Here is a 57,671-nt window from a genome sequence, read left to right as displayed (position 1 = left end):
TAAACAGGAAGTAGGGCAGCACAATAATGCGCTTTGGCTGGTACATACGGGCACGACGAAAGCCCTCTTCTAGACGGGGATGGGTGATGCCAATAAAGCAAATTTCTACCGTCTTATAGCGGCTGCCTTCCCACACAATGCGGGCGAGCTTATAGACATCGCCATTGGCGTCGGGGTCGCTGGCCCCCCGACCCACAAACAGCAGCACGGTGTCTTCGCGGGCAATCCCATCGGGGTTAAAGCGGGGGCTGTCTAGCTCTTCGAGACGCTCTTGCCAGAGCTGAACGATCGCCGGGGTAATGCCGAAGTGGCGACCGTAGTGAAAGGTGACCTGGGGATGGCGCTGGCGGGCGCGGTCTAATTCGTTGGTGACGTCAAATTTATTGTGGCGGGCGGCAAACAGCAAAATTGGCAACACCGAGATATCGGTAAACCCCTGCTCCACACAGCGATCGACCCCGTCTTGAATGGTGGGTTCCGTCAATTCTAAAAAGCAGGGAATCACCGGGCGGGAGGTGTCTAGCGCCTGATAGGCGGCGGCAAATTCGAGCACGCGATCGCGCCCTTCGGTGTCGCGGCTGCCGTGACCCACCAGCAGCAGCGGTCGCTGGCTGGGCAGCGGCGGCCAAGTACCAGACGCACTGGGGGAAAAATCGTTGGGGGTGGTAATGATAGGTGCGATCGCCATAGGGGTTCAAACTGCCGCAGTGATACTAAATCTAACCCTCAGTCCAGCAAAAAGAAATCGCCAGCAAACTTTGGCCGATGCTGCCTCAGTCAGCGCACAGACGCTACCCTAGACCCAGGTTCAAGCGCCGAGTCAACTCCAAACCTACGGGTACAGCTCTATCTAGGAAAAACTCTAGATCTTGAACGGACTTGGCCGAGCCGCTGGCTCAATCTAGTGCTAGACCCAAAACAACTAAAAAATCGCAGCCAGATAAAAATCAGGTTGCCTGGTTATCTTAGCCCAGGGCAGACCGTAGAACCATCCTGGGGGTGGGCATAGACACGATGGAAGAGTCAGTAGAACTAAAACCACAGGTTGAGGGCAAGGGTCAAAGCCTCGCGCTACGCGATCGCCTGCGCGGTTACCTAGACACCACCGATACCCTGGTGGGGCAGATGGTCAACGGGGCGATCGTGCTACTGATCTTTCTCTCCGCCGCCATTTTTGTCGTCAAAACCTACCCTATTTCCCCCACCCTCGACACCTGGCTTAGCGCCCTTGACTGGCTGATTGTGCTGGCCTTTACTCTAGAGTACGGCCTGCGGCTCTGGGTCGCCCAGCGCCCCTGGCGCTATGCCCTCAGCCTCTACGGGCTGATCGACTTCATCGCCCTATTGCCATCGTGGGTCGGTGTTTTCGACGTGCGCTTTTTGCGCTTTTTTCGATCGCTGCGCATTTTGCGCCTGGTGCGAATTTTTAATAATCGGCTCTGGTTTGGTCAAGTGACCAGTACTGACAGCCTAATTTTGATTCGCATTTTATTCACCCTAGGGGCCATCATTTTCATCTACTCCGGCCTAATTTTTCAGGTCGAGCACCCCCACAACCCTGAAAACTTCGCCACTTTTCTCGATGCCCTCTATTTTGCGGTGGTCACTATGACCACCGTCGGCTATGGCGACGTCACCCCCATCTCAGAAGCCGGTCGCGGCCTCACCGTCATGATGATTCTCACCGGCATCGCCCTCATCCCAACCCAAATCAGCAGCCTCATTCGCCAGCTCAACAAGGTGGCCCAGCCGCAGCACCTGCCCTGCCCTAGCTGCGGCCTCGCCTTTCACGACGATGACGCCCAGTTTTGCAAGCGCTGCGGCACCCAGCTAGAGGGCTAAGCGATCGCAACAGCCGGGCCTTGCAACAAACATAAAGATTATTGAAAAAGCAAATATCCCTTTTGCCGTCCCCATTGTTTCCGGTACAATGGCCTCCCAAAAGCCACGCTTGCTCTTTCTCCGCTTTTGGCGGCGCGGCGCTTGTGTCGAGACCAGGCTCATCCCCAAGCCTGGTCAACCCATCTACAGTTAGGACGTTCCATGACCTCTGTGCTCCACCGCCCCACTGACGATGCCAAGCTAGCCGGCCTTCCAGAAGAGGTCAGAACCCGACTACAAGACCGTTTCAAGCTCGTGGTTCCCGCCCGTTCTGCCGCCGACCCATCCCCAGCCCCCCAGCTTGACAAAGCCCCTCCCAGCGACCCCAACGTTCAGCCCATCGTCTCTCTTGCCAACGTAGAGAAGGTCTATGGCAACGGCAGCAAAGCTCTAACCGGGGTCAATCTCACCGTCAACCCCGGTGATTTTCTCTTTGTCACCGGCCCCTCAGGCTCGGGCAAATCGACCCTGCTCAAGCTGCTCTACGGCCACGAGCGCCCCACCAGCGGCAATATTTTGGTCGGCGACGAGCCCATTGCCGATTTGCGCGGCAACCGCCTCGCTATGATGCGCCGCCGCATTGGCGTTGTCTTCCAAGATTACAAGCTCATCCCCAAGCGCACCGTGGCTGAGAACGTGGCCTTTGTGCTTTGGGCCCAGGGCTTCACCCGCAAAGAAATTCACCGTCGCCTCTGGCCCACCCTCAAAATGGTGGGTCTCCAGGGCAAAGCCCAGTGCTTTCCTGACGAGCTCTCTGGCGGTGAGCAGCAGCGGGTGAGCATTGCTCGGGCCGTGGTCAACACCCCACCCCTGCTGCTGGCCGACGAGCCCACTGGCAACCTCGATGCCGACAACTCCCTCCAGGTGATCAAAATTCTCAAAAAGCTCAACTCTATCGGCATTACCGTCATCGTCACCACCCACGACGAGCACCTGGTGCGCATTTCCAACCACCCGGTGGTGCAAATTAAGAACGGTCGATTGCACCACCTACGTCGCTAAACGGACAACCTTTACATTCCTCAACATCAACAGGTGTGCTTCATCCAATCGATAGGATAATGATCAGAGCTAACCCCCGGTGGTTTGGGTTATACCCGCCGGGTGCTTTTGGTCTTTGAGAGGAACCTGCCTTGGTCAGTACAGCCCCATTTAAAACGGCAAAATCACAAGAAATTTTTTCCGCCGCCCAAAACCTCATGCCCGGCGGTGTCAGTTCTCCGGTACGCGCCTTTAAGTCGGTGGGTGGTCAGCCCATCGTGTTTGACCATGTCAAAGGTGCCTACATCTGGGATGTAGATGGCAACAAATACATTGACTACGTCGGCACCTGGGGGCCTGCCATCTGCGGTCACGCTCACCCCGAAGTGCTAGCCGCCCTGTCAGCCGCTCTCGAAAAAGGCACTAGCTTCGGTGCCCCCTGCTACCTCGAAAACGTGCTGGCTGAAATGGTTATCCAGGCCGTGCCGAGCATTGAGATGGTGCGCTTTGTGAACTCGGGTACGGAAGCCTGTATGGCCGTGCTGCGGCTCATGCGCGCTTACACAGGTCGCAATAAAATCATCAAGTTCTCGGGCTGCTACCACGGCCACGCCGACATGTTCTTGGTACAGGCCGGGTCTGGGGTGGCCACCCTAGGTCTGCCCGACTCGCCGGGGGTGCCCAAGTCCGCGACCCAAGACACCCTCACCGCCCCCTACAACGACCTCGAAGCGGTCAAGGCTCTCTTTGCCCAAAACCCTGACGAAATTGCCGGGGTGATTTTAGAACCCGTAGTGGGCAACGCCGGGTTTATTACCCCTGATGGCGGCTTTTTAGAAGGTCTGCGCGAGATCACCCGCGAAAACGATGCCCTGCTAGTGTTTGACGAAGTCATGACCGGCTTCCGCATTGCCTACGGCGGTGCCCAGGCCAAGTTTAACGTCACCCCCGACCTCACCACCCTGGGTAAGGTGATCGGCGGCGGGTTGCCCGTCGGTGCCTACGGCGGTCGCCGCGACATTATGGAAATGGTCGCTCCCTCTGGCCCGGTCTACCAGGCGGGCACCCTCTCGGGCAACCCTCTAGCCATGACCGCAGGCATCAAAACCCTAGAGCTGCTCCAGCGCCCCGGCACCTACGATGAGCTAGAGCGGCTGACCGCTAAACTCACTGAAGGGCTGTTGCAGGCGGCCCGCGATGCGGGTCATGAGGTCTGCGGTGGCCACATCAGCGCCATGTTTGGCATGTTCTTTAACCCCGGCCCGATCAGCAACTTCGAAGATGCCAAGAGTTCTGACCTGGAGAAGTTTAGCCGCTTCCACCGGGGCATGCTAGAGCGCGGCGTCTACCTGGCACCCTCACAGTACGAGGCGGGCTTTACCTCGTTGGCCCACACCGATGCGGATATTGAGGCCACCATCGCCGCCGCCCGCGACGTGCTAGCCACGCTGTAGATAGCCAAACACCCACCCAAAAAACCCCCGAGGTCTTAAAGACCTCGGGGGTTTTTTGTTTGTTAAGCGGGCGATCGCTGCAACACACCCTCTATGGGCCTAGCTTCCTGCTTGAAAAATTTGGTTGGCGGTCACGTTGAAATCTGGGAAAGCCCGTGACACAACCCGATCGCCCCCTCGAAACTGGCGCACTTGATATTCGCCATCGACCAGCGTATACAGTGCCAGACTACTCAAGCCGTTTGATCCTAGGCGTTGGATTTAAGCCCCCTCCTCGGCCTGGTGGCGAATGAGGCGCTGCACCGCCGTCAGGGCGCGGTTGAGCTCTGGCCCCCGGTAGGTGGGGTTTTGCTCAAAGGCCTGCTGCTCTTGCTCTAGCATCAGCACGTCTTCGCGCACCAGCCGCCGCAGCACAAAGCTGGCGGAGTTGGTAAAAGCTCGCTTAAAAAATCGTCGGACGGGTACCGGAGTTTTGTGCAGCTTTTGGAACCGCCCCAGGGAGGTGAAGTGCAGCAGGTAGGCGCGGGTGTGGGTCTCGCTCACCGGGCAAAACAGGCAGTAAATCACAAAATCTTCGCCCAGGGTCGATCGCCAGTGGGGGTAGTGGTAGTAGACATCCAGCGGCTCGGGGTGGAGCTGGCGTAGGGCCGGAAACACCAGCTGGCTAGCAGACCAAATCTTGTCAATGCGGTAGTAGCTCTCGGCATCGTAGTGGGCATGGACGTGGCGATCGTCGTGAGTGAGTTCGCTGAGCACCGCATTGGCCCATACCTGCGCCCCGCCGTGCAGATGCCCGTGGTACATGTCCATCAGGTTTTCAATTAAAAATGAGTAGTGGGCCTGCACATCGATGGTGGTTACAGAACCAATGAAGTTAAGGTGCTCCCACTCGGGTACGCCCATGGGGGCCACTTCGTCTGCCAGGGCTGCTTCGCCAAGGAAAAGCCAGATAAAGCCGTCTTGCTCTTTGACCGGGTAGCGGCGGAGAGCACAGTTGGGTAGCTTTTGCTGCGGCTCTAGGTAGGGAATGTGAGCGCAGGTGCCGTCGGCGGCAAACTGCCAGCCGTGGTAGGCGCAGACGATGTTGTCGCCCGCGACCGTACCCTCGCTAAGCTTGACCTGGCGATGGGGGCAGCGGTCTTCGACGGCAACGGCAGCACCACTGCTGTCGCGATACAGCACAAGGGGCTGGTGCCACAGGGTTCTGGCCAAAGGTTTATCCGTCAGTTCTACGCTCTGGGCCACCACGTACCAGTGGTTGAGGTTGATGCCTAGCTGCCGTAGAGGTTTGATTTTGGGCCGTTCTGCTGGGCTTTGCTCCCTCGCCACCGCCGCCACTGGTTGAAGGTCAATTACATCCATCGCTGGGTTCGCTTGCTAATGCTGGTTTGATAGGGGTCTCACGGGCGTGAGTCATGAACAAAGTATAGAGAAGGCAACGCACCCTGGCCCGACTACATAGCCTTGATGTCTACTTTACGGAGCAGATGTGGATTCGTAAACTGATACCAAATCTGAATTCCATACCCCCGATTTCCAACCGGCCCACCTGTAGGGGCAAACGGCTGTTCGCCCTGCTGAATCGGGGGTAGGCAAGCAGGATTGGCTCTAGAAATAGACTTTTATCGTGGGGGGTGCCGCGCCAGCGGCATGGACGATTGGTATGAGTCGGTGCTTTGAGGGCGCATTCTCCCTGTAGAGGCCGTGAGCAAAGTCTGTCCCCAAGTCTGTTTTAAGAGAGCCTATGGGGCAGACTCAGGACAGAGAATGTCTGGAACGCTCACAAACTAACCGGTTTGCCAGTCAGCCAACCAGGGTGGAAGGCTCCGTTGAGGCTAAACCCTTGAAACAGCCTACCCAGTCCGTAAAAGCCGCTAGGATTGAGCTATCGCTGTATGGGAAGTCGCCATGGTTGCTGCCTTTCACTACACCTCTCCAGAAGACTACCTAGCCGCAGAGGCTATCAGCCCCACCAAGCACGAGTACCGGGATGGAGACATTTACGCCATGGCCGGGGGCACCGATGCCCACAATCAGATTGTAGGAAATCTGTATGCGCTCCTGAGGGCGCACCTGCGTGGCAGCGGCTGTCGTAGCTATTTCGCGGATGTGAAGGCTCGTATCGAGGTCATCAATCGCTTTTACTACCCTGATGTGATGGTGACGTGCGATGAACGGGATACCACCCTCAGCACCTATAAGCAGCATCCCTGCTTGATTGTGGAGGTGCTGTCCGAGAGCACAGAGGCCCTTGACCGAGGCGATAAGTTTGCCGACTATCGCCACCTAGACAGCCTGCAAGAGTATGTGCTGATGTCTCAAACCCGACAGCAGGTGGAGGTGTTTCGCCGCAGCGCCGAGGGGCTGTGGGTGCTGCATCCCTACGGCGGAGGCGATCGGGTGTCGCTGACCAGCGTAAATTGGGAGGGAACCATGGCCGACCTCTACGAAGACGTGATCTTCGCCTAAATCTTTAGCACCCCTTCTGGGTTGACTGACAGAATGGGCCGCCGCTGCACCCCTTCGCGCTCAAAGATGGCATTGGCGGCCAGCAGACCACTGCTGACAGCTCGCTCCATGAGGCCGCAGGGGAAGGGCATACGCACCCAGTCGCCGGCAAACAGTAGGTTACCCGCCGCTGTGCTGGTCTGGGGGCGGTTGGCAAAGCTGCCGGGGGGGAATCCGGCAAAGTTTTTTTGGTTGACGAGCTGCCGGTGTAGCACCGTCGCGCCCTTGAGCGCCGGTACCACCTCGTACAGCTCGGCTTCAAAGGTGTTGAGGATGTCTGCCTGGGTGGGGAAGTCTTTCTCTTTGTAGCAGTAGGCGTGGAGCTCGACGACGCTGCCCCCGGTGCGATCGCTCCAATCGATATAGTCTTCTTGAATACGGTGGTAGAGGGTAATGCTGTCGGTGAGCTTGTAGCCCGAGAGGCTGGTAAACCAGCTATGCTCCCACTCAAAGTCGCGATCGAGCCAAAAGCGGGCCACGGCAAAGGGGTCAGCTACTTTCAGCTCATCTACTTGGGTGGCCAGGGTGGGCTCAACCGTGCCTTTAGAGAGGGCAAAGAGGGCTTTAATGCCCGGAATATCAGCGGCCATGACATAGTAGTCGGCGGTCAGATCTTGGGCAGCGGTGCTGTCTGCGGGGTTGGCGGCGATTAGCTGAATGCGATCGCCCTCCCGCTTCAACACCTTAAACGCCGCTAGATTTTCCCGAGCTGGGCCAGCCAGTACCGCGCCATCGCTGGCGTAGGCAGCCCCGTGGCAGGGGCACAGGTAGCCCTCATTATTCACCGTGACCTGGCGCTGCACACTACAGCCCTGGTGGGTGCAGGTCAGCGACAGAGCGGTCTGGGCTCCCGGCGCGACGGAGTAGACGTTGTCGCCCGCACCAAAATATTCCATGGTTTCAGAACTCAGCAGGGGATTGCGATCGACCCAGAAGGGCACCGAGTTGGTAGCGACGCTGCCCTTTTGGTAGGTGACCCCCGCCACTTGGCCGTTCTCCCACTGCACCTGGCTGACAGTAACCCCGTTGAGCACTTGGCCCCCGTTAGCCTCGATCGCCGCCACCATCGGATCGACCAGCGATCGCCCCATATCCTGGCAGGTGCCGTTAAAGGCCAACCCCTCTGGGTTGCCAAAGAAATAGAAGTGGAAAAACTGCATCAGCTCCCCAGCGCTGAGCACGTCTGGCGAATTCAAGCTGGACTTGGCAAAGGGCAAGAAGTAGAGGTCGTAGAGGCCCTTAGGGAAATCGTCGCCCACCCACTCGGCCATCGACATGTGGTCGAGCCGCTGATAGCTCTGGGGGTTGCGAAAGCCGGTAATCTCGCGAAACACCTCCAGGTGCTTCATGTGGGTGAGATTGATGCCCCATTTCAGCCGGTTCGACGACGAGATCGCCAGATCGACAATATTCCACGGAAATGCCGAGTTGCTGGGGCGAAACACTTCAGGGCTATAGCCGTCTTTATAGACCAGCGAGTAGTAGTCGAGAGACTTAAAGTTGTCGCGAATGCTGAGCTCGTTAACCAGACCAAACAGGTTGTAATACTGAGGAAAGAACCCGTGGAAGCCGTGCTCCATCATGAAGTGATCGTCGCCCACCTGGATCGGCCAGCTGGCAATCTTGCCGCCCAACTGAGGCGATCGCTCCAGCAGGGTCACCGCCACGCCGCGCTGACTTAGCTCGTAGGCTGCCGCCAGGCCAGCCAGCCCTCCGCCAATCACCACCGCTGACAGGGGGCGACCTACCGCCCTGGGCAGGGTCAGCCGATCTTGCTGAAACACCGTGGGCTGAGGCTTGCTCAGGCGTGAATAGCTCAACAGCGCCGCTATACCCCCTACTCCAAAGAGCTTGAGCACGTTGCGGCGAGCCAGGGTTTGGGCAAACAGCCCTTCTAAAGATTGACTCATCAGATGGTTCAGTCGTTGCGTAGGTCAGGCTCAGCCTCTGGGCCTAAACCCGGAGGGTGTGTGGAGAGCGACTTCGGCATTAAGTTAACACAGTCTCTCGGGGGAAGGGGTGGGCGTCTAGCACTCTCGGCCAGAGGAATAGAGCCCCTGTGTTTAACCTGCTAAAGACTGTAGTATTAACATGCCTTCACAGTCTACTCATCAGCATGAAATACGTGCGAGAAACCCTGGCGGTTGCCCAGCGCATCTTAGTTGAGCTTTGGCGGCGGCAGCGGAGCCTGATTTTTTGGGCGATTTTCCCAGTTTTGCTGATGATTCTCAACAGTTTGATCTTGCAGGAGCGGCTCCAGATTACTCTGGCCGAGGCCTATACCCAGGCGGCCCCCTCGACCCTGGTGGGGGCGGCGCTATTTTTTAGCGGGCTGGGGGGCAGCGTTGCCACGGTGGTGTCAGAGCGCGAGCAAAAGACCCTAAAGCGGCTATTTCTGTCACCCCTGAGCGGCGTGTCATATTTTTTAGGCATTTGTCTGGCCTACGGGGTGATTGGGCTGGTGCAGGCGGGGCTGGTCTATGCGATCGCCCTCTTTCAGGGGGCCACCATCGGCGGCAACCCTCTGGCCAGCTTGCTGGTAGTACTGCTCAGTATCGCTGCCTACGTGGGGGTAGGCTTTGTGCTGGGCACCCAGCTGGCCCGCCGCACCGAAGATGTCAATTCGTTAATTGCCGCCTTTGGCATTCCCCTGATGATTTTAGGGGGCACCTTTATGCCGGTCGCGCTGTTTCCCGCCTCGCTGACGCGGCTAACCCAGGTCAACCCTATCTACCACATGATCGAGGCTCTCTCTGGCATTGTTGTAGACGGTGCCACCCTGGCAGAGGTGAGCCCCCACGTGCGGTTTTTAGCGATCTTTGCCGCTGCCATGGTAGCGGCTGGCTGGCTCGCCTACCGTCGCATGGTGCAGATAGAGCGCCAGCTTTAGGCCCAGTCTGCCCAGATTTGCCCAGCACCGATTGGATCAATGCCGCTACAGTTAAAACACTGTAAGCGAGGCCGCTCTGTGGCTGACAATCACCCCGATCGCGTCATTTCTAACCTGCCCGTGCTGGTCATTGTGCATCAGCCAACCTCTAACCCAGGTCGAGTGGGAGAGGTACTGCGAAGCCTGGGTTTTGCCCTAGACCTGTGCTGCCCAGCGGTGGGGCAGCCCCTGCCTACCAGTCTCGATCGCCACAGTGCCGTGGTTGTCTTCGGTGGCCCCATGAGCGCTAACGACGACCACCAAGACTTTATCCGCCAGGAACTCGACTGGATACCCCTGGTGCTAGCCGCCCAAAAACCCTACCTGGGCATTTGCTTGGGAGCCCAGCTATTGGCTCGCACCCTAGGGGCCACCGTGGCCCCCCACCCCACCGGACAGCGCGAGATTGGCTACTACCCCATTCTGCCGACCAACCGTGGGCAGGGGTTGATACCCCACCCACTGATGGTCTATCAGTGGCATCAAGAAGGCTTTGAACTGCCCCAGGGTAGTCAGCTGCTCGCCAGGGGGCAGGCCTTTCCCCACCAGGCTTTTCGCTATGGGCAGCAGGTTTACGGGCTACAGTTTCATCCTGAAATTACGGCCACTATGGTCAACCACTGGACCACCGAAGGCGCTGACCAGCTCACCTGCCCCGGAGCACAGCCCCGGCCCTGCCACCTGAGTCAGCACCGCCTTTACAGTAGAGAGGTCGAGCGCTGGCTGCGACGATTTTTGGCCCAGTGGATTGGGGCTACCGCCAGGGCTGGGGCGGTGTGGGGACAGTGCCATACTCACCTTAGCGCCGCCGGGCCTGGTGTCATCCGGCCCCAGCGAGAGGCCACCTTTTCTGAACTCGATCCCCCGATCGCCCGGAAGAATCGCCCGGAGAAGCTGGGGTAATTGGCACAGGGCTGCTAGATAATGCCCTGGCCCTGCGGCTAAGGAGATAAGTCGAGTCAACCAAATCTTGACTAATTATTAAGGCTTTCAACGATCCATGAAGCAATACCCGAGATATTTAGCTATAGTTGGGCATCTTTTACTACAGCTAAGGCTAGAGAGATACGGAAACTAACTCTGGCAGATTCCGTAACGGTGAGTCTATCTCCTGAAAAATCGGGATCAACCACCATCACCTAGGTCAAATGGCCTAGCCCTAGAGATGTGCTAAAAGTTCAACCGACTCCGCGAGAAATTCATGTTGCCACGGCGGCATCCTTGTGTAAAATCGTGGGCAACATCTGCAAACCCTAACGACCCCTTAAGGAGGTGAGATTCTATGACGGTGAGTGCACAGCCCAATCTGATTCAGTTTTTACAGGATGATTTGGCCATTTCGGCGGCTTCTCTCAAGGTGGCCCTGAAACATAGCGAGCAAGATCCGGGGCCTTTGCCCATGATTCTCTGGCAGTACGGTTTAGTTACCCTGGAGCAACTAGAGCAAATCTATGATTGGATGGAAGCGGCCTAGGCCAAAGGCGACCCAGCCTGAACTCTGCTGAGAGGCGTGGCATTGGCCGCGCCTCTTGTTGTTTTGACAGATGCTCTGAGCTGAGGGTGATTTTAGAATTACTCGAATACCAAGGGCCATAGGTCAGCGATCGCCATCCCCCAAAAGCATGGCCTCATCTCCCGTGCGGTACACCTCTACACAGCGGGCCTTGGGGTCAATGAGGATACCACCTGGGTGCCCAGGGCCAGAAAATCTTGAATTTTATCCCGCAGCTTAGTCAGACTATCCGTCGGAGACTTCACCTCAACCATTTCGTGAACTGTCAGCAGCATAGAGTTTCCCCCACCGCAGAGGTCTGTGTCCTGTCATAACGACCCCTCTCGACTCTCTAAAACGTTGCGTACTGCCAGGGCCGTGGCCGGGGCGAGAAGGACGCCATTGCGGTAGTGGCCGGTGGCCAGCCAGATGTTGCCATAGCCTGCCAGTTGCTGAATAACTGGGGCCGCTTGACCCTGGGGACGAGGGCGCAGGCCCGACCAGCGCTGGGTAATCTGACCTGCCGCTAGGGCTGGACAATAGGCGATCGCACCCGCTAGCACCTCATCTAACCGGTCGGCCTCGGGCTGCATAGCCAGCGCATCCTCTAGGGAAGTTTCGGGCGGAAACTCCACCGTGGCCCCGACCCAGTAGTCGCCGTTGCCCAGGGGCACCAGGTGAATGTCATTGCCATTGACCACAGGCTGAAACTCTGGATTGCCCAGCGGCTCGTCCAAATGAAGCCGGAGCGCCTGACCCAGCACCGGGCCGATGGGGGTCGGCTGGTGGAGCGCTTGGGTGAGGGGCAGAGTCCCTAACCCGGCGGAGATCACGATCGCATCTGTAGCAAAGCTTTGATTTGCCGTGTGTACAGCCGTACAGTCGCGGGCTTCCTGAGACAAAGCCTCCACGTCAGCCCCATCAAACCCTAGTACCGGCTGCCCAAAGTAAAACTCAGCCCCATTGGCCTGGGCCCCGGCCACCAGCGCCAGCGTGAGATCGGTAGGGTTGAGCTGAAAATCTTGGGGCGAGTAGATACCAGCAACGACCCCAGCGAGGCCGAGGTGAGGGCAGCGATCGCCCACCAGCCCCGGTTCCCAAATCTCTAAGCTGTAACCCTGGCCCTGGCGGATAGTCTGGAGCGATCGCCAGCGAGGCAAGTCTTCAGCCGCAAAACACAGACTGAGAATGCCCTGGGCATTGTGCTGAATCGCTCGCCCCGTAAGCATTTCTAGCTCTGGAATCAGCGTTTGATAGCGATTGAGGCTGCGCTCCCTGAGCCGCCAGTTGCGACCTTTGACCTTGTGGCTGATCACCGCCATGCCAACTCCTAGGGCGGCAGCGGTCGAGCCCTGGGCCGGAGAGGTTTGATCAATCACCACCACCTGATATTTGTCACTGAGGCTCAACTCGTAGGCGATCGCCGCCCCCACCACACCACAGCCCACTACTACCACTCGCTGCAATCAACCGTACCTCTAAGCGATTTTGGATCTGCGATTTTGAGCTTAGCTTTCCATCGCTTTAAAGCTGGATAGCCAGCGACCGCACCGCTGCTTGGCCACTGGCTAAACCATAGGATGAGTACTGCCCACTGTAAACCCTGATCAGGGCTAGGGCTGGGGTGGGGCGATCGCGATCATGACCCAGCCAAACCCACTAAACCGCAGGCACCAAACTCAAGAAGGCGTCAAAATCATCCAGAGCGTTGCGGTACTCTTGTCCGGCGATCACCTGCTGGTTGGCGGCCGCCGCCTCATCTAGCCGCTCCAGGTGTACAAACAGGTTCTGAGCCAGTTCTTTGGCCTGGGGCTGATCTTTGACTAGCAGCTGGTTAGCCAGGCGACCTAGCCGCGCCCGCATCTCACCCATGGGCCCATGGATAAAGCTCTGCACGTTGACCCAGTCTTTTTTCTGAATGTAGCCCTCTAGCTCGGGGAAGCGATCGCGCAGATCAGTCACAGGAGACGTATACAGCTGCACCTGCTGCAACATCGTGGGGCTATAGGTGGTGGGTATCTTTGCCGCTGGGCCACCACAGGCCACCAGGCAGGTCGCCACAATCGCCAGCACTATTCCCAAAAAAGGTCTAAAGCGTCCCATAGTTAACCTTCTGCGCTCTCTACATCAGTAATCTGTATTTTACGCCGCCATGGGGACGGCTGAAGCGTCAAGGTACCGTCGTGATGCTCTTGCTTGACGAGGTGCCAAGCTACCGCCGTACGTTAAAAATGTTTCGCCTAGGCCATATCTGGGGGAATGGGGCTGACCTGCTGAGCTTGCTGAAGCTGGGCTTGAATCAGCGCTTGCATATCCTGGCGGCGAATTTCGACACCCTGGCCTACTTTCCCTGGAGTTTCAAAAAAAATCAGGCTATCGATGGGCTGCATAGCGAGCAGCTGAAACAAAATCTGCACCACGGGTACCGGTAGCGCCATCACCTGAGGGTCTTTAATTGTGGCCTGGCTGGTAGCAGCATCCTGGAGAGTTGGGTAGGCGTAGACAATATTCTTTTGGGTATTGGGTTGGGTGCGGTTGCTGAGGGTGGTCATCATCCAGCCCTGTTCGAGGGTTTGCAGCACGTAGTACTGGGGGTGCTTGAGCTGACCTGCGATCGCCTTCAGCGTTGGTGCAATAGTTGTTATCGCGCTGGCTGTGACCCCGTCATTGGGAGCATTTTGCTTCAGGTCAGCAATTTGGGCATCGAGATCTATAGCATCCATAGCAAGGTTACCGAAAGATTTAGGGCTAGCAGTCAAGCCTAGTTTAGAAGTACCAGAACAAAAAGTGCAGCGATCGATGTTTGAATACGAACCTACCGCAGCAATCTTGCTCACACCTCAATCCTGATCTGGCTTGATTCCGGTAGGTCTTTGCCAGTAGACCTTGGGCTGACAGGGTATGCCAAGCCCTACTAGAGCTTAGGTCGGCCCCCTCCGGCTACTCCCCGCCCCCCGGCTGTCGAAACCGATAGATATCCTCCAACGCTCTCACCCAGCCTTTTACCAGAGAGTCTAGAAGCTGCTCTCCCTTTGCCACTGTCGCCACCGTCGGATCGCCGAGTACGCCGCTGGCGCTGAGGTCGCGGGTCACCCAGGCAAAGGGCAGCGCCCCTTCCATCGTCAGCCAGCTATCGGTGGGCAGATCTTGGGGAAATTCAGTCTTAGCTAAATCCATCCGCACTTGATCGGGCAGAATCGAAAGCATCAGACTGGTCTCGGCATCTCCAGCGTGAATGCCCAGCTCTAGCTCCTTCGGGGTCAGCAACTCTCCCGCGCAGTTGGGCACCGCCCAGACAAAGAGCGGAAACACCATAAAATCTGCGTGCGCCTGGTGTAGGTCGCGGGCGGCTATTTCTAGCACCTGGGGCTGACCGCCGTGGGCATTCAACAGTACTAGCTTACGAAATCCAGCCCGGTAGAGACTTTCAGCCACGTCGTGAACGACCCGTAGCAGAGTCTCAGCAGAGAGGGTAATAGTCCCAGGAAAGTGCCAGTGCTCGTTTGATTTGCCGTAGTACAGAGGCGGCAAACTATAGACCGCGATCGCTGGATCGATCTGTTCTAAGGCCTTACCTAGCACGGTGGTGCAAATGGTACTGTCTACGGCCAGGGGCAAATGGGGGCCGTGCTGCTCGATCGCCCCCATGGGCTGCACAATCACGACAGCCTCCTTTTGGGGCATAGCCTCGATCTCAGTCCAAGTCAGGTAGGGAAAGTAGCGGTGGGCGGGGAGAGGAGAGTGCATAGCAGCAACAGGTGAAGGACTAGGCCATTGCCAAGGATTCATGACAGGAGGTCTTGACAGAAACGGAGAGAATAGTAACAATGAATACAGAAACAAATCGTTCATCTCTCTAATCAAGAGACGGAAGTAGAGCTCCAGCTCGAAGGAACGCGCCTCTGTTTATACACCTTCACTCATTAAGGAGAGGCGAATGATGTCCTTGAAATATCGCGGCGTTAATTATGATCCTGCTACTTCCCAGGTAGCTGTATCCGAAGAGGTTATTGGTCGCTACCGGGGTGCTGTGGTAGCCCGCCACGTACCCAAGCAAGCTCAAGCAAGCCATCCCCAAGGTCTCAAGTACCGGGGTGCTGTGGTTCGGTAGTCTAGATTTGCCCGGTTAGGCCAAGGAGGGTTCCTCTGGTACTCATCGTATCGTTGGTGGCCCTCTTTTGATTTTGGTTTTGCCTACTACGGTTGGGCAGGTAGTTTTTTGAATTGTCACTAATTTAATGCAGCACCCTAACAAGGGTGCTTTTTTGTACGATAGGCTTGGACAGAGCAAATTTACTCCGTCTAGGACTATCGTTGGTTATTGCTGCATATCTATTGGGGTTGGCTACGGGAGCGCTGCTGTTGATCTGGCAGCGCAAAAAGCACTGGCGTCGTGAGCAACGGCTGATTGGCATGCTCCAGACCAGTGATTGGCCAACGGCCCTAGGCCAGGTCGAACGCCTAGTGAAAAAGCAGCCCCAGCAGCAGCAGCAGCTGCGATCGCTCGGCACCAGCCGTGACACCCTAGAGCGCATTCTCCAGACTGCCCCCATCGGCTACCTCCAAGTCGATGAAGAAAATCAGCTCGTTTGGTGTAACGACCAGGCCAATCGGCTGCTCAAGATGAACCAGCCCCTCACTGGCTCAGTGCAGCGTCGTCGACTGCTGCTCGAAGTCGCTCGATCTTACGAGCTAGACGCCCTGATCGAAGAAACCCGAGAAAAGCAGACCTGCTGTCGGCGCGAGTGGATGCTCTATCAAATTTCCCCAGATCCGCTGCACCCTAAAGAAGAGCCCACCTATCCTCTACGGGGCTACGCTATTCCCCTCGGTGAGGGCGAAGTGGGTGTTTTTTTAGAAAATCGTCAGGAGGCGGCCCTGCTGGTGCAACAGCGCGATCGCTGGACCTCCGACGTCGCCCACGAGCTCAAAACCCCGCTGACCTCCATCCGCCTAGTGGCCGAGACCCTGCAACCCCGAGTAGCCGAGAACCAGCGTCGATGGCTCGATCGCCTGGTCAACGAGACCATTCGCCTTAGCAACCTAGTCGAAGACCTGCTCAATCTCAGTCGCCTCCAGGGCGATCAGTCCCAGGGGTTAGCACTCAAACCGGTCGATCTGCCCCAGCTCATTCAGCGGGCCTGGCTCAGTCTCGAGCCCTTGGCCCAGGTCAAACACCTAGAGCTAGAGTACGAAGGACCACAACAGTACCTCGCTACCCTTGACGAAACGCTCTTTCACCGGGTGCTGCTCAACTTGATCGACAACGCCATCAAGCACAGCCCTGGCTATGCCAAGGTCTACGTGCGCCTGACCCCACCCACTGACAGGGAGAATACTGCCTTATTCTCCGCTGACGTTGATCTACCCGCCCTCACGCTAGAGGTGATGGATCGGGGGCCTGGCTTTAGCGCCAAAGATCTGCCCCACATTTTTGATCGCTTTTACCGCGCTGACCCAGCCCGCAGTCGTAGCAGTGGCACCCTGGGCAGCGAGACAGCGCTCTCGACCGTGGCCAGTGAGGTCAACCGAGGCACTGGGCTCGGGTTGGCTATTGTCTATCAAATTGTCGAAGCCCACGGCGGTACGATTACTGCCAGTAATCATCCTGACTCAGGGGGCGCTTGGCTGACCCTCAGACTGCCCCTCATCGCCCCCATAGAATACGCTTAGACTCATAGCAGGCGGTGAGCTCAATCCCTGTCTAGAAATGACGTTTTCCCCAGTCAAAACTCTGCTTCTGGGGTTGGTATAGTGAGGACTTATACTCAGAGACCATCAATAGCTGTCATAATCGTAAAGCAGGGTCAGCGGCTATCCGTCTACTCCAGCCTATTTGCTAACATACTCCCCCGCTATGGCAGCACGCCTTCAAAAAATTCTCTCCCAGTATGGAGTTGCCTCCCGTCGTCAGGCCGAGCATATGATCGAAACGGGGCAGGTGTGCGTCAATGGTGCTGTGGCGGTTTTGGGGCAGCAGGCTGACCCACTGTGCGATCGCATCGAAGTCAACGGCATTTCCCTACAGGCGCACCAGCGACCCGACCATCATTACCTGTTGCTGCACAAGCCCCTAGGCATGGTGTCTACCTGTGACGACCCCGAGGGGCGACCCACCGTACTCGAGGCTCTGCCCCAGAGCTTGCACGGGCTAGGCATTCACCCCGTGGGGCGACTCGATGCCTACTCTACCGGCGCACTGCTGCTGACTAACGACGGCGATTTTACCTTTCGCCTTACCCACCCGCGCCACGATGTGGCCAAAACCTACCGCGTCAGCCTAGAAGGGCCAGTAGCCCCGGAGACCCTAGACCAATGGCGTCAGGGCATTTTTCTCGATGGGGTTACCACCCGGTCAGCCCGGGTTGAGGTACTTCGCCGCAGCCCCACTGAAACCCTCCTAGAAGTTGTGCTGTGGGAAGGGCGCAATCGCCAGATTCGCCGAGTGGCCAAGGTGCTAGGACACCGGGTTTTGGCCCTGAATCGAGTAGCGGTAGGCTCTGTCTCCCTGGGTAATCTAAAACCAGGGGCCCACAGGACTTTATCATCGGCCGAAATTGAGGCATTATTAGCTGAGTCATCAGACCAACCAGCGACCTCAGCAAAACTGTCCCAGGCCTCAGCCAATAGTTTGCCGTCTTAAGCTTAAGTTCTCCCTGTATGAAGACAAAAAAGTTGGTTGATCCTAACGCCGTCTACCGTGAGCAGCTCCTAGACCTAGGAGCACTGCTGGCTGATAGCCGCCAGCAGCAGGGCTACACACTGGCAGCCATGGCAGACAAAACCCTGATTCGACCAAGAATTTTGGAGGCCATCGAGCGAGGCGACCTCGAGGCGCTGCCCGAGCCGGTCTATATCCGTGGGTTAATTCGCACCTACGGCGATGCCCTGCGCTTAGACGGCGAAACCCTAGCTAGCCAGTTTTTCACCCCGCCCTCGGTGCAGCGCCAGTCTTGGCAAGAGTCGCCAGCGGCCCAGCTCCGCCCCCTACACCTCTACGCGGCTTACTTTGCCCTGCTGGTAGCTGCCGTGAGTGGGCTATCCTACGTGCTGCGTCAGACAGCTCCAGAGGCTACCATGCTGCCCCCTCTGGCTCCGCTGAGCGAGCTTGAGACCGAAATTACTAGCACTGCGGGCAGTGATTCTACGGCTCAAGCACCAGTAGAAGACGAGCCCCAGGCCCCGATTAAAGTCAAAATGACCCTCACCGGGCAGTCATGGCTGCGCATTACCTCCGACGGCAAAACCGAATTTGAAGGCATTCTTCAGCCGGGGGATACTCGCCTCTTGCTGGCGGATCAGGCTCTGACCATTCGGGCAGGCAACGCTGGCGGCGTCATGGTCAGCTACAACGATCGCCAGGCCGAGGCCCTAGGCCAGCCGGGCATGGTGCGAGAGGTCACCTACTCCCCCGGCGAATCTATCAGCCTGGCCTGGTAGATCAACGGGTAGCCACGAGCGATCGCCACCGGAAACCATGCAACTGGTCCCCGGTGGTCTATGTTTCCTGATTACAACTTGCGAACGCTGGCTTGGCCGTCTTTGACCTCGCCCACTAGCACCTCGGTGGCGACGCCCACAAACAGGCCATTGTCGAGCACGCCGGGAATGTTGTTGATGGTTTTCTCTAGCCCGGCAGGGTCATCGATCGCCGCAAATTTGACATCCAAAATCATGTTGCCCTGGTCGGTGATGACGGGGCCGTCTTTTTTAATGCCCATGCGCAGCTCCGGCTGGCCACCGAGAGCCTCTAGCGCTTTGGTGACAGGGGTAACCGCCAGGGGCATCACTTCTACCGGTAGGGCAAAGGTGGTGCCCAGCTTGTCTACCAGCTTTGAGCTATCCACCACCACGATAAATTCTTTGGCCAGAGAATCGACAATTTTTTCGCGGGTGTGAGCTGCGCCACCCCCTTTCACCAGATTCATTTGGGGATCGACTTCGTCGGCCCCGTCAATGGCCAGGGCGATCTCATCACCTTCATCGAGCGTGGTGAGGGGAATGCCATACTGCTTGGCCAGCACCGATGCCTGAAAGGAGGTAGGCACGCCCTTGATGTTGCTGATTTCGCCCTTGGCCAGGCGATCGCCAATGAACTGGATAGCATAGGCAGTGGTTGACCCGGTGCCCAAACCCACCACAGTGTTAGACTGCACCCGCGCCGCCGCTTGGCGACCCACTTCCTGCTTCATCAGCTTAACGGGATCCATTTCAGCCATAGATTTTATTCCTCTGCAACGACTGCGTCTTCGGTTTCTAGCATGACCCAAAGCGGTACGGCTGCATAGATCGCCGGCTCTGCCCCAGCCACCGCTTCAAGTCAACCCAAGGGAGCCACCACAGCCCCTATGGGCTGCGTCCAGTACTAGACTGGCTTCTAGGTGAGGGGGCAATGTATCGAGCGGGCTAACGGCTGCCTTTGAAGTCTTGCTCGATCAGGTGAATGGCGAGGAGCAGTTCAGCCAGGGTTCGCTGGGCAGCATAGTACCAGCCACGCCAGCCGTCGAGCAGGCCACCTTTGAGAATCAGGCAATACACCAGAATGACGAAGGGAGCCAGCACCTTTGTCTTGCGGATTTTGTCGGCTAGGCTAAGCTCGGTAGCGGGAGTAGCGAGTAACTTTTGGACTTCGAGCTGGGCATAGCGGTCTTGGGCCCAGAGCCAGTGGCGGAGGGACTTGCGATCGTCGTGCAGTAGGGGGCTGGTCAGGCTGGCGGAGTCGCCCTTGACCTGAAGCAGCTGAGTATGGCCGTCATCAATGTAGTGGGCGCGATCGCAACGAAACAGCGCCTGACGCGGCGGCAGAATTGTCCCCCGCAGCGGCTGGCCAAAGACACAGTAGCGAAAGGGAATCAAATAGCCGTCAACAGTAGCGCTGGGCTGAAGCTGCTGGAACTCTGCTACCAGAGCTGCCGTTACATAGTAGTCGGCGTCTAAGGACAGACACCAGGGCGTTTCCACCTGGGCAAGGCCAAAATTCCACTGGGTGGCGTGGGTATCGAAGGGACGGGTGAAAAGTTTAACGCTGGGGTAGCGGTTAAGGATTGCTAGGGTGGCATCGGTGCTGATGCTGTCGACTACCACGATCTGCCTAGCCCAGCTGAGGGCGGTAAGGGCGCGATCGATGTTGGCAGCTTCGTTGTAGGTGAGAATGAGCGGCGTAATGTGGTCGAGCTGCATAGCGCCTGCGGTGATTGGGCTTAAATCTATAAACGAAGGCTGATGCTAGGGTTGCCCGGCGCGCTCAAACCCCAGCTGAATCAGCGTATCCACTAGCTCTGGAAAAGAGATGCCGCTGGCCTGCCACATCATCGGGTACATGCTGGTGGCGGTAAAGCCGGGCAGGGTGTTAATTTCGTTGATCAGCAATTCACCGGTCGCTTCGACATAGAAAAAATCGACCCGAGAAAGCCCAGCGGCGTCTACTGCCTGAAAGGCCGTGATGGCCATCTCCTGAATGCGGCGGGCGACATCGGCGGGCACCTGGGCCGGGATAGTGTGCTGCGACTGGCCAGCGGTGTACTTGGTCTCGTAGTCGTAAAAGTCGCTCTGAAAGCTGATTTCGCCCAAGACCGAGGCTTTGGGGTTGTCGTTGCCCAGGATGGCGCACTCTACCTCGCGGGCGACAACGCCAGCCTCGACAATGATGCGGCGATCGTAGCTGGCGGCACTGTCGAGGGCTGCTTCGAGTTCTTTGCGGCTGGTGGCTTTGGCGATGCCCACCGAAGAGCCCAGGTTGGCGGGTTTGACAAAGCAGGGGTAGCCCAGCTCGGTCTCAATGCGATCGCACAGTTTGGGAAATATGCAGGGGTTTGACCAGACCTCAGCCCGACTCACCGCCAAATACTGCACCTGAGGCAACCCCACCTGGGCAAGGGCCATTTTCATGGCGATTTTATCCATCCCCAGGGCTGAGCCGAGTACTCCAGAACCCACAAAGGGTCGCCGCATCAGGGTGAGCAGGCCCTGCACCGTGCCGTCTTCGCCGTTGGGGCCGTGGAGCACCGGAAACCAAATATCGACGCTGTCGATTTGATCAAACTGGGGCAGCCGCTGGCGAGGAGTAGTGGCCGTAGTCTCGGCCACCGCCTGGGGTGGAACGCCAGCAGTCAGAATCGCTGCTGCCTCAGCATTGGCCAGCCAAACCCCGTCTTTGCGAATGTAGATGGGCAAAACGGTGTACTTTTCGGTGTTGGTACCGGTGGCTAGGGCTTGGGCGATCGCCTGGGCCGAGCGAATCGAGACCTCGTGCTCTCCTGAGCAGCCGCCAAACAACAACCCTACTGTTACCCTTGCCATGGTCGCTCTACCTTTGCGTCAATTGCGCATAGGGTATCACAGGAGCGGGCCATCGCCAGGGGCAATCAAAAAGCAGCCGAGCTTGGGACGGAGTAGATGATTAAAGGTTTGACTGTTGGCAGGTTTGACGATTATCTAGGCTCACCCGCCTAGCTGCCTAGGCAAAAAAAAGCTCTGGGATCCCTCCAGGCATCTCAGAGCTAACAATCAGGGTGCATCTACCTTTCTTTATTACGCAGGGGGCTAGCGCTATCCGGACAGTTATCTAAAATTTCTAAAGCAGGGAGTCTGGTTCAACCTTGGATCAATTCTGGGGCAATATTCCACGGATTTCAGAGATTTCAGGGCCGGGGCTGCGGCCAATCGTTCAGGACGGTGCATAATGCCATTGAACACGGTGTGGCAGAGTGAGCGGTGAAATATTTTTTTCTTTCCGATGGTTGGGTAACGGGGCGAGTGTGGGAATTTGGCGGTCTGTGGAACGAGCTAGGCTGGCAGCGCAAGCCCCACATTCGCCGCCTCAATCTATCGATTCAAGACCAGGGCGAAACCCTGTGGCTATACCAGGTTGAAGAGACCGTGCTGATGGTAGAAGTAAAGCCCGAAAGTGCCACCAGTGGCACCATTGGTCAGGTGGTGCTCAAACGCCTAATCACCGCTGACCAGGTGATCGAGCGGCTCTGTGCGACGGCTGACGGACGATCCAAACAGGGTTTAGCATAAATTGCCATACAAGTTTGGCGCGGCATCTCAAGCTTCCCCAGACAGAACTCCACGTCTGGACTGAGAAGAGGTTTAAACTCGTGCTTACCCTCGTGCACCGATCCCCCTAGACTGGTATTGGCTGAGTTGTGCGACTGGGCTCTGAGCCCAGGTGACAGCGTTTTCCGCAGCCTCCACACACCACATTTAAGGACAGAACGTTGGCAGGTCTATTGATTGTGCTGCTGCTGGCGGCGGCGTATCTCCTCGGTTCGTTGCCTACGGGCTATCTGATCGCCAAGTGGGTCAAAGGTATCGATATTCGGCAGTATGGCTCTGGGGGCACCGGGGCTACTAATGTGCTGAGAACGGTGGGCAAAGAGGCGGCGATCGCCGTGTTAGCCATCGACCTGCTCAAGGGACTGCTGGCGGTGCTATTGGTGAGGGTAGCCTGGCCCCAGGTTGCCGCCTTGACCACCGAGCCCCTTGACGCCTTTGGCCCCTGGGTCATGATGTTGGCCGGGCTCTTGGCCATTATGGGCCATAGCAAGTCGGTGTGGATTGGGTTTACCGGCGGCAAGTCAGCGGCGTCGGGGCTGGGGGTGTTGTTGGGCTTGGCCTGGCCGGTGGCCCTGGGGGCCGCAGCGGCCTTTGGCTTGACTCTAGCCCTGAGCCGCATTGTCTCGTTAAGCTCCATGGCGGCAGCCCTGGCGACGATGATTCTCATGGTGGCTACAGGGCAGCCCTTGCCCTACGTGGTACTGGGTAGCCTGGGCGCAGGCTATGTCATTCTGCGCCACCGCAGCAACATTGAACGTCTGCTAGCAGGTACTGAGCCTCGCCTCGGTCAGCAACCCTCTAATCCTGGTAGCTAGGAGCTGAGGATAATTCTGACTAAGAAAATACCCGAGGATTTTGCTTCCTCCCCAGGGCGCAGGGCCTGCGCCCCTGCATCGGGGTATCTTCTTTTCCAGAGATCTCTGACTAGGGCTGAGCTACCCGAGATGGCTCCAGGGCATTGGTGCTAAACAGCGTCGCCGCTTCCTGCTGGATCGCCCCGTACTGGTCGATCACCGGCTGCACCGCCGCCGCCTCGCGCTCTACATAGTCATAGAACTGGGTGAAGATGCGCTCCACCTCTTCATAGATGATGCCCAGCTTTTCGTTGAGGCGGCTGGCGATTTCTTCCTGAAAACGGTCTTTTTCGCCATCGAGAGCCTGCTCAAACTTGGCAATGATGCGGTTGCGCTGCCAGAGAATGCCGATCGCCAGCACAATCACCCCCACTCCGGCAAAGGCGATGCCGATCGCCCCCAAGATCGCCTCCGCCACCGCAAACTCAACGATGTGCAAAATGGTGCCCGCCACCGCCATGATCGCGCCGCCAACGATTTCGTTGGCCATATCCCCCGCCTGGGTGACCAGCATGTCGCCAAAGCCGTGGTCGGCCATCAGGCTGTTGACCTTGGCCCGCACGCTGTCGATCACCTCCTGGCGGCGCTCCAGCACCTTGAGGGAAATATGGCTGCTCTCGATGCGGTGGCTCTTAACGCTGTCCAGGTCTTGATTTAACCCGTCGAAGAGCTGGCGAATGCCATCGACAAAGTGCTGCGCCCCCTCCTGGGAAACCTCTTCGAGGGAGGCACGCAGGTCGCGGGCGCAGCGCTCCTGAAACTCGTCGACCCAGGCCTGCATTGACTCGTCCTGGTTAAACAGGCCCACGAAGGAGCGGCGCATTACCATCATCACCGACAGGCTCTCGCGAAAGTCGCGCTTGATGCGGGCGGAGATCACCTCGTAGCGGGCGGCCAGGCGATCGGCCAGGGTGTTGACCTCATAGCGCGATCGCGCCCGGCCTGCGTCAATTTTGCTGCGAATGCTGGCGGCGGTGGTGCGATCGATCGCCAGCTGCTGATTCAGCGCCTCCACATCGCTACTCAACAGGTCGATGATCTGCTGAGTGGTCTGACTCACCGATCGCAGCTTAATTTTGTAGCTCTCCCCCGACGACACCATAGCGCGGATGTACTGCCGCACCGGCTCAAAGCCGCTGGCTGCATCCCCCTCCTGCTCCAGCGCCGCCGAAGTGGGGAAGATCATCGGCGCTTTGATCTGCTTTTGGTAGGCGAGTTCTTTGACCCGCTCGATGTTGGTCTCCAGGTCGGCGGGGCGCAGCAGATCGGCCTGCTGCAAAATGAACACCACCTTTTTGCGCCACTCGGCGCTGACAAAATCGAGAAAGTCCCAGGCGCTCTTTTGATAGGGGTTTTTGGCAAACAGCACAAAAAAGGTCAGGTCACTGTTGGGAATGTAGCGCTCGGTGATGATTTGGTGCTCGGCCACCACCGTATTGGTGCCCGGCGTATCGACAATGGAAATGTCTCGCAAAATGGGGATCGGGCGGCCAATTTTCCGCAGGCTGGGCTCCACCTGCTCGACAAATTCAGCCTCGGCGTAGACAATCTGCTGAATTGAGTCGGTGCAGGGCTCGATGTCGGTGGCGCACACCTCCGCCTCTAGCAGGGCGTTGACAAAGCTGCTCTTGCCCGCCTTGACTTCCCCTACCACCACAAATAGAAAAGGCTCATTGATGTTGCGCCGCAGGCTGTGGGTGGTGCGCTGCAAGTTGGGGTTGTTGATGTCGGTGGCCAGGGTTTGCACACGACTCAGCAGCGCATCTAGCTGATCTCGATAGGCGTGGAGCGCTGGGTTGATAATTTGACTGGCCACGGCAATGTCTCCCTAAACCTCATTAGGCCGCGCTGGCCTGACTCTCAGTATCGCACGGTCAGAATTTTGGGCTGTCTTCCGTTCGGGTAACCTTTGACCTCTGGAGCGTCGGGCGAGGCCAGGTTGAGCAAGGGTGACGTGTTACTGACGACGGGCATATTCCATATCTTCTTCAAGTTCAGTTTCAGAATAGTGGCGGGGGATCTGGCGATCGCCTAAAAGCTGGCTAAATTGCCAGTGGTCTAGGTTGGCTAGCTCGCGGGCTTTGCCAAAGGATAGTAGTTCTTGGGCGTAGAGGGCGATGGCTAGTTCTTTTAGCAGCTCTGCTTCCGTACGGCTCTCAGGTAGCCGTATGGATTGAATGATGGATTCAGGAATAGAGAGTTGCACGATTCTAGCCTGGCGAGATGTGCCGCAGCCATCATAGGTTGGGTGAAACCCAACAGCTATAGAGGTTTAACTAATGTCTACCCTATCGATTTGCAAGATTGAGAAATTCTGAAGAGGCGGGTTGGATATCCAACCAAGCGAGATCCTTCATCTCCTCGGAAACACGCCATCTGACGCACAAATTCCCAGATGTCTCCATGATTAGTTGGCGACTCCCGAATACGATTAGCCGCGAATCACCTGTCTGGCGCGCCTCAGTAAGCTAAGGATCTGCTCCTGCTCTGGGTAATCAAAATTCCCGATCGCAGGCTCGTCACCCACTGGCTCCCTCGTACGTTTTGCGGCTAGTCCTTAAAAATGGCGGTCTCAAGCTGCTGGAGAGCGACTTCTAGATCGTCGTTGACGATTTGTTCATCAAATTCTGAGGCAGCCTCAATCTCGACCTGGGCGCGCCGCAGCCGCCGCTCGATCGCATCATTGGCGTCAGTGCCGCGCAGGCGAATCCTGCTTTCGAGCTCTTCCAGGGAGGGGGGCAACACAAACAATTGCAGCGCATCGGGAAACGTGGCCCGTACCTGGCGAGCGCCCTCTAGCTCAATTTCTAAAATCACCCAGTGGCCTGCCTCAGTGGCCTCGGCAATGGCCGCCTTAGGGGTGCCGTAGAAGTTGCCGGCAAACTCGGCCCACTCCAGCAGTTCGCTGCGATCGATCATGGCTTGAAACGCGTCGCGGCTGACAAAAAAATAGTCTTGGCCATCGACCTCGCCAGGGCGGGGAAGTCGCGTGGTGGCCGACACCGACAGCTGAAGGGCTGGGTAACGGTGGCGCAGCGCCCGCAACAGAGTGCCTTTGCCCACTCCGCTGGGGCCAGTAAAGACAATCAATCGCCCTCGCCGGGGCACCGCCGCCGCATCTAGAGCTTGGTCAGCGGCTTCAGCCTCCAGGGTGAGCATGTCTAGCGGAGCGGGAGAACTGACAGTCATGGCGGCGGGTGTGTACAACTAAAGATTTCTTATTGTAGTTAACCCTGGTAATTCACTGTGATCAATTCTTTAGAAATTAAGCCTCGGGCAAATCAAACAAAACCGTGGTCATATAGCGATCGGCCCATTCATTGCCAAAGGCTTTTTCGAGCACCCGGCGGGTCTTGTCGTTTTTTTGCTGCTGCTCACAGTAGTGGCGCTGGCCAGCCATGATCTGGTCTCGCTGGGCGGCGGTGGCGGCGGTGGCGATCGCCTGCTGGCAGTGCAGTTCCAGGTAGGCGACAATGCGATCGACAAACGCTGCCTCTTCCTCGGGGCTGGTGGGGCGAATAAACCGGCAGTAGGGCGAAAAAATCGTTCCCCAGCCCGGCAGATCGCGCTCCTCAGCAAAGCTTTGGATCGGCAGTGACTCTAGGGCGGTAATGTAGCCTGCCGGTAGCGTTTCGCCCACAGGAGACAGATCGATAATGGCCGCGCTAATCTGCCCCCGCCCGCCCACCAGGTCGCAGCCAAACATGGGCAGCGCATACTCAGGCCGAGGAAACATGACGCAGTGCAGAATATCTAAATTGGCACCCACCCGCGCCAGCTCCAGGTGCAGCTTGCGAAACTGGGGGGTCTGATAGCACTGGTTTTCGATGGTGAGCCGTTCACCCTCCAGGCGGCCTTCGATGTAGCCCAGGTCATCGGGCAGCTGATAGGGCGACAGGTCGAGGTGCTGCCGCCAGGTGGCCTCAATGCGATCGGCCAAGGCCCGAATCATCGGGTGTTGCTGGCTACGGAGAGAGGTGGGGACTGGAGCGACCATAGTAGTTGAATAATATGCGGCGGAAACCCTCAGCATAGCAGCGAGGGGGCGATGCCAAGGCCCAGGGCGCACTGGGTGCAATGCAGCGTTACACTAGCCACCGGGCGATTTTTGAGAACTCATCCATGGGCCAGACTAACGATGCGGGTGCAGCGACAGCGATGCGGGTGCAGACCCTCAGGTCGCAGCTACAAGCCGCCAGCTACGCCTACTACGTGCTCGACGCCCCCGACCTGCCCGACGAGGTTTACGATCGCCTCTACCGCGAGCTGCAAGACCTCGAAGCCGCCCACCCCGATCTCATCACCCCCGACAGCCCCACCCAGCGCGTCGGCGAAAAGCCCGCCACCCAGTTCACCTCCGTTCGCCACAACATCCCCCTCTACAGCCTAGAGAACGCCTTCGACCTGGCCGAGTTTCGCGCCTGGGAAGACCGCTGGCGTCGCCAGGCCCCTGAGGTGGGCAAGGTGGAATACGTGACAGAACTCAAGATCGACGGCAACGCTCTGGCCCTCACCTACGAAAACGGAGTGCTGGTGCGAGGCGTTACCCGGGGCGACGGCACCGCTGGCGAAGACATCACCCCCAACGTCCGCACCATCCGCTCTGTGCCCCTGCGGCTGGCCATCGAGAATCCGCCCGCCGTGGTCGAAGTGCGCGGCGAAGCCTTCCTGCCTTTGGACGTGTTTGAGACCATCAACGCAGAACGCACCGCCAAGGGCGAAGCTCTCTTTGCCAACCCCCGCAACGCCGCCGCTGGCACCCTACGTCAGCTCGACTCTCGCATCGTCGCCGCCCGCAAGCTCGACTTCTTTGCCTACACCGTGCATTTGAGCGATGGGGAGATGGGCGGATGGGGTGATGGGGAGAATGACACCTCAAACCTCAAACCTCAAACCTTACAACTCCCTACTTCCCAATGGGCCGCCCTCGAATTCCTCAAAATTCTGGGCTTTCGGGTTAACCCCAACCGCCAGCTCTGTCAGTCAGAGACCGAGGTACAGGCCTACTTCAATGAGTGGGCCACCCGGCGCACCCAGCTCAAATACCTCACCGACGGCGTGGTGGTCAAGCTCAACACCTTTGCATTGCAACAACGCCTCGGTTTCACCCAAAAATTTCCCCGTTGGGCAGTGGCGCTCAAGTACCCCGCTGAAGAGGTGCCGACCATTCTCGAAGCCGTCAGCTTTCAGGTGGGGCGCACCGGGGCGGTGACCCCTGTGGCCGAGCTGCGTCCTGTGCAGCTCGCAGGCACCACCGTCGCCCGTGCTACTCTCCACAACGCCGATCGCCTGGCCGAACTCGACATTCACCAGGGCGACACGGTGATTGTCCGCAAAGCCGGGGAGATCATCCCCGAAGTGGTCAAGGTTTTGGCCGACCTGCGGCCTGAAAATGCCCTGAAAGTGGCGATGCCCACCCACTGCCCCCAGTGCGCCAGCGCCCTGGTCAAGCCCGACGATGGGGCCGTCACCCGCTGCATCAATATCTCCTGCCCGGCGATCGTGCAGGGGGCGATCATCCACTGGGCACGACGCGATGCTCTCGATATTGAGGGCCTGGGCGAAAAGTGGGTGAAGCAGCTGGTGGAGCAGGGGCTGGTGCAATCCGTCGCTGACCTCTACGGGCTGACCGTAGAGGATCTGCTGCCGCTCGATCGCATGGGGCAGAAGTCGGCGCAAAATCTGGTGGCTGCGATCGCCGCTTCCAAAGCCCGCCCCTGGGCCTCGGTGCTCTACGCCCTGGGCATTCGCCATGTGGGCACCGTCAACGCCAAAACCCTGGCCCAGCAGTTTCCTAGCGCCAATGCGATCGCCGCCGCCAGTCCCGAAGACATCGAAACCGTCCACACCATCGGCCCTGAAATTGCCCAATCCGTATGTCAGTGGTTTCAGGTGCCCGCCAACCAAACCCTGATCGATCGTCTTCAGCAGGCGGGGCTACAGCTCGCCGCCACCGACACCAAACAGCCCCAGCCCGCTGGCCCCCTGGCGGGCAAAACCTTCGTCCTCACTGGCACCCTGCCCACCCTCACTCGTCCCGAGGCGGCAGAAATGATTGAAGCGGCCGGGGGCAAAGTCACTAGCAGCGTCAGCAAAGCTACTGACTACCTGGTGGCAGGCGAAAAGGCTGGGTCAAAATTGACCAAGGCCGAAGGGCTAGGCATCGCCATCCTCACGGAGGCTGAACTATTAGCTTGGGTGGAAGAGGGTTAGGCCATTACTCTCATGCTTTATTCATGCTCTCGGCAGGCAGGGTAAGCCGCTTACTTAAGCAAATTTTCGCCTGGGTTCAACCACATTTCTCTCCATGTGTATAAATTAGGCATCATGAGGTATGCCGATAATACGGACAGATACAGCCAGCGAGTTCCTGTTTCCACTCAGAAGACTGCTTTAGGGTGATGAGTTTTTGGGGTACATCTGAATGGAAAGACAATCGACGCCTGACTCGAAGGCTAGCAAGCTGTCTTTGATCCCCCCTATCTTTTTGTCGGCATCTAGTCTAGGGAATGGATCGATTGACGATGTCGTCCTAGACGCCCTGTGTGCCATTCGTCTGCACCTTGATATGGAAGTGGCCTTCGTCTCCGAATTTGTCAGCGGCAGACGACACTTTCGCTATGTGGAGGCGGCCCCAGAGAAGTCGCCCATTGCTGTAGGCGACTCAGACCCCCTCGATCAGTCTTACTGTCAACGGGTGGTAGATGGCCGACTGCCAGAACTGATTCAAGATGCTGCTTTGTTTCCGGCTGCCCTAGAACTGTCGGCTACGACCGCTATCCCCATCGGGGCTCACCTCAGCATTCCTATTCGCCTGAGCGATGGCCAGATCTACGGCACTTTCTGCTGTTTTAGCAGGCGGCCAAACTTTACCCTGGGCGAACGCGATCTGGCCATCATGCGGCTGTTTGCAGACTTCACTGCTCGCCAGATTGGCCGCGACCTTGACGCTGACCGGTTGCATCGAGAGATGACTGAGCGAGTTACTACGATACTCAGCTCTGAGGCATTTACCGTGGTTTACCAGCCCATTGTTCACCTCACAGACAATAAAATTGTGGGTTTTGAGGCCCTCACCCGGTTTTGGCTGAGGCCAATTCGAAGCCCTGGCGTCTGGTTTGCCGAAGCTGCTGAGGTCGGTCTCGGCGAAGATCTGGAGATGGCGGCGATCGCCAAAGCGTTGGTCGGGCTTGATCAAATTCCCGACGGTATCTATCTCTCAATCAACGTATCGCCCGCAAATATTCTCAATGGTGCCATTCATCGAGTGCTCCAGGGTACCCCGATCGATCGCCTTATGCTTGAGGTCACCGAGCATGCGGCGATCGCTGACTACACACAGTTTGGAGAACTGTTGAAGCCCTTGCGCGATCGCGGCATGGGGCTAGCGGTTGACGATGCTGGGGCAGGCTACGCGAGTTTTCGCCATATTCTTCAGCTCAACCCTGATGTGATTAAGCTCGATATTGGGCTCATCCGCGATATCGATACCGATATAACCCGTCGCGCTCTGACCGCAGCGCTGGTCGGGTTTGCTCAAGCAACGGGCAGCAATATCTTAGCTGAGGGGGTAGAGACAGTCTCAGAACTCAAGGTGCTACAAAAGCTGTGCGTCAACAAAGTGCAGGGGTATCTATTGGGGCATCCCTTACCGCTTCATGAAGCCATAGCGCTCCTTAAGTCATAATGGCACCGCCCATCAGCTTCTCATAGCGGCGCTGCAGCTCCTTAGCCAGCTTGGGCCAGCGGGCGAGCTGTGGGTCTTCTGTCAGCAAGGCTTCGGCGGCCTCGCGGGCGATCATCAGCACATCTTGATCCTCGATTAAACTAGCCAGGGCAAAGTCGGGCAGGCCCGACTGCCGGGTTCCTAGCACCTCCCCAGGGCCACGAAAGCGCAGATCCATCTCGGCGATAAAGAAGCCATCCTGAGACTGCTCCAGCACCTTGAGCCGTTGCAGCGCCGTCTCGCTGCGACTGCCGCTGAGCAGTAAGCAAAAGGATTGTGCCGCCCCCCGCCCCACCCGACCCCGCAGCTGGTGCAGCTGGGAGAGGCCAAACCGCTCGGCATGCTCAATCAGCATCACCGAGGCGTTGGGTACATCCACTCCCACTTCTACCACCGTGGTAGACACCAAAATGTGAGACTCATACTTGCGAAAGGCGGTAATCGCCGCATCCTTTTCGGCAGACGACATGCGCCCGTGGAGCAGGCCGACGGTGAACTCAGGAAAGATCACGTCTGCCAGCCGCTGGTGCTCCTCCACCGCCGATTTCAGATCGAGCTTTTCAGACTCTTCCACCAAGGGCAGCACCACGTAGATCTGCCGCCCCTGGGCAATCTCGCGGCGCATCAAGTCGTAGGCGTGGGTGCGCTCTTTGCCAGTGAGAATCGTGGTTTGAATGGCCTTGCGCCCCGGTGGCAGTTCGTCAATCTGGCTGACATCGAGATCGCCGTGCATGGTCAGCGTTAGGGTTCTAGGAATCGGGGTGGCGGTGAGGGTAAGCACGTGGGGGTTGGCCCCTTTTTGGGTGAGCCTGGCTCGCTGCTGCACGCCAAAGCGGTGCTGCTCGTCGATCACCACCAGGCCCAAATCGCGGAATTGCACCGGGTCTTCGATCAGCGCGTGGGTGCCGACGAGGATGGGCAGTTCGCCCGTGGCCAGTTCCCCCAGCAGTTTGCGGCGCTTGGCGGCGCGGGTAGAGCCGGTGAGCAACTCCACCGGCAGGTGCAGCTGGTTAAACCATTCCACCAGCTTGCGGTAGTGCTGCTCGGCCAGCACCTCGGTGGGGGCCATGATCGCCGCCTGGTAGCCTGCCTGAATAGCGGCGAGGGTGGCCACCACGGCCACCACGGTTTTGCCAGAGCCCACATCGCCCTGCACCAGACGGTTCATGGGCACGGGCTTTTGCAGGTCAGCCAGAATGTCGTTGACCACCCGCTGCTGAGCCCCGGTCAGACTGAAGGGAATCACGCCGTAGAATTGATCGATCAATTTCCCGGTAGGGGCGAGGGTGATGGCGGTTTGCTGGGCCTGCTGCTGCTGGCGGCGGCGCAACAGACCCAGCTGGAGATAGAGAAATTCGTCGAAGATCAGGCGGCGGCGGGCCTTGGCCAAGTGCTCTTCGCTATCGGGGAAGTGGATTTGGGCGATCGCATCCCCCACTCCGATCAAGTCATATTTTTGCCGCAGATCCACCGGCAGCGGGTCTGGCAGCTCTGGCACCGCTGGCAGAGAGGCCGCCACCGCCTTGCGAACCAGATCCGCCGGGACGCCCTCCGTCAGCGAGTACACCGGCACCATGCGGCCAATGGTGAGCGATTCGATGCGATCGCTCAAACTGTCCAGCACCTCCAGGTGTGGATCCTCCAGCGTCACCCCAAATTTGCCGTCCTTTACCAGGCCCGAGGCCGCCACGATCGCCCCCTGGGGATACTGGCGTTTTTGCTGCTGCTGCCAGCTGGGGGTAGCGTAGCGGTTGCCGGGGTAGAAACGGTTGAGCTTGAGGGTGCCGCTGCCGTCAGACAGCTGCAGTTCAAAGATAGTGAGCTTTTTGTTGCGAGGGCTAGTGAAGCAGTTGATCCGTTTAACGGTGCCGACGATGGTGACGGTTTCGCCCGGTGTCAAATCGCGAATTTTGACCTGCTGGGCGTAGTTGATGTGGTCACGGGGGTAGTAGTAGAGCACATCCCGAACGGTCAGCAGGCCCAGCTTGGCCAGCCGTTCACTATTTTTGGGCCCAATGCCCTTCAGGTAGGTGACGGGCTGATCGAGACCAAAGCGAACGCTGCCGACTGCCTCTGCGAGCTGCGTGGTCTTAGGCGCAGTTTTGGGCTTGCGGGATGTCTTAGCAGACTTAGATCCTCCATTGTCTGGGGCAGCACTTTCTCGGGTACGGAGAGATTTAGTCTCGGCAAATTTCTCCAGCAGGCGCTGGGTACCGTGGAGAAAGCGGCGGGTTTCGGCTACCAGGTGCTGGCGCTGGGCAAAGCTGAGGTCGATGTAGCGGTCATATTTTTGGGCCAGACCTTGCCAGGATTGCTGCTGGTCAACGGGAAGCACCGTCGGGGGCTGTTGCAAACTATCGCGCAAAAATTCGCTAAAGCTCTGCTGTTTACCCACCAGATTGTTGAAGCCGGTTTCGGCCTCGACTGAGAGGGCTCGCTGGAGCCGCACCCAGTCGGGCAAGGGTTGTGCGTCTGCCATAGGCCCTATCGCGATGGCTCGTCTGCATCGGTGTACCACACCGATCGCCAGGCTTGCTCGGCCTGGGCGATCGCCATCTCGCGCTCAGCCTGCTGGTACTGCTTGCCCAACTGGCGCAATCGCCCTACCGACGTACGCAGCTTGCTGCGCCAGAGTGCCGCCTGCACATCGCCAAACTCGAGGTCTGACAGCCGCAGATGCACAGCGGCCAACTGGGTCATGTTGGCCGTCATGGCCTCGTCGCTGTCCTCACTGTCCTCGGGCTCGTCATCGTCTTCGTCCGCTTCGCGCGGGTCAAAGTCCTCTACCCCATCCCCAGACATAGCCACCATCACATTCAGCACATTCGGCGTCGAGCGCCCCTTGGGTATACCGACCTCGGCCTCAGCGGCCATCTCTATCAGTGCCTCAGGCAGGTCGGGCAAAATGTTGGCCTTGCGCAGCAGACGGTTGGTGTGGCGAGACACGCGCTGTAAGACTTCGCGCAGCATACGCTCTAAAATCAGATGGTGTTTGGCCACCAGGGTTGGCGTCAGCGGGTCGCCGATAAAGGGCCGACCGCCGATGGTCTCCTCCACTTCGCTGGCCATGGCCGCCATAATCACAGACTGAATCAGCTGCTTGGGGTCAAGCTCTGAGACGACAGCCACCGACGGCGCTTCGGGGGACAATGAATCAACGCCACTCCCTGCGGCCAAAGGCCCAGCGACATCGTCAATCTCGAGGTCTTCAATGACAGTCTGCTCTGGCTCCGACGCTTGAATGGCTTGACCTTCAGAAGTTTCAGAATCTTCGACACCGGCAACGTTATGGGGCTCAGGAGTCGCATCAGCTCCCCCCTCAGGCTGAGCCAGGGCCACCAGGGCGGCTTCTAGTCGATTCAAATGGCCGCGATCTGCGGGGTCAGAGGGGTCAGGTTGCTCTTCAATAGACTCAGGCTCCATGAGCTGAAGCAGCCAGCCCTGACCTCTGCGCCCAAGATTTTGAATATCTTGCTGAAGGCGGGCGCGATCGCTCACCGACAGCGCCAGAAATTTCTCGGGATAGACCTGGGTACAAAGATGATAAGTGGCCATAATCGCCTGACGGCGTTGAGTATGGCCCAATGCCGTCAGATAGCCAGCATAAATTTGGCTAAACTCCTGGGCTAGGGCAGCCGTTGCCTCCCCTAACTTATCGAGATCTTTTCGAATAGTCTCCGTCGGCCTAACCATGCCCTCTGCCCATGACCTACCTGATTATAGAAAAAACTAAGGCGGGGGCACGATGACAGCACCCCCGCCTTAGCTCACTGGCGGGCGATCGCTCGCCCAGCACAGCCCTACTACTTTTTCTTCTTACCCTTCTTGGCTTCAGCAGAAGACTTGTCTGCCGGCTCTGCAGCGGCAGGAGCTTTCTCCTCAGTGACCTTCATACCGGCTTGGGCGGCTACCTCTGCGGCAAAGTCCACCTCTTCTTTTTCAATGCCTTCACCCAAAACAAATCGAGAGAAACGGCGTACCTGGATGTTTTCACCCAGCTTAGAAACCGCCTGCTTAATCAGCTCTTCTACAGAGATATTCTGATCTTTGATGAAGGGTTGGTCGATTAGAGAAAGCTCTTTCAGACGCTTTTGAATGCGGCCCTCAACAATTTTCTCCTGCATGGCAGCGGGCTTGTTGGCGATATCATCGCGGCCCATCTCGATCGATTTTTCCTTCGCGGCCACATCGGCAGGAATATCGGCTACGCGCACATACTCCACATTGGGGCAGGCCGCAATCTGCATGGCAATGTCGCGCACCAGGGTCTTAAACTCATCGCGGCGGGCGACAAAATCAGTTTCACAATTGACCTCTACCAACACACCGACCCGGCCACCCGTGTGAATGTAGCTGTCAACCAGCCCCTCAGCCGCAATCCGGCCCTCTTTCTTAGAGGCCGAAGCAATGCCCTTCTGACGCAGCCATTCGATCGACTTTTCAATGTCGCCGTCGTTTTCTTTGAGGGCTTTCTTACAGTCCATCATGCCTGCGCCAGTCTTGTCGCGCAGGTCTTTAACGAGCTTTGCAGAAATTTCTGCCATGATAATTTACTGTCCTAACGCGCTATCGTCGAACCCAATACAAACTTAAAAGAGGCCAACCAAAAGAACTGCCCTAACTCAGCTTAAACCCCTACCGCCAACTTCTTCGGTTAACGCTGGGCCAAACTCAGAAACCCTAGCTTGACCATCAGACCTCCTCTCCCTGAGGAGAGGAGGAGGAGTGAGGGCTAAGGCCTAGTTATCGCCGTCAGCCGCAGGAGCCTCAAAGCCATAGTCGTCGTCTTCGGCGCCGTCATAGTCTTCGTAGTCATCATCATTGCCACGAGCCTTGGCCCCATTCGACCCCTCATAGATGGCGTCGGCCAGCTTGCCCAAAATCAGCTTAATTGAGCGAATGGCATCGTCGTTACCCGGAATGGGCACATCTACCACATCGGGATCGCAGTTGGTGTCTAACAGAGAAATAATCGGAATGCCTAGCTTCTGGCACTCAGACACCGCGTTGTATTCCCGCTTGATGTCGACAATGATGGCCACATCGGGCACCTTGCGCATGGTCTTAATGCCGCCCAGGTACTTTTGCAGCTTCTCTAGCTCGCGCCGTAGCACAGCCGCTTCCTTCTTGGGCCGAAGATCGATGGCACCCATCTCTTCCATGCGCTCCAGTTCTTTGAGCCGGTTGGCGCGTGACTTAATGGTTTCCCAGTTCGTCAGCATGCCCCCCAGCCATCGCTGGTTGACATAGTGCGATCCGCAGCGGGCAGACTCTTGGGCGACAATGCCAGCCGCCTGGCGCTTAGTACCAATAAACAGAAATTTTTGGCCCTGTTCAGCGGCGTTGCGCACAAAGACGTAGGCCTCCTCCATTAACTTGGCAGTTTGCACCAGGTCAATAATGTGGACCCCATTGCGGGAGGTAAAGATGTACTGGTCCATCTTTGGGTTCCAGCGGCGGGTTTGGTGGCCGAAGTGAACCCCAGACTCAAGTAACTCGGGTAAGGTGATAACGGGCATTTATTTGACTCCTTTCGGGTTAATCCTCCATTCGAACGTGCTCTTCCGTAGAAGAGACCCGAAAATTCGAATGTGCGAGATTTTGACAACTTTACTAGGGTAGCACAGCGAAAACCTCTTACATGAGATTCTTGCAGCGATCGCCTTCACAGCTGGGTCGCGCCCAATGCCCCACTGCAGTGCGCTGCCTGCTACCGGTTTAGACGACCCTGTGCCCTCAGTGGCTAGCGGTTGCCAAGCGGTGAGGGTGACGATGTCAACGTCAACGATGAGTTCTCTAGGTCGATACCGACTCAGCTACAATTCTCCTACGAGCTGACTCCACTGTTTCAAGGCAGAATCGTAGTGAAGCTAACCGAATGGATTAACCTGGTCGCCCTAGGTATTGCCCTTGTCATTTTGTGGCAGTTTCGTCAGATTGTACTGCTGATCTTTGCAGCGGTAGTCATCACCATTGCCCTCAATAGTCTAGTGAGACTTTTTTCTCAGGCTTACGGGTGGCCTCGCGATCGCGCCGTACTGGTAACTGGTGCCTTGGTACTGCTGGGAGGGGTGATTTTTTTAGGCCTAGTGCTTCCTCTATTTATCAATCAGTTTCAAGAACTGCTGCTGCTCACTCCCAAGGGCTTTGACAAGCTCGGTGAGTGGTTTGATGCGGTTCAAGCCTCTCCGCCCGCCTGGTTTCCAGAGCAAGATTTTTGGTTTTTCCCGGGGTTACCCGATGTACTACGGCAGCTGACTTCGATCAGTTCCACCGTATTTGGTAACTTTCTGACCTTTTTCTCTAGTTCGGTGGCGATCCTGCTGCAACTGCTGTTGCTGATGGTACTCACACTCATGATGCTGGCCAACCCACCAGCCTACCGCCAGCTCTTACTGAGACTGTTTCCATCGGGGTATCGCCGACGAGCGGATGAAATATTGACTAAATGTGAGAAATCACTCATGTTTTGGCTGGGTGGAGTGGCCCTTAGCTCTATGTTTGTGGCTACGATAAGTTTCACCGGGTTGGTACTGCTGGGAGTGCCCTACGCCTTTGCCCATGCAGTGCTCGCCGGTTTGTTTAATTTCATTCCCAATCTTGGCCCGACATTGAGTGCCATTTTCCCAGTCTTTGTGGCTCTGCTACAGTCTCCCGGCACCGCCCTGGCCGTGATTGTTCTCTATGTACTGATTCAAAACGTCGAGAGCTACTGGTTTTCGCCTATGGTGATGCAAAAGCAGTTGTCTTTGCTGCCCGCTGCTACACTCATCTCCCAAATCTTTTTTGCCACATTTTTGGGGCCTTTAGGGCTTATTCTCGCTCTGCCCCTAGCAGTAATCTGCAAAACCTGGATCGAAGAGGCCTGGATCATCGATGTCCTGGAGCAGCCTGCGGAACCAGTCTCCGAAGAATTTTGATGCCGACTGAGCCATGATTAGGCTTCAGCGGTTATTTACTGGCCTGCCCCCTCCTCTGTAAAGTTTTCGTAAAAATACAGAGATTCTTCTGGGCACTTCGGCCCGCCGAATCTAAGGTTTACGGGTAGATTGTGAAGACGTCATATTCTGTCCGGAGGAGTAACTACAGTGCTTGTCGATTGAAGATCCCACCGAGCACCTCCCCAGATACGGCCCTTTCGTCTTTCCTGGGCTACTTTGAGACTACAGGTTAAGGTCAGCAGCTTACGTAAAGGAATTTGAATGCCATGGCACGTTGTCCAGTTGTGATCATTGGTGCTGGCCCTGCTGGATTAACCGCTGGCTATGAGTTAATGAAGTCCGGCATTCAATCTGTCCTTCTAGAAAAGGCCGATAAAGTTGGCGGCATCTCACGCACAGAGGTCTACAAAGGCTATCGGTTTGACATTGGCGGCCACCGTTTTTTTACCAAGGTTGACGAAGTCAAGGAAATATGGTTTGAAATTCTAGGATCTGATTTTATTCAGGTGCCTAGGCTATCGCGAATATATTACCAGGGAAAATTCTACGACTATCCGCTATCTTTACTCAAAACCTTAGAGAATTTGGGCCTTGTCTCTAGCCTGCTGATGGTTAGCAGCTATCTCAAGGCTAAGCTTAAGAAACAGCTCAATCCTAAGTTTGAAGCTGAAACTTTTGAAGAGTGGGTGACCGACTGTTTTGGCGAGAGGCTATACAAAACTTTCTTCAAGACCTATACCGAGAAAGTCTGGGGTATACCCTGTAGTCAAATCAGAGCCGATTGGGCGGCCCAGCGCATTCAAAATATGTCCCTTAAGCGGGTGCTGATCAATGCCCTGGTTGGAGGGCAAGAGGCTAAAAGTCTGATTAAAACCTTTGACTATCCTCGCCTTGGCCCCGGCATGATGTGGGAACGCTGCCAGGACTTGCTAGAGGATGGTGGGTCGTCGGTGCAGCTAGATACCGAAATTATGAGGGTAGAGCATCAGGCTAATCAGGTAACTAAGGTGATTGCAAAACAGGGCGATCGCGTATTTGAGATCATCGGCGACCATTTCATTAATTCGATGCCTGTATCTGCGCTAGTGCGTCGCCTTGATCCACTGCCACCTGACTATGTCTTAAAAGCTGCCGATGGGCTAAAGTATCGAGATTTTTTAATCGTCTCATTAATCATTAACAAGCCAGATCTTTTCCCTGACAACTGGCTCTATATTCATAGTCCTGAGTACCAAGTAGGGCGAATTCAAAACTTCAAAAACTGGAGTCCTGAGATGGTTCCCGATCTCCACAAAACCTGTCTAGGCATGGAGTACTTTTGCAGTGAGGGCGACGACATCTGGGAAATGTCCGACTCAGATCTAACCGAGCTAGCTGGCCAAGAAATTGTACGCCTCAACTTAGGTGTGCAGAGTAGTGATATAGAAGATGGCTGCGTTATCCGTCAGCGTAAGGCTTATCCCGTCTACGATGGCGAATACCGCCAGCACCTAGCTGTTCTGCAAGAGTATATCCAGCAATTTTCAAACCTTCAAACCGTCGGTCGTAATGGCATGCATCGCTACAACAACCAAGACCACTCTATGTTGACGGCCTTGCTGGCGGCAAAAAATATACTCGGCGAAGATCACAACCTTTGGGATGTGAATGTGGAGCGCTCATACCACGAAAACTTTACTGATGAGGAGTGGCCAAAAACAGAAGGAAAGTCTAGCAATCTCAGCACTAATACTAGGCCCCTAACCCCAGCTGCTTAGCAAGTGCGACACCCGGATGAAATCTTAGGGGCTAAATTGTCTGGTCAGAGCCTTCCTTACTTTGCCTAGGGACGGCAACGGCTGGCTCAGAATCATTAGGAATACATCGGTTATCTCTTCCTATGACAATTCAACTAACTCGACCTCAGCAAAAGTTTCTATTTTTACTAGGAATAACAACTATATATTTGCTCATAATTACCTACCTCGATTTTTTGAGGGGGCCTTACTGGTGGGACGAAAGACAGTTCTGGAGCACTAGCCTAGGTTTCAGCAAAAGAATTATTCCGAGTCTTCAAGACATCAGAAACTACGAAGAATTAAATACGCCCCTGCCATTTATTGTTTTTGGAATCTTAGAAAACCTATTTGGTCAGGGTATTGTGGCTGGCCGGCTGTTAAGCCTGCTGTTGTCACTGGCAATGGTCTTTATTATTGGCTGGCCCACTAAAGAAAAAGGGACTAAGGCGATCGTATGTCTTATAGGCTTACTGCTCTGCCCTTACTACCTATGGCTCAGTGGGCGACTCTATACCGAAATGATCGCTTGCTTTTTAGTGCTGATGGGGCTCATCACCTATGTCCGCAAGCATTATCTATTGAGCTGTCTTGCATTTATCTTAGCAATTTCGGCCCGTCAGTACATGCTAGCCTTCCCCGCTGCGATCGCCACGTACGAGTTTATCGTAGCGGTTCTCACTATCTGGCAGACGGGTTCTATCGACTGGAAGGCTCAGCGCCGATGGATTTTGCCTTCCTTAGCGGCGGGTTCAATTCTTCTATGGTTTTATCTGTTTCAGGGGCTCGCCCCCGAACAGGCCTACGAGGCGAGGATCCCCCCCGATGTGCAAAAAACTGCCTGGAGTTTTGAACTAGGGGGAGCTATTCACTATCTGGCGTTTGTTGGTCTGTACATTGTCATCCCAGAGTTTTTGTTGTTTAACCCCCGCGCTAAGCTGCAATACCTCCGAGATAACTGGAAAGAACAGCAGGTTAGAGCCGGGCTGATTGCCCTAGGGTTACTGCTGTTCATGCTGATTGCTCCGCCCCAGGAGTTTGGTAACGGCAATGTTGTGAAGATGGCGAATCTGCTTCCCCATAGATTACTGGACTTGGGGATGTATTATTTACTGGCTCTTTTAGCCTGTCTAAGATTTGTCCGGCCCAACTTGATGGCTCTCTTTGTTCTCTTTAATGCGGCGATTATGGTCAAGGCCTTTCCATGGGATCGATACGTGCTGCCCATGGTTGTGGCTTTTTGGTATCTTAAGTCGGTGGGTTTGGCCGATGCCTATAGGTTTTTGCCAAATCAAAGAGAAGCCAAGGGCACCACAGCCGATTTTTCCGATTCGGAATCGTCCTAGCTCTGTTTCAAAGCACAAGGGGATAGCGTAGGTCTACGCTATCCCCTTGTGCTTTGCTTAACTAAGTCGAAGTATCCTAGGCATCATCCAAAGCGGCAATACCAGGCAGCTCCTTGCCTTCGAGCAGCTCTAGGCTAGCACCGCCGCCAGTAGAGATGTGGCTCATTTTCTCGGCTACACCCACCTTTTCAACCGCCGCCACTGAGTCGCCGCCGCCGATAATAGTGGTGACGCCAGTGCCGGTTAGCTCGGCTAGGGTGTGGGCGATCGCCTCGGTGCCCGCCGCAAACTTGTCAAACTCAAACACGCCCATGGGGCCGTTCCAGATCACTGACTTGCACTGTTTCAGGGCGTCTTGGAACACCTTGATCGAGTCAGGGCCAATGTCGAGCCCCATCCAGCCATCGGGAATAGCCTCAATGCTGACGGTTTGGCTGTTGGCGTCGGGGGCAAAGTTGTCGGCTAGCACCACGTCGGTGGGCAGCAGCAGGTCAACGCCTTTTTCCTTGGCTTTGGCTTCGAGGGCTTTGGCCAGCTCTAGCTTGTCTTCTTCGACCAGCGACTTGCCCACGTTGAGGCCGCGAGCTTTGTAGAAGGTGAAGATCATGCCGCCACCGATCAGCAGCTTGTCGACCTTGTCGAGCAGGGTCTCGATCACGCCGATCTTGCTGGAAACCTTAGAGCCACCGATGATTGCCGCCAGGGGCCGCTGGGGGTTTTCGATCGCCGCCTGCAAATACTGCAACTCTTTCTCAATCAGGTAGCCTGCCACCGAGGGGCTGAGGTATTTGGTCACGCCCTCGGTAGAAGCGTGGGCACGGTGGGCGGTGCCAAAGGCGTCGTTGACGTAGAGGTCGGCGTTGGCGGCCAGGGCCTTGGCAAACTCGGGGTCGTTGGCCTCTTCGCCCGCATAAAAGCGCACGTTTTCGAGCAGCGCCACCTGGCCATTAGACATTCCACCGATCGCCGCAGCGACCTCGTCACCGATGCAGTCGTCACACTTGATCACCTCTTGCCCTAGCAGCTCGCTGAGGCGCACCGCCACGGGGGTGAGGCGCATGCTCTCGACCACCTGGGCCTTGGGCCGACCAAAGTGGCTGGTGAGAATGACTTTAGCCCCTTTGCCGGTGAGGTCTTGGATAGTGGGCAAGGCAGCCCGAATGCGAGTGTCGTCAGTAATGGCACCCTGGTCATCAAGGGGCACATTGAAGTCGGCCCGCACCAGCACCCGCTTGCCCGAGAGGTCGGCTGCCGTCAGGCTTGCCACCGATTTTTTAGCCACTGCGATATACCTCCTAAAAATGGTTTGAGTCTCTGTATTTATTACGTTATGCAGCGCGCCGATGGCAGCGGCCCCAACCTTGACTAAGGTAGATTTGAGGGAGCAGCGTGGCCCCACCTGGGCACTGTGTCTGTCGTAATATTTACCTATTGCCGCCCTCATTTTACCGGAGTGTGAGTTCTCTTCGATACGCCATGTTCAAGACGGTTTTATTTCCCATCGATATGAGTTCTGAGGCGCAGCAGGCGGCGCCTAAGGTGGCTGAGTTGGTCAAAACTCACCAAAGCCGCCTGATCTTGCTGTCGGTCGTAGAGCTGAAGGATGAGGCTACCCAGCCTTCGGCCCAGTCATCGCCTGAGGCGGTGGCTAAGCTGCTGGGGCAGGCCAAGGCTCTGTTCTCAGCCCAAAGCATCGATACCGAAGTGATTGAGCGAGAGGGACAGCCCGCTTTTGTGATCTGCGATGTGGCCGACGAGCTCAACGCCGATTTGATTGTGATGGGCTGTCGCGGTGTCGGCCTGATCGAAGAGGTGCAAGACGAAAGCGTAACCATGCGGGTGATCAACCTATCGCCCTGCCCAGTGCTGATTATTCCCTAGTAAAGCAGTGGATGGGTGGGTAGCCCGTAGGATAGGCATTATCCACCAAAATCACTGGCTTCACTCAGATCACGCTGGCCTACCTATGGCCACAGAATCTAGACGGAGATTTTAGAAAAATTCCCCCAACCCTAGCTCCTGGCGAACGATCGCCACTCCGAGTTGAGTGAGGGCGGGTAGGCGATCGCCGCCCTACCCTTTATCCCCATGCGAAAGCCCCGCACCATCGCCCACAGCAGCGGCACCTTACCTCATATAGCCCAGGAATTAAAAACCCCACCCTTAAGGGGCAACGCAGCCACAGCCTAGATTTTCATAGCCTCCCCGTCCTCACCGCTACCCCGACTCCACCCATGTCCACCCCCGAAATCCACTGGTACCCTGGCCACATCGCCAAGGCCGAAAAAGCCCTGGTCGATCAGCTCAACCGCGTGGATGTGGTGCTAGAGGTGCGCGATGCCCGCATTCCTCTCTCGACGCGGCACCCCAAGGTCGATATCTGGGTGGGCGAGAAGCCCAGGGTGCTGGTGATCAACCGGGTCGATATGATTTCGAGCGAGGCCCGCACCGCGTGGGAAACCTGGTTTCGCCAGCAGGGGGAGGTGCCCTACTTTACCGATGGCCAGCAGGGTAAGGGCGTGAAGGCGATCGCCAAGGCTGCCCAAACCGCAGGCGATGCGGTGAACCAGCGCCGCCAGGCCCGAGGCATGAAGCCCCGCCCGATTCGCGCCGTGGTGATTGGCTTTCCCAACGTGGGCAAGTCGGCCTTGATCAACCGCCTGCTCAACCGCAAGGTGGTGGCCAGCGCCCGCAAGGCCGGAGTCACCCGCCAGCTGCGGTGGATTCGCCTATCGGGCGATCTCGACCTGCTCGATGCCCCCGGCGTGATTCCCTCTCGGATGGATAACCAAGCGGCAGCGTTGAAACTGGCCATCTGCGACGACATTGGCGAGGCCTCCTACGACACCCAGCGCACCGCCGCCATCTTTTTAGACGTGCTTAAAACCCTTCAGCAGGCGGGTTCTGCCGACGACTACGAAGACATTCTTGCGGCCCGCTACGGTGTGGCGCTGAGCGACTACAGCGGCGAGAGTTATGTTGCCCAAGTGGCGACGCAGAAGTTTCAGGGCAATACCGAACGCACCGCCAAACGCATTCTCAACGACTTTCGTACCGGGCGGCTGGGCCAGTGGGTGCTGGAGTGGCCCCAGGGGTAACGGTTTGCCAGGGGGTTGAGGGGCCGTCATTGGCGCTGGGCTGACATAAGGGTATGCCTCGATCAGGTAGGTCATTGGCCCATGGCTTCTTCGCCGCGCCCCCGCTACCAAGGACTGCCCACCATCGTAAAAGCCGCCCAGTAAAACGGATGGCTGAGGTCTTGGCGACCATCGAACACCAGCTCGGGGGGCAGGGTGAGAGCACCGCCAGGCCAGATCAGCTGGCCGCTCTCGGTAAAGACCTCGCCGCGAATCATGGATAGCTGGGCATTCCGCAGAGCTTCGGCCTTAATCGCTGCCGCGTCAAGATTTTGGTAAAACGTGATCATCAGCCCAGCGGTGGCTTCGTCGCTGACTTTCCACAGGCTGGCCAGGGCCGACTTGGCCCCTGCCATCAGGGCAAACCCGGCAAAGCCTAGCTCGGCGTCGGTGTTGCCCATGGCGGTTTGGCAGGCGCTGAGGGTAACTAGCTCCACCTGGGGGTCAAACCAGCCCAGCTCGGGCACCTGGTTGAGACGCAGGCGGCTGTCAAAAAACTGGAGATAAGAGTTGCTGGGCGCGCCGCGCAAAAACTGGGCATGGGTGGCCATATGAATAATCTGGGCCTGGCGGCGATCGCGCTGGAGATTGCGGACGGTAAAGCTGGTTTCAGCCACTTTGGTACTGGGCCAAAGGGTTTGCAGGGTCCGCATTTCTACCTCGGCAGCCAGCAGCGGTGGCTGATTGATAAACTGCGACGCCCCCGACACCAGCAGTGCTGAATTTTGTCGGTTGAGGGCCACATAGGTCGGGTCGATCAGCCCCAGACTGGGAATCAGGCCGACGCTGTAGTCTTCGATTAAAAACCGCTCCCCACTGTGGAGCGCCGCCAGGGGCAGGGTGCGCAGGCCCGCATCTAAAATGAAACCGATGTTGGTGACCCCAGCGGCTTTGAGTTCGGCTTCGATAGGGGCGATCAGCCAGCCGTAGAGCTGCTGGGCCGATGTCAGGTAGGCGGTGTTGTCGGTGAGGCCGGGGTTGGTAATCTGCCGCCGCAGCTGCTCCTGGGCTTTGAGCACATCTTCGGCAGTGGTGTTGAGCACCCTGACCCGAGTGGGGTCGCCCTCAGCGGTAATCAGCAGCAGCTCCACTCCCCCTTCGCCAGCTTTTTCGCTACGGTTGAGCCGCATGTACATCAGCGCAGGCACCTCGCCGGTCTGGGCGGCAATGTCTTGCAGGGTGGCCTGGGCCTGGGCCAGGTTGACCGATCGCGGCGATTTAATCAAATCGCCAAAATAACCCGCAAAGTCGCTATTGGCCGAGTCTTCGGCCTCGCTAAACTGCTCTTGCCCCACAATATCTCCGGCACTGGTCAAAAATACCGGGCTATCTTCATTGAGGCTCTCTAGCGATCGCTGAGAGTCAGGAACTGGGTCAATGTCGTCGGGTGGTGGCTCAACCTCGATGGGAATGTCGCCAAAGGAAATGAACTGCACCTGACCGGGCAGACTGCGGCCAAAAATGCGACTGCCCAAAATGGGGTTGGCCACATCGGGCAGCAGGGTGACATCGCCCGTGGTAATCGCCCCTAGGGTGCCGTTGATGCTGGGGTCGCCCAGGGTAAAGGTAGACAATCCGTAGCCCAGAATGACGGCCCCGCCTCGGCTGCCCCCCACGGTAGAGAGACTGGCGGCGATGCCGTTTTGGTCGACAAAACTGCCCAGGGCTTGGAATGTGCTGGAGGTCAGGGCGGTAATTGGCCCGCCGTTGATGGTGCCCTGGGCGTTGATGCTGTTGACCTGAATGCGGCCCCCCTGCAAGCTCACCGCGCCGCCACTGCTGCCGCTGCTGTCGAGGTTGCCGGTGGTCAGCGCCCCACCCGATTGGAGATCGATGGGTGCCCCAGCGGTGTTGATATCGAAGGTGGTGAGGTTGCCCCCGGCGCTCACCTGTAAGCTCCCTGAAAACACCAGATTGTTAAGCTGAAGGTCGTTGCGATCGCTCAGCACGACATTCTGACCTGCCGATACCGTCACCGTATTAAAGTCGTTGTTGCCCCCCAGACCGATATTGCCAGTGGCAAATAGGTTAGTATTTCCCCCCACGGTGACCTGTCCGCCGGTTTGGGCAATGGTGCCAGCAGAAATAGCTAAATCGCCGGTGGTGGTGACATTGGCGTTGAGGGTGACATCGGGGCTACCCAAAATCGTCAGGCGATCGCCCCCAATCACCTCCAGATCCAGCGGCACCCCCTGAAGCTCAACCGTGTCGTTGCCGGTGCCTGTAGCCAGTCTCTCAACATTGGTAAAGCTAATATCTGGCAGAAAGTCAGAGCTCCGGCTGAAGCCACCACTGCTGCTGGTCACCACAAAGTTGTTGTTGGCCCCGGTTCCGGCCACGGTGTCAAAGCCCGCGCCCCCGTCAAAGGCGTTGACGTTTGAGAAGGTGACCGATCCAAACAGTCCAGCACCATCGCCAACAATGGTGAAAGTGTCGTTGCCAGCGCTGCCCAGCACGGTATTGGTAGCACTATCATCGCCGACGATTGCGGTGGGGTTGAGCAGCCGCAGGGGGGCACCAAAGCCGCCGATCTCCAGACTGCCATCGGGGGCAAAGGCAAAGGTAGTGTCTTGACTTGGCCCCGTCAGCACGCCGCCTGCAATGGTGAGCGGGCTAGCCAAGGCAAAGGGTTCCAGGGTAATGGCTCCTGTATTGCCCACCTGCCCAATGGTGCGACTGCTAAAGCCGTTGCCCAACTGGTTGATCTCGTCTTGGTTTATGAAGGTAATGGCGGGGTCACCTGTACCGCCCAGGGTAATTGGCAGGGATGACGTGAGGGGCTGAATTTGTAGACCGCCACTGCCGCTAATCGATGCTCCTTGCAACACAGGATTATCGGTGGTTAGGGTAACGTTGCCCGTCCCAGCCATAACCGTTACGTTGGGAAATGTGGCGATACCAGCGCTGGCTCCGCTGCCAGTCAGAGTAATGTCGCCACCGGCAGAATCTACTGAGATGTTCACCAGACTAACTCCTCTGGCGGTTACTCCAGTGGCATTACTGGTGCCATTAAAGGTAATATCGCCCCCGCCGGAGGTAATTGGACCATCAAAGCTAATGATGCCATCGGCATTGGCACTGGTTCCAGTGAGGCTAATATTTCCCCCCTGGCTGTCAATGGCCGAATTATTGCCGATTCCCCGAGCAAAAACCGGATCAGGGGCGGTAGAGCTGCCAGTAATAGCAATATCTCCCCCCTGGCTATTCAGAGCTGCCGGTTGATCAATAAAGACGCCCCAGTCAGAAAGACTAGCTCCGTTACTTGCTCCGGTGAGAGTAATGTCACCACTGCCAGTGGTGATCGGTCCATAGAGCACCAAACTACCGTTGCCATTGCCGTCAAGATCACCATTGATGACGACGGCACCCCCAGCAGTGGTAATTTCGCCAGTCGTTACTCCTGCCCCGGCCAATAAGCTAAAGCTAGCATTGTCGGTGCCAATCAGGTTCCATCTGGTGACAAAAGTGCTGGTTTCAATTGTCCCCTGAGTACGAAAGACCACAGGATCACTGAAAGTAACATCACCTGCCAACGAAATCGGCCCAGTGCCCGGACTAAACTGGCTTCCAAACCTAATGGTGCTAAAGCCATTGGCCAGGGCCGCTAAGTCGGCAGCTGTAAAATCTAGTGTTCCAGCGCCACTGTCGGCAGCGCCACCGAGGGCGATCGACTGGGCCGGGGTAGCCGTTTGAATCAGCAATTCGCCTGGGGCCTGTACTGTACCGGCTCCCCCGACTAGATTGATTTCATCGGCCTGAAGGTCGATGCTGAGGCCAAACACCCCTGGCCCGGCGGCGATCGCCCCGGTGGTCAGGCTGCCGCCCACTCCGGTAATGGCAATGACTTGATTGCCCGCCGAGAGATTGTTGGTGGTGATAGTGCCACCAATCCCAGCGCGTAAGTCGACAGATGCACCAGCGGTGGCATTGCCAATATCGATATTAATGCCAGCACCAGTAGTACCTACCGCAATGGTGCCAGTGGTTGCCGATAGATTACCCGTGGTCAGGCTACCGGCTGGCTTGGCTAGAAAAATTGAATTGGTGACAGAGATGTCACCGAAGTTAAAGGGCATTGCCCCATTGGAAAAAGCGAACACTGAGCCTGCGACAATATTGCCCGCCGAGATCCCTCCGGCGTTGATCGCTGTGAGGTCAACTTCTCCCGCTGCGCCCCCCGACGAAGTGGTATTGATCGCCCCGGTGGTAATGTTCACAGCGGTAATGCTTATATCCCTGCCGTCTGCCCCAGCCGTGCCCAGGGCATTGATAGCCTGGGTCGGATCCATGGTGAAGTCTCCAGTCCCGTCAATATTGGTATCGGCGGTAAAGGTGATCGTCCCACCGGGCACAAAGTTTAGCGACAGGCCAGGGGCGATGGTGATGTTGTCGGTGGCCTCTAAAATAATGTTGCCGATCTGGTTTTCTAGGGTAGTGGCGTTGATGGTCACATCCCCAGGCAAATCTGCCGCCAGAATGTCGGGCAGACCACCGGGGTCTTCAACTCCGGGGCTGCTGGGGTCAGCGCTGATGGTGATGTTGGTGGGGTCGAGCAGCAGGGTGCCCCACTCCCCCTGGGCAGCGCTGACATCTACCCTGCCGTTAAAGGCCAGAGTATTGCGGCCCGAGACCTCCACAAAGCCGCCGTCGCCCGCCGCTGCCCCACCCCGCGCGGTAATGGTGCCGTCAAACCGGGTGCCTTGGTCGGCCCAGAGAATTACTTCGCCGCCGTGGCCGCTCTCTACAGCATCGGCAGTGAGAGTGGAATTGGCGTCGACGTAGGTGCGATCGCTCGTCGGCGTCGTGCCCCCGCCCTGGTACTCACCACCAATGAGAATCTGACCGCCGCCCTGGGTGCCCGAGGCGTCGATGGTGGCCGCTGTGACTGCAATGCGATCGCCCAACACCTGCACCCTACCGCCAGTCTCCCCCGCCATATCTAGCACTCCTGAAATCAGAGCCGTGCCAGGGGTCGTCGGTAGAGTCGCCGAGGCACCAGCCAGGCTCACGGTGCCGTCGGGGTTGACGACAATGCCCGTGGCCACCTCTGGCTCCCCGGCCCGCAGCAGCGAAGGAATATCCAACGGCGAAAACGGCAGCGATGCCGTGGGCAACTCTCCCTCCGGCAATGTGGCCAGCTCCAAGCTGAGAATCGCTCCCTCAGGGCGAATGCTGACCCGGTTTTCCCCCGGTACCGCCAGAACGATGATTTGCCCACCGGGGGCATTCAGAGTGCCCAGGTTGATCACCGCGCCGCTGGCCAGGGTGATCACCTCGCCGGGGTCTACCGCCAGGGTGCCCAGGTTGACCAGGGCACCGGGCTCACCCCCAAAGGCAAAGCCGGTGGGGTTGCCGGTTAGCGCGGCATAGTCAGTATCGCCAATGGCCTGGAGCCAATTTTCACCAAAGCTCACGCCGCTGGCGGTGGTGGCCGTAAACGAGCCCTCCAAATTCAGCGCTGAGTTGGGGCCAAACAAAATGCCCGCCGGGTTGAGCAGAAAGAGGTTGGCGCTGCTGCCGCTGACCTGAAGTAGGCCGTTAATCACCGAGGCATTGCCGCCCACGACTCGGCCCAAAATATTCTGCACGCTGGGGTCGGCCAAAAAGTTAGCCACCTCTGCCGCCGTCAGGCCAAACTGCTCAAAACTGTGGAACAGGTTGGCCCCATCCCTCGACAGGGTGCCGCCGGTAATCTGGTAGGTCGAGCCATCGGGCAGCACCAGGGTACCAGTGCCATCGGCGGCAGGGATGATGGACTGGGCAAGGGCTGGGGCGGTAAAGAAGGTGGCGCAGAGGAGAGTGGGGAGGAGGGGGCGCATGGGGGTAGATAGGTTGGGGGTTGAGTTTTGGGTTATCAGGGGTGGGTTCAGGGAGGGGCAGGGGTGGGTTCAGAGGAATGGGAGGGGCAGACCCAGGTGTCTACCCTCCCCCAGTCAGGTGGGGATGGCGATTTACCCGGCGATCGAGTCGCAGATCTCGGGGTCGTCGGTGGGGGCCATGCCGAGCTGCTGGGCTTTTTCGAGCAGATCGATGCGGCGGCTGACCTGGTTGGCTTTGATGGTGTTATTGGCCAGGGCATAGCGAAACTGGGCCTGGCGCAGGGGCGGCAGGGCAGCCTCAATGTCGTTTTGCATGACGGCGACTTCGCCCTGGCCTTCTAGGGCGATCGCCTGCCAAAGCGCGTCGTCACCAGCCAGTTCCAAGGCCAGGGTATATTGCTCGGCGGCCAGGGCGTTGAGCCCGGCAAAGCTGTAGAGATCGCCCAGGGCCAGGGCCAGGGCAGCGGTGGGGGCGATCGCCGCCTGGCTGACCAGACTGTCAATAGCAGCGTCTAGCATTTGGTAGGCCAGGTAGATTTGGGCTGTGCCTAGGGCTAACTCTGCCGGGGAGAGGGTGGTGCGGTCGAGACTGGCGAGATCGGCCTGAAGGCGCGATCGCGTCTCGGGGAACAGCACGGCAAACCCGGCGATCGCGCAGCCCGCATCGAGATCCGACGACACCCCCTGGTCGGTAATCACCTCCACCGAGTAAAACAGCTCTGGCCGCAGGGGCGGATCGCCTCCGTAGATCACCGAAGCTTCAGGCGTAGTGGTTTCCCACACCACCTGCTGCCGCCCGCCGTTGGCGTCTTGCCACTGCCACAGCCGCACAGTGTAGGTCTCCGCCACCGCCACCGGATGCCAGCGAATGGTGAACTGGTCGCTGGTTTGAAAGGTATTGCGAGGAGTAATGATGTAAGGCAGCGTCGCGTCAAACCCACCCGCCAGCCGCCCGGCCCGCACGCCGCCCCCCTGCTGCCGGTTCGGGGCCCGCCCCCCCCGATTCTCTCGCCCGCCCACCAAAAAATCAAACACTCCAGCCTGGGCTGGCGGTGCAGTGGGCAACAGCAGCACCAGACCCAGCAGCCCGGCCAGCAGCAGACAGGGGCGGCGAGGAGATGGGTAGAGACGGTTCAGGACAAAAGCCATGGTTAGATGCAGTACGTGACGATTTAGAAGGAAGGGATGGGGGTGTTTGGTTATGAGTTGTGAGTTGTGAGCCTGGATCTTCAGCTCAAAACTAAACATTCAAAACTTAATTTACTCACTACGGATTTCGAACTCGACGACTCAGATACTCCACCAGCCCTGCCGTACCAAACCCCGCCACCAGGGCTGGAACCAGGGGTAGCCAGCCACCTGCGATCGCCAAGGCTCCGTAGCTGATGAGTACCAACAGGGTCACCGCCACCGCCGCCGCCAGGGAGAGCTGCCAGGGCCGCACAGTCTGGCGGGCAAACAGCCCCCCGATCAAGGCCCAGAGACCAATCCACAGGGTTTCGGCCCAGACCGGCCACCACCACAGCAGCTTGCGATCTTCCATGGCGGCATTCACCAGCTGGCTAATCATTTGGCCATGCACCACGACCCCCGTCAGTTCGCCGAGGGGAGTGTTGTACGAGTCGGCATTGCGATCGGTGAGGTCTTTATAGCCAATTAGCACCATGCGCCCCGTCACCAGGGCTGGGTCAAACTGCCCGGTCATCACCTGCTGGAGGGTGATCTGGGGGGCAAACTGGTTGGGGTCGCCCGCGTGGGTGCGATAATTCACCATCGTCTGGTAGCCGTTGAAATTATCCTGTCGCAGGGGGCTGTAGCCGCCGGTCTGGCTGGTGAGAATGCCGCCTGCCCACAGTTGAGGTACGCGCACCGAGCCCACAGCCATATCTTGAATGCCGCCATCGGGCAGGAATGGGTCGGTGTAGTCAATGCCCTGAGCCGCCAGATAGTGCTGGGCCAGGCGCAGGCTAAAGGCATCGGGGGTGTCACAGGTGGGCGGGTCGGCCTCATGTTTGAGGTAGTGGCGGCGGGTGAAGTTGTTGGCATCGACGGCAAAGTCGTTGAAACCAACCTGGTCACTGGGCAGTTCGGGGGGTTGTTCGACCCCGGTGTCGTTGTAGGTGGCCTTGCAGATGCCAAAAAAAGTATTGCTCTGGCGCAGGCGATCGGCCAGGGCCGGGGCGGCGGCAAAATCGCGGTAGAAATCGAGGCCAATGGCTGCCGGGTTATGGGCCGAGAGGGTAGCCAATACCTCCTCTAGCGCCCCATCGGGAATGGTACCCAGCCCCGGCTGGTAACGGCCCTGCTTGACCTGCTCCCGCAGCCAGGCACCACTGGCCTCATCCACCGCCACAATCAGCAGGTGCGAGTCTTGGGGTTCACTGGGGCGGCGGCGCAGCAGAGCATCATAGGTGGCGAGTTCGAGGGGCTGTAGTGCTCCGCCCAGGCGGAGGGCAAAGACCCCCAGGGTCACGGCTAGGCTGGCCAGACCTAAAGAGCGCAGCTTCACCTTGCGCAAGGGGAGCTGGCGGCTGGCAACCAGGTAGTCGAGCTGAACCTGGCTGGGAGTGGGCACTTTGCCGGTGGCCTGGGTCAGCCAGGCGTCGGCTTGGTCGAGGGCTTTGCCCCGCAATAACAGGCTAGATTCGCGTCCGGCGTTCTCCCACTCTAGAGCCCTCACCAGCAGACGGGTGTGGCGATCGACATGGGCCGCGTCGCTCTCTAAAATGCGGTACAGCTCGCCAAAGTTAGAGGAGTAGTCGCCCTCGTGGTCTTGAAAGTTGACCACGGGGCACTGGGTCAGGGCTGGCGGCAATTGACCGCGCGGCACCGGCCCATCAGACACGGCAATAATTCGCTTTTTAAGGGTCTGAGCATAGCCCAGATCAGCCAGGCAGCTCGGATTTTCTAGGCATTGGGGAGAGACTACCACCAGGCAGTTTTGGGCATTTTCTAAGGCCTCATCGACCATGGCTGGCCCATGGCCGACGACCACCCGAGTAGATTGCTCAAACCAAGTGCTTTTGCTCTGGAGTTGCAGGGTGGAGTTGAGGCGGCGGGCAAAGTCTAGATCGGCGGGGTCGGCAATCAAAAATACGTCAAGGGTCTGGCTGGCGGGTTGGGTCAGACTCTCGGCCACAAACTGATTCTGGATCTCGACTGGGGCGTAGCGGGGCCTGGTTTGGGCGGCCTTGAGCCAGTCTTGGGCCTGGCGCAGTTCTCCACCCCGCAGCAGCACGCTGGGGTTGCGGCGCTGCCGTTCCCATTTGAGGGCCGCCACCAGCAGCAGCTTGTGGGTGCGCAGGTAGACGGCATCTTGCCGCAGGGTAGCGATCAGCTGGCGGCTACCGGCTTGGGGAGCTAGCGACTCCTCAGCGCTGATATTTAGCAGTTGCACGTTCTGCAGCTGCGTGGGCATCGCGTCGATATCTAGGTTCTCGGTTAGCACCGGAATCACCCGTTTATTGAGGGCGATTGCGTAGTTTAGCTCGTCGAGACAGCGCGCTGAATGGGCTGACTCTGCTGACAGCAAAAATACAACGTTGTCGGCCCCTTCTATGCCCTGGGCAATGGCGGTCTGAATGCGATCGCCCATGGCTAAATCCTGCTGCCAATCCCACACGGTAAACCCAGAGCGCATGAGATAGTACCGCAGTCGGCTGCTGAGCCGGGTCGACGGGGCTGGCAGATAGGGGGCATCGCCAGAGTGGGTCAGGGTATTTTGATCGTCACTGTCGATTTCGTCGTAGCAGAGAAAGACCTGAGCTAGGCGACCGTCGGCATGTTTAGTGCTGCTGGTAATGAACTCGCCATGGAGATGGGTGGCCTGGCAAAAGGGTGGGTTGTCTTCAAAGGCCTGTTTGAGCCAGGCTTCGGCGGCCTCGCGGGTAGCCCCAGTGAGCAAGTAGCGCGTCTGCCGCTGGTTTTGCAGCCAGGTCAGCCCCTGGACCAGATATTCGGTGTGCCGATGCACAAAGTCTTTGCGATCGTCTAGGGTTTGCACCAGCTGGGCCAGGTACTGGTCAGGGTGATCAATGCCATCGCGGCAGCTGATGCGGTTGAGCTTGGCAATGCCGGGGTGAATGTTGCGGCTGGCGGAATGCAGCCCCTTGGCCTGGTACTCGGCCCAGTCGACCTCCGTACCCTTTGGGTTTCGCTGCTGCCAGGTGGCGTAGGCAATCTGCCCCACGTGCATCAGTGGAATAATCCGCTTGTGGTAGCGCAGGGCCTGTTCCAGCTCTTCGGTGCAGTAAGGCGAGTTGACCGAGTGGGGGCTGATGATAAAAATCAGGTTGTGGCATTTTTCGATGCTGCGATCGATGTGAGTCTGGTAGTTGACCGCAAAGGGAATGTCGGTCTGGTCGAGCCAGACGCTGTAGCCCAGCTCCGTCAGCCGCTGGTGCAGGGCCACAGCAAAGTCTGTGCTGTCGATTCGCCCGTAGGAAATAAACGCATCTTGCAGCTGCATGGCTAAAACCGATAGCGGAGATCAAAGTAAACCCGCAGGCCTGAGGGGCGATCGCTAACCAGCTCATCCAGCGCAATCAGGGGCAACCCAAAATCGACTCGGGCATCGAGGTCGTCAAGGGGCGACATCGCCACCCCCAGCCCCGTGCCCAGCAAAAAGTTTTGGCTAGTGGCCTGAAAGTCGGGGTTGCTGGCCCACACGTAGCCCAGATCTAAAAACGGGCTGAGGCTGAGCAGGGGAGCATTATTCTCATCGCGCAGCAGGGTGATTTGGTCTTCGACCGAGAGGCGCAGGCCGTTGTCGCCAAACCGGCCATTTTGGTAATAGCCCCGCACCGACTGGGCGCCGCCAATAAAAAACTGCTCTGACCCCAGCAGACTGCCCGAGGCCAGCTGCACACTTCCCCGCAGCAGCAGCTGGTGATTTGGCCCCAGCACCTGCAAGCGCTGCACCTGGCCCTGCCAGCTAAAAAACTCCCCACTGGGTAGAGGGTCTGACTGCACGGTGGCATCGAACAGCCCCGTACCCAGGCGAAACTGAGACTGCACGCCCCAGGCCCCGCTGCCGTCGCGGCGCAGGTAGTCTTGGCCAAAGCTAAACACGCTAGTCACCGTGGGCGGGGTAATCAAGCCCCCCAGTAGGGTGGTGCCGTTGCGATAGCGAAACCCTGCCGAGAGCGCCAGCTCTTCTAGCAAAGTGCGAATCAGGGGCTGGCGATATTGGATCTCGTAGCTATCGGTGGAACCCCGCAGCCCCAAGGCAAAGGTGGGCTCTGCAGGGTCGGTAATGGTATAGCTGCTGGGGGTAGCCCGCAGCAGCAGAGTGCCCTCCCTGGGGTTGAGCGGTACCAGGTAAGCCAGTTCGTAGGCGTAAGCGCCCCCAGTGGTAGAGCGGTAGACCGAGGCCAGCAGGCGATCGCCCCACCCCGCCAGATTGTTATATTGCAGCGTGCCCCCAGTGCGAAACTCGCCCACGCTGCGGGGCGACAGAGTATCGAGGCCGAGGCTGCCGCTCAGGGCCGGTGCCTCTGTGACCTGCACCGTCAAAATGCTGTTGCCCGCCGTCTGTCCCTGGCGCAGACTGGCTTCAATGTTGTCAAACAGTGGGTCGCGCTTGAGCAGCTGAAGCTGGCTTTCGAGCCGGTTTTGGTTGAGCGGGCGGGTGCCCCCTAGGGCAAGGCGCTGCTGCACGTAGGTCGTCAGGCGATCGCTGCCCACCACGCGAATCGCCTCTAGGCCTCCCTCTACGACCTGGAGCTTGACCACCCCGGCCTCCGCCTGGGGCGACAGCACCGCATTGGAGGTAATGTACCCAGCATTTAGATACAGCTGGGTGACAGCATTGGCCGCGCCCTGGAGTTCTACAAAGGTGAGGGCACGCCCTTCAAAGGGCGCCACGGTCTGGGCTAGCACCGCTGGGTCAAAAACAGTGCTGCCCTCCACCACAATGGTTTGCACGTGAATCACAGCGTCGGGCAGAGGATTAGACCCGGGGACGGCGATCGCCGGAGCGGAGTCAAACTCAGCGGCCTCTGGCGGATCTGTCCCCTCGGCTAGCATCAGCACCTCAGCGGCTGACCCTGGCTGTGAAGCCGCGGTGGAGTAGGGCACCTCCTGGGCTACCCCGTTTTTTGGCATACCCTGAATCAACCCGATTAAAGCGGCAGCACCCAAGCATTGAAACCACATAGCAGGTCATTGATTCATTGGTAGATGAGCTATATTCCCACGGGAAAATTAGCTCACCACCAAAGGTTAAGGATTATTTTCATCGCTGGGGTGAACCCGCCATAGCCCCACTGCCTAAAAAAAAAGCCCATTAAAAATGGCAGAGGACGTTTACATCTCTGCCATGACACATCGCTATCGAATTAGGGAACTGGTGACCTACCAGCGGGAAAACTCGCGGTTGCCGCCGTCTCTATCGCCGCCACCAAAGTTGCCGCGCGAGCCACCGCCACTGGGTCGCTTCTCTTTGGGGCGAGCCTTGTTAACGCGCAGCTCGCGACCCATCCACTCGGCACCGTCGAGGGCCTCGATCGCTGCATCTTCGTCAGCTTCTTTTTCCATCTCGACAAAGGCAAAGCCTCGGGGGCGTCCGGTTTCGCGATCGGTGGGCACTGTTACGCGGCTAACGGCCCCGTACTCGGAGAAGACTTCGGTAATGTCTCCCTCCGTAGCAGTGTAGGCGAGGTTTCCTACATAAATCGACATGGCACAACTCCAAATTAGACGTGAAATGTAGACAAGTTCGATTCGGAGTGGTACACGTCGATTACCCGAAAACTGAGATCAGACTGTGATTGACCAGCCTACCGAAAACAAAACATGTTACTCGCCTACTCTAGCATAAGGTTTCTGGAGATCAATCGTTCTGCAACACTGTGACAGCAGGCTTTACAAGCCCTTAGCCAAAATTGTTTTTAGCGCCGACTATAGAACGAAACTTCGACATCGGCGCACCATCCAGCGGCCAAATTTTCATACAAAAACACCCGCTCTACCAGGTAGTACACCCCGTCTCTAAACACGCAGTCACCAGTACGGGGAATGACGGGATAAGTGGCAAACCAGAGGGCATCTTTGAGCGGGGCCTTGGGGCTACTGCTGCGGGCCGCCAGATAAAATACCTGCACCTTAAACCCTCCACCCGCGCTAGAAGGGGCAGAGAGGGGGCCATCGCTGGGCTTGCCGCTGCTTTTGCCGGTCGTTTTTTTGATGGCCACAGGGGTGATGACTCAAACAAGACTTAGCGCTCACCATCCAGCGCCTACCCGTAGTCTATCAAGCTTGACGTTTAGGAATCGGGGTTTTGCAATTTGGGTTTGGCCTCAGACCTAGCGGTTTGAATTGGCCTAAGCTGCTTGGGGAGTCTCTTGCCAAAGCTGGGTGGTCTGGCGCAGGCTGCGGTAGTCGCCGTTGCCAATGATCAGATGATCGAGCACCGGCACGGCGAGAATTTGCGCCCCCTGCAAGAGCTGCCGGGTAAGGGTGAGGTCATCGGGTGACGGGTCAAGGTTGCCTGACGGTTAGTTGAGAGTGAGCACATGCCCAGCTCAAAACGTCCTCCAGGAAGGTTTTGAGCACATGCGATCGCCTGTCTGCCCTTGGGTGTCCTGTTATCCCTGTGGCCCCGGCGCAAGACCCACGACTGCCTTACTGCCATCACCAGATCTTTATTACAGTTCGATTTAAGCCCAGCACACTGCACCCTGAAATCCAGGGTGATCATTGCCGCATTAGCTTTACCAAGGTTGGCGACGGGCGGGCACCAGTTAAGGGCGACTACTGCCGGTTAGA

At 57.6% G+C, this 57,671-nt stretch carries 48 protein-coding genes, 1 pseudogene and 1 riboswitch (2 of these 50 cut by a window edge); of the genes and pseudogenes, 21 read left to right on the top strand and 28 right to left on the bottom strand.

What is annotated here, in order from left to right:
* Positions 1 to 688: the 5' portion of a sirohydrochlorin chelatase gene (locus AC0QKW_RS23715; protein ID WP_473153577.1), read on the bottom strand. 389 nt of this gene lie to the left of the window's left edge; only the first 688 of its 1,077 coding nucleotides appear in the window; its start codon is at positions 686 to 688; its stop codon lies off the left edge, out of view.
* A 326-nt stretch (positions 689 to 1,014) separates the two neighbouring features.
* On the opposite strand from AC0QKW_RS23715, the gene AC0QKW_RS23710 reads away from it, so the two are divergent.
* The 3 genes from AC0QKW_RS23710 (at position 1,015) to hemL (ending at position 4,316) form a co-directional block, all read left to right on the top strand.
* Positions 1,015 to 1,842, top strand: a complete 828-nt coding sequence (locus tag AC0QKW_RS23710) for an ion transporter (protein WP_473153576.1) — start codon at positions 1,015 to 1,017, stop codon at positions 1,840 to 1,842.
* Positions 1,843 to 2,043: 201 nt separating this feature from the next.
* A complete protein-coding gene (gene ftsE / locus AC0QKW_RS23705) occupies positions 2,044 to 2,883 on the top strand; it encodes a cell division ATP-binding protein FtsE (protein ID WP_473153575.1) in 840 nt (279 codons plus the stop codon).
* A gap of 131 nt (positions 2,884 to 3,014) precedes the next feature.
* Positions 3,015 to 4,316, top strand: coding sequence for a glutamate-1-semialdehyde 2,1-aminomutase (gene hemL, locus AC0QKW_RS23700; RefSeq protein WP_473153574.1), 1,302 nt, complete (start codon positions 3,015 to 3,017; stop codon positions 4,314 to 4,316).
* A 99-nt stretch (positions 4,317 to 4,415) separates the two neighbouring features.
* Here the strand turns inward: hemL and AC0QKW_RS23695 are convergent, their stop codons facing one another.
* Both AC0QKW_RS23695 and AC0QKW_RS23690 read right to left on the bottom strand, forming a co-directional pair.
* Positions 4,416 to 4,553, bottom strand: a complete 138-nt coding sequence (locus AC0QKW_RS23695; protein WP_473153573.1) for a hypothetical protein — start codon at positions 4,551 to 4,553, stop codon at positions 4,416 to 4,418.
* 24 nt (positions 4,554 to 4,577) lie between these two features.
* On the bottom strand, positions 4,578 to 5,678 hold the full coding sequence (locus tag AC0QKW_RS23690; RefSeq protein WP_473153572.1) for an aromatic ring-hydroxylating dioxygenase subunit alpha: 1,101 nt from the start codon (positions 5,676 to 5,678) through the stop codon (positions 4,578 to 4,580).
* 546 nt (positions 5,679 to 6,224) lie between these two features.
* On the opposite strand from AC0QKW_RS23690, the gene AC0QKW_RS23685 reads away from it, so the two are divergent.
* On the top strand, positions 6,225 to 6,785 hold the full coding sequence (locus AC0QKW_RS23685) for a Uma2 family endonuclease (RefSeq protein WP_473153571.1): 561 nt from the start codon (positions 6,225 to 6,227) through the stop codon (positions 6,783 to 6,785).
* On the opposite strand, the gene AC0QKW_RS23680 is transcribed toward AC0QKW_RS23685, so the two are convergent.
* Positions 6,782 to 8,734, bottom strand: coding sequence for an FAD-dependent oxidoreductase (locus AC0QKW_RS23680; protein ID WP_473153570.1), 1,953 nt, complete (start codon positions 8,732 to 8,734; stop codon positions 6,782 to 6,784). The genes AC0QKW_RS23685 and AC0QKW_RS23680 overlap by 4 nt on opposite strands.
* Positions 8,735 to 8,940: 206 nt before the next feature.
* On the opposite strand from AC0QKW_RS23680, the gene AC0QKW_RS23675 reads away from it, so the two are divergent.
* The 3 genes from AC0QKW_RS23675 (at position 8,941) to AC0QKW_RS23665 (ending at position 11,227) form a co-directional block, all read left to right on the top strand.
* Positions 8,941 to 9,714: an ABC transporter permease gene (locus AC0QKW_RS23675; RefSeq protein WP_473153569.1), complete on the top strand. Its 774-nt coding sequence runs from the start codon at positions 8,941 to 8,943 to the stop codon at positions 9,712 to 9,714.
* A gap of 78 nt (positions 9,715 to 9,792) precedes the next feature.
* Positions 9,793 to 10,656: a glutamine amidotransferase-related protein gene (locus AC0QKW_RS23670; protein ID WP_473153568.1), complete on the top strand. Its 864-nt coding sequence runs from the start codon at positions 9,793 to 9,795 to the stop codon at positions 10,654 to 10,656.
* Between the two features lie 379 nt (positions 10,657 to 11,035).
* Positions 11,036 to 11,227, top strand: a complete 192-nt coding sequence (locus AC0QKW_RS23665; RefSeq protein WP_473153567.1) for a DUF2949 domain-containing protein — start codon at positions 11,036 to 11,038, stop codon at positions 11,225 to 11,227.
* 176 nt (positions 11,228 to 11,403) lie between these two features.
* Here AC0QKW_RS23665 and AC0QKW_RS23660 read toward each other — a convergent pair whose 3' ends face one another.
* From AC0QKW_RS23660 to AC0QKW_RS23640, 5 genes are all read right to left on the bottom strand, one after another.
* Positions 11,404 to 11,541 (bottom strand): hypothetical protein, encoded by a 138-nt coding sequence (locus tag AC0QKW_RS23660; RefSeq protein WP_473153566.1) that lies wholly within the window; start codon positions 11,539 to 11,541, stop codon positions 11,404 to 11,406.
* 33 nt (positions 11,542 to 11,574) lie between these two features.
* Positions 11,575 to 12,711 carry an NAD(P)/FAD-dependent oxidoreductase gene (locus tag AC0QKW_RS23655; RefSeq protein WP_473153565.1) on the bottom strand — a complete coding sequence of 379 codons (1,137 nt, stop codon included), beginning with the start codon at positions 12,709 to 12,711 and terminating at the stop codon, positions 11,575 to 11,577.
* Between the two features lie 193 nt (positions 12,712 to 12,904).
* On the bottom strand, positions 12,905 to 13,348 hold the full coding sequence (psbQ, locus tag AC0QKW_RS23650; RefSeq protein ID WP_473153564.1) for a photosystem II protein PsbQ: 444 nt from the start codon (positions 13,346 to 13,348) through the stop codon (positions 12,905 to 12,907).
* Positions 13,349 to 13,485: 137 nt separating this feature from the next.
* The gene (locus AC0QKW_RS23645) at positions 13,486 to 13,968 is read right to left on the bottom strand and encodes a hypothetical protein (RefSeq protein WP_473153563.1); all 483 of its coding nucleotides are present in this window, start codon (positions 13,966 to 13,968) and stop codon (positions 13,486 to 13,488) included.
* 217 nt (positions 13,969 to 14,185) lie between these two features.
* Entirely contained in the window at positions 14,186 to 14,992 is an 807-nt protein-coding gene (locus AC0QKW_RS23640) for a creatininase family protein (protein ID WP_473153562.1), read from the bottom strand.
* Between the two features lie 96 nt (positions 14,993 to 15,088).
* Positions 15,089 to 15,146: riboswitch (Glutamine riboswitch) on the top strand.
* A gap of 36 nt (positions 15,147 to 15,182) precedes the next feature.
* Between AC0QKW_RS23640 and AC0QKW_RS23635 the strand changes: the two genes are divergently transcribed.
* The 4 genes from AC0QKW_RS23635 (at position 15,183) to AC0QKW_RS23620 (ending at position 18,685) form a co-directional block, all read left to right on the top strand.
* Positions 15,183 to 15,356 (top strand): DUF4278 domain-containing protein, encoded by a 174-nt coding sequence (locus AC0QKW_RS23635; protein ID WP_473153561.1) that lies wholly within the window; start codon positions 15,183 to 15,185, stop codon positions 15,354 to 15,356.
* Between the two features lie 203 nt (positions 15,357 to 15,559).
* Positions 15,560 to 16,918, top strand: coding sequence for a sensor histidine kinase (locus tag AC0QKW_RS23630; RefSeq protein WP_473153560.1), 1,359 nt, complete (start codon positions 15,560 to 15,562; stop codon positions 16,916 to 16,918).
* A gap of 184 nt (positions 16,919 to 17,102) precedes the next feature.
* Complete coding sequence (locus AC0QKW_RS23625) at positions 17,103 to 17,888, top strand: pseudouridine synthase (RefSeq protein ID WP_473153559.1); 786 nt, start codon at positions 17,103 to 17,105, stop codon at positions 17,886 to 17,888.
* Positions 17,889 to 17,905: 17 nt separating this feature from the next.
* Complete coding sequence (locus AC0QKW_RS23620) at positions 17,906 to 18,685, top strand: helix-turn-helix domain-containing protein (protein ID WP_473153558.1); 780 nt, start codon at positions 17,906 to 17,908, stop codon at positions 18,683 to 18,685.
* A 71-nt stretch (positions 18,686 to 18,756) separates the two neighbouring features.
* Here the strand turns inward: AC0QKW_RS23620 and rpiA are convergent, their stop codons facing one another.
* From rpiA to AC0QKW_RS23605, 3 genes are all read right to left on the bottom strand, one after another.
* Positions 18,757 to 19,464, bottom strand: a complete 708-nt coding sequence (rpiA, locus tag AC0QKW_RS23615; protein ID WP_473153557.1) for a ribose-5-phosphate isomerase RpiA — start codon at positions 19,462 to 19,464, stop codon at positions 18,757 to 18,759.
* 187 nt (positions 19,465 to 19,651) lie between these two features.
* Positions 19,652 to 20,425 (bottom strand): glycosyltransferase family 2 protein, encoded by a 774-nt coding sequence (locus AC0QKW_RS23610; protein ID WP_473153556.1) that lies wholly within the window; start codon positions 20,423 to 20,425, stop codon positions 19,652 to 19,654.
* 45 nt (positions 20,426 to 20,470) lie between these two features.
* Positions 20,471 to 21,544, bottom strand: coding sequence for a D-alanine--D-alanine ligase family protein (locus tag AC0QKW_RS23605; RefSeq protein WP_473153555.1), 1,074 nt, complete (start codon positions 21,542 to 21,544; stop codon positions 20,471 to 20,473).
* A gap of 414 nt (positions 21,545 to 21,958) precedes the next feature.
* On the opposite strand from AC0QKW_RS23605, the gene AC0QKW_RS23600 reads away from it, so the two are divergent.
* Positions 21,959 to 22,267 (top strand): hypothetical protein, encoded by a 309-nt coding sequence (locus AC0QKW_RS23600; RefSeq protein WP_473153554.1) that lies wholly within the window; start codon positions 21,959 to 21,961, stop codon positions 22,265 to 22,267.
* A gap of 200 nt (positions 22,268 to 22,467) precedes the next feature.
* Positions 22,468 to 23,121 (top strand): glycerol-3-phosphate 1-O-acyltransferase PlsY, encoded by a 654-nt coding sequence (gene plsY, locus AC0QKW_RS23595; protein ID WP_473153553.1) that lies wholly within the window; start codon positions 22,468 to 22,470, stop codon positions 23,119 to 23,121.
* Positions 23,122 to 23,230: 109 nt separating this feature from the next.
* Here plsY and AC0QKW_RS23590 read toward each other — a convergent pair whose 3' ends face one another.
* From AC0QKW_RS23590 to AC0QKW_RS23575, 4 genes are all read right to left on the bottom strand, one after another.
* The gene (locus AC0QKW_RS23590; protein WP_473153552.1) at positions 23,231 to 24,976 is read right to left on the bottom strand and encodes a dynamin family protein; all 1,746 of its coding nucleotides are present in this window, start codon (positions 24,974 to 24,976) and stop codon (positions 23,231 to 23,233) included.
* Positions 24,977 to 25,117: 141 nt separating this feature from the next.
* Positions 25,118 to 25,366, bottom strand: a complete 249-nt coding sequence (locus AC0QKW_RS23585) for a UPF0175 family protein (RefSeq protein WP_473153551.1) — start codon at positions 25,364 to 25,366, stop codon at positions 25,118 to 25,120.
* Positions 25,367 to 25,710: 344 nt separating this feature from the next.
* Positions 25,711 to 26,349: a guanylate kinase gene (gene gmk / locus AC0QKW_RS23580; RefSeq protein ID WP_473153550.1), complete on the bottom strand. Its 639-nt coding sequence runs from the start codon at positions 26,347 to 26,349 to the stop codon at positions 25,711 to 25,713.
* 76 nt (positions 26,350 to 26,425) lie between these two features.
* A complete protein-coding gene (locus AC0QKW_RS23575) occupies positions 26,426 to 27,157 on the bottom strand; it encodes a phycocyanobilin:ferredoxin oxidoreductase (RefSeq protein ID WP_473153549.1) in 732 nt (243 codons plus the stop codon).
* A 125-nt stretch (positions 27,158 to 27,282) separates the two neighbouring features.
* Here AC0QKW_RS23575 and ligA point away from each other — a divergent pair, with 125 nt between their 5' ends.
* Entirely contained in the window at positions 27,283 to 29,373 is a 2,091-nt protein-coding gene (gene ligA / locus AC0QKW_RS23570; RefSeq protein WP_473153548.1) for an NAD-dependent DNA ligase LigA, read from the top strand.
* A gap of 211 nt (positions 29,374 to 29,584) precedes the next feature.
* Positions 29,585 to 30,847 carry a sensor domain-containing phosphodiesterase gene (locus AC0QKW_RS23565; protein ID WP_473153547.1) on the top strand — a complete coding sequence of 421 codons (1,263 nt, stop codon included), beginning with the start codon at positions 29,585 to 29,587 and terminating at the stop codon, positions 30,845 to 30,847.
* Here the strand turns inward: AC0QKW_RS23565 and recG are convergent.
* From recG to rpsB, 4 genes are all read right to left on the bottom strand, one after another.
* Positions 30,837 to 33,365, bottom strand: coding sequence for an ATP-dependent DNA helicase RecG (recG, locus tag AC0QKW_RS23560; RefSeq protein ID WP_473153546.1), 2,529 nt, complete (start codon positions 33,363 to 33,365; stop codon positions 30,837 to 30,839). The genes AC0QKW_RS23565 and recG overlap by 11 nt on opposite strands.
* 5 nt (positions 33,366 to 33,370) lie before the next feature.
* Entirely contained in the window at positions 33,371 to 34,579 is a 1,209-nt protein-coding gene (locus AC0QKW_RS23555; protein WP_473153545.1) for a hypothetical protein, read from the bottom strand.
* A gap of 110 nt (positions 34,580 to 34,689) precedes the next feature.
* Positions 34,690 to 35,430, bottom strand: a complete 741-nt coding sequence (gene tsf / locus AC0QKW_RS23550; RefSeq protein ID WP_473153544.1) for a translation elongation factor Ts — start codon at positions 35,428 to 35,430, stop codon at positions 34,690 to 34,692.
* Positions 35,431 to 35,625: 195 nt separating this feature from the next.
* A complete protein-coding gene (gene rpsB / locus AC0QKW_RS23545) occupies positions 35,626 to 36,405 on the bottom strand; it encodes a 30S ribosomal protein S2 (protein ID WP_473153543.1) in 780 nt (259 codons plus the stop codon).
* A gap of 345 nt (positions 36,406 to 36,750) precedes the next feature.
* On the opposite strand from rpsB, the gene AC0QKW_RS23540 reads away from it, so the two are divergent.
* The 3 genes from AC0QKW_RS23540 to AC0QKW_RS23530 all read left to right on the top strand — a co-directional run bounded on the left by AC0QKW_RS23540 (position 36,751) and on the right by AC0QKW_RS23530 (position 40,948).
* Positions 36,751 to 37,806 carry an AI-2E family transporter gene (locus tag AC0QKW_RS23540; protein WP_473153542.1) on the top strand — a complete coding sequence of 352 codons (1,056 nt, stop codon included), beginning with the start codon at positions 36,751 to 36,753 and terminating at the stop codon, positions 37,804 to 37,806.
* Positions 37,807 to 38,093: 287 nt separating this feature from the next.
* Positions 38,094 to 39,584, top strand: a complete 1,491-nt coding sequence (locus AC0QKW_RS23535; protein ID WP_473153541.1) for an NAD(P)/FAD-dependent oxidoreductase — start codon at positions 38,094 to 38,096, stop codon at positions 39,582 to 39,584.
* 122 nt (positions 39,585 to 39,706) lie between these two features.
* Positions 39,707 to 40,948, top strand: coding sequence for a hypothetical protein (locus AC0QKW_RS23530; protein ID WP_473153540.1), 1,242 nt, complete (start codon positions 39,707 to 39,709; stop codon positions 40,946 to 40,948).
* 76 nt (positions 40,949 to 41,024) lie between these two features.
* Here AC0QKW_RS23530 and AC0QKW_RS23525 read toward each other — a convergent pair whose 3' ends face one another.
* Positions 41,025 to 42,230, bottom strand: a complete 1,206-nt coding sequence (locus AC0QKW_RS23525; protein WP_473153539.1) for a phosphoglycerate kinase — start codon at positions 42,228 to 42,230, stop codon at positions 41,025 to 41,027.
* Positions 42,231 to 42,424: 194 nt separating this feature from the next.
* Between AC0QKW_RS23525 and AC0QKW_RS23520 the strand changes: the two genes are divergently transcribed.
* Entirely contained in the window at positions 42,425 to 42,829 is a 405-nt protein-coding gene (locus AC0QKW_RS23520; RefSeq protein ID WP_473153538.1) for a universal stress protein, read from the top strand.
* A gap of 353 nt (positions 42,830 to 43,182) precedes the next feature.
* Positions 43,183 to 44,046, top strand: a complete 864-nt coding sequence (gene ylqF, locus AC0QKW_RS23515; RefSeq protein ID WP_473153537.1) for a ribosome biogenesis GTPase YlqF — start codon at positions 43,183 to 43,185, stop codon at positions 44,044 to 44,046.
* A gap of 104 nt (positions 44,047 to 44,150) precedes the next feature.
* Here the strand turns inward: ylqF and AC0QKW_RS23510 are convergent, their stop codons facing one another.
* The 7 genes and pseudogenes from AC0QKW_RS23510 to AC0QKW_RS23480 all read right to left on the bottom strand — a co-directional run.
* Positions 44,151 to 49,904, bottom strand: a complete 5,754-nt coding sequence (locus AC0QKW_RS23510) for a CHAT domain-containing protein (RefSeq protein WP_473153536.1) — start codon at positions 49,902 to 49,904, stop codon at positions 44,151 to 44,153.
* Positions 49,905 to 50,036: 132 nt separating this feature from the next.
* Positions 50,037 to 51,053: a tetratricopeptide repeat protein gene (locus AC0QKW_RS23505; protein ID WP_473153535.1), complete on the bottom strand. Its 1,017-nt coding sequence runs from the start codon at positions 51,051 to 51,053 to the stop codon at positions 50,037 to 50,039.
* A 118-nt stretch (positions 51,054 to 51,171) separates the two neighbouring features.
* Complete coding sequence (locus AC0QKW_RS23500) at positions 51,172 to 54,372, bottom strand: CHASE2 domain-containing protein (RefSeq protein WP_473153534.1); 3,201 nt, start codon at positions 54,370 to 54,372, stop codon at positions 51,172 to 51,174.
* Positions 54,373 to 54,374: 2 nt separating this feature from the next.
* Entirely contained in the window at positions 54,375 to 56,009 is a 1,635-nt protein-coding gene (locus AC0QKW_RS23495; RefSeq protein WP_473153533.1) for a ShlB/FhaC/HecB family hemolysin secretion/activation protein, read from the bottom strand.
* 249 nt (positions 56,010 to 56,258) lie between these two features.
* Positions 56,259 to 56,585, bottom strand: a complete 327-nt coding sequence (locus tag AC0QKW_RS23490) for an RNA recognition motif domain-containing protein (protein WP_473153532.1) — start codon at positions 56,583 to 56,585, stop codon at positions 56,259 to 56,261.
* 209 nt (positions 56,586 to 56,794) lie between these two features.
* Positions 56,795 to 57,097: a hypothetical protein gene (locus tag AC0QKW_RS23485; RefSeq protein WP_473153531.1), complete on the bottom strand. Its 303-nt coding sequence runs from the start codon at positions 57,095 to 57,097 to the stop codon at positions 56,795 to 56,797.
* Positions 57,098 to 57,226: 129 nt separating this feature from the next.
* Positions 57,227 to 57,400 (bottom strand): annotated as a pseudogene (locus AC0QKW_RS23480) (JAB domain-containing protein); the annotation flags it as partial.
* Positions 57,401 to 57,498: 98 nt separating this feature from the next.
* On the opposite strand from AC0QKW_RS23480, the gene AC0QKW_RS23475 reads away from it, so the two are divergent.
* Positions 57,499 to 57,671 carry the beginning of a bifunctional DNA primase/polymerase gene (locus AC0QKW_RS23475; RefSeq protein ID WP_473153530.1) on the top strand. Its footprint extends 3,559 nt past the window's final position, so 173 of the gene's 3,732 nt are visible here — the first part of the coding sequence; it begins with the start codon at positions 57,499 to 57,501; its stop codon lies beyond the right edge, outside the window.

This window comes from Pseudanabaena sp. PCC 9330 (genome assembly GCF_055795045.1).
The sequence above is the reverse complement of the archived record's forward strand: the minus strand, read 5'-3'. Positions and strand labels throughout refer to the sequence as shown.

Coding starts and splice junctions, on each gene's coding strand:
- AC0QKW_RS23605 (WP_473153555.1), bottom strand. CDS start 21,544: ATGGCAAGGGTAACAGTAGGGTTGTTGTTTGGCGGCTGCTCAGGAGAG.
- rpsB (WP_473153543.1), bottom strand. CDS start 36,405: ATGCCCGTTATCACCTTACCCGAGTTACTTGAGTCTGGGGTTCACTTC.
- AC0QKW_RS23640 (WP_473153562.1), bottom strand. CDS start 14,992: ATGCACTCTCCTCTCCCCGCCCACCGCTACTTTCCCTACCTGACTTGG.
- AC0QKW_RS23510 (WP_473153536.1), bottom strand. CDS start 49,904: ATGCGCCCCCTCCTCCCCACTCTCCTCTGCGCCACCTTCTTTACCGCC.
- AC0QKW_RS23565 (WP_473153547.1), top strand. CDS start 29,585: ATGGAAAGACAATCGACGCCTGACTCGAAGGCTAGCAAGCTGTCTTTG.
- AC0QKW_RS23495 (WP_473153533.1), bottom strand. CDS start 56,009: ATGCCAAAAAACGGGGTAGCCCAGGAGGTGCCCTACTCCACCGCGGCT.
- AC0QKW_RS23610 (WP_473153556.1), bottom strand. CDS start 20,425: ATGCAGCTCGACCACATTACGCCGCTCATTCTCACCTACAACGAAGCT.
- tsf (WP_473153544.1), bottom strand. CDS start 35,430: ATGGCAGAAATTTCTGCAAAGCTCGTTAAAGACCTGCGCGACAAGACT.
- AC0QKW_RS23635 (WP_473153561.1), top strand. CDS start 15,183: ATGATGTCCTTGAAATATCGCGGCGTTAATTATGATCCTGCTACTTCC.
- AC0QKW_RS23665 (WP_473153567.1), top strand. CDS start 11,036: ATGACGGTGAGTGCACAGCCCAATCTGATTCAGTTTTTACAGGATGAT.
- AC0QKW_RS23490 (WP_473153532.1), bottom strand. CDS start 56,585: ATGTCGATTTATGTAGGAAACCTCGCCTACACTGCTACGGAGGGAGAC.
- AC0QKW_RS23675 (WP_473153569.1), top strand. CDS start 8,941: ATGAAATACGTGCGAGAAACCCTGGCGGTTGCCCAGCGCATCTTAGTT.
- AC0QKW_RS23625 (WP_473153559.1), top strand. CDS start 17,103: ATGGCAGCACGCCTTCAAAAAATTCTCTCCCAGTATGGAGTTGCCTCC.
- AC0QKW_RS23535 (WP_473153541.1), top strand. CDS start 38,094: ATGGCACGTTGTCCAGTTGTGATCATTGGTGCTGGCCCTGCTGGATTA.
- AC0QKW_RS23505 (WP_473153535.1), bottom strand. CDS start 51,053: ATGGCTTTTGTCCTGAACCGTCTCTACCCATCTCCTCGCCGCCCCTGT.
- ligA (WP_473153548.1), top strand. CDS start 27,283: ATGGGCCAGACTAACGATGCGGGTGCAGCGACAGCGATGCGGGTGCAG.
- AC0QKW_RS23645 (WP_473153563.1), bottom strand. CDS start 13,968: ATGGATGCTATAGATCTCGATGCCCAAATTGCTGACCTGAAGCAAAAT.
- AC0QKW_RS23680 (WP_473153570.1), bottom strand. CDS start 8,734: ATGAGTCAATCTTTAGAAGGGCTGTTTGCCCAAACCCTGGCTCGCCGC.
- AC0QKW_RS23530 (WP_473153540.1), top strand. CDS start 39,707: ATGACAATTCAACTAACTCGACCTCAGCAAAAGTTTCTATTTTTACTA.
- psbQ (WP_473153564.1), bottom strand. CDS start 13,348: ATGGGACGCTTTAGACCTTTTTTGGGAATAGTGCTGGCGATTGTGGCG.
- ylqF (WP_473153537.1), top strand. CDS start 43,183: ATGTCCACCCCCGAAATCCACTGGTACCCTGGCCACATCGCCAAGGCC.
- AC0QKW_RS23690 (WP_473153572.1), bottom strand. CDS start 5,678: ATGGATGTAATTGACCTTCAACCAGTGGCGGCGGTGGCGAGGGAGCAA.
- AC0QKW_RS23575 (WP_473153549.1), bottom strand. CDS start 27,157: ATGGTCGCTCCAGTCCCCACCTCTCTCCGTAGCCAGCAACACCCGATG.
- AC0QKW_RS23520 (WP_473153538.1), top strand. CDS start 42,425: ATGTTCAAGACGGTTTTATTTCCCATCGATATGAGTTCTGAGGCGCAG.
- rpiA (WP_473153557.1), bottom strand. CDS start 19,464: ATGGCTGAAATGGATCCCGTTAAGCTGATGAAGCAGGAAGTGGGTCGC.
- gmk (WP_473153550.1), bottom strand. CDS start 26,349: ATGACTGTCAGTTCTCCCGCTCCGCTAGACATGCTCACCCTGGAGGCT.
- AC0QKW_RS23500 (WP_473153534.1), bottom strand. CDS start 54,372: ATGCAGCTGCAAGATGCGTTTATTTCCTACGGGCGAATCGACAGCACA.
- AC0QKW_RS23710 (WP_473153576.1), top strand. CDS start 1,015: ATGGAAGAGTCAGTAGAACTAAAACCACAGGTTGAGGGCAAGGGTCAA.
- AC0QKW_RS23685 (WP_473153571.1), top strand. CDS start 6,225: ATGGTTGCTGCCTTTCACTACACCTCTCCAGAAGACTACCTAGCCGCA.
- AC0QKW_RS23620 (WP_473153558.1), top strand. CDS start 17,906: ATGAAGACAAAAAAGTTGGTTGATCCTAACGCCGTCTACCGTGAGCAG.
- AC0QKW_RS23555 (WP_473153545.1), bottom strand. CDS start 34,579: ATGGTTAGGCCGACGGAGACTATTCGAAAAGATCTCGATAAGTTAGGG.
- ftsE (WP_473153575.1), top strand. CDS start 2,044: ATGACCTCTGTGCTCCACCGCCCCACTGACGATGCCAAGCTAGCCGGC.
- AC0QKW_RS23660 (WP_473153566.1), bottom strand. CDS start 11,541: ATGCTGCTGACAGTTCACGAAATGGTTGAGGTGAAGTCTCCGACGGAT.
- recG (WP_473153546.1), bottom strand. CDS start 33,365: ATGGCAGACGCACAACCCTTGCCCGACTGGGTGCGGCTCCAGCGAGCC.